This is a genomic window from Burkholderia sp. 9779_493 (genome assembly GCF_015712215.1).
GTDB classification, from domain to species: domain Bacteria; phylum Pseudomonadota; class Gammaproteobacteria; order Burkholderiales; family Burkholderiaceae; genus Burkholderia; species Burkholderia cenocepacia.
The window spans coordinates 1-56803 of sequence record NZ_JACCQA010000012.1 but is presented as its reverse complement, the minus strand read 5'-3'; the positions used below and the strand labels follow the sequence as shown (position 1 = coordinate 56803).

General features: G+C 68.6%; 51 protein-coding genes and 2 pseudogenes (1 of these 53 cut by a window edge). 21 read left to right on the top strand and 32 right to left on the bottom strand.

Going from position 1 to position 56803, the window contains the following annotated elements; all coding sequences use genetic code 11:
• Both H0X95_RS14360 and H0X95_RS14355 read right to left on the bottom strand, forming a co-directional pair.
• Positions 1-197, bottom strand: the beginning of a protein-coding gene (locus H0X95_RS14360; RefSeq protein WP_059721770.1) for an MFS transporter. The gene continues 1009 nt to the left of window position 1, outside the view; 197 of the gene's 1206 nt are visible here — the first part of the coding sequence; the start codon lies at positions 195-197; its stop codon lies off the left edge, out of view.
• Positions 194-559, bottom strand: coding sequence for a RidA family protein (locus tag H0X95_RS14355; RefSeq protein WP_006498454.1), 366 nt, complete (start codon positions 557-559; stop codon positions 194-196). The genes H0X95_RS14360 and H0X95_RS14355 overlap by 4 nt, the downstream gene beginning before the upstream one ends.
• 133 nt (positions 560-692) lie before the next feature.
• Between H0X95_RS14355 and H0X95_RS14350 the strand changes: the two genes are divergently transcribed.
• Positions 693-1511 carry a TrmB family transcriptional regulator gene (locus H0X95_RS14350; protein ID WP_006498455.1) on the top strand — a complete coding sequence of 273 codons (819 nt, stop codon included), beginning with the start codon at positions 693-695 and terminating at the stop codon, positions 1509-1511.
• A gap of 16 nt (positions 1512-1527) precedes the next feature.
• A complete protein-coding gene (locus tag H0X95_RS14345) occupies positions 1528-2388 on the top strand; it encodes a PhzF family phenazine biosynthesis protein (RefSeq protein ID WP_059721769.1) in 861 nt (286 codons plus the stop codon).
• A gap of 27 nt (positions 2389-2415) precedes the next feature.
• On the opposite strand, the gene H0X95_RS14340 is transcribed toward H0X95_RS14345, so the two are convergent.
• Together H0X95_RS14340 and H0X95_RS14335 are read right to left on the bottom strand one after the other, a co-directional pair.
• A complete protein-coding gene (locus H0X95_RS14340; protein WP_059721768.1) occupies positions 2416-3579 on the bottom strand; it encodes an aldose epimerase family protein in 1164 nt (387 codons plus the stop codon).
• A 101-nt stretch (positions 3580-3680) separates the two neighbouring features.
• Positions 3681-4586, bottom strand: coding sequence for a helix-turn-helix transcriptional regulator (locus tag H0X95_RS14335; RefSeq protein ID WP_006498459.1), 906 nt, complete (start codon positions 4584-4586; stop codon positions 3681-3683).
• Positions 4587-4707: 121 nt separating this feature from the next.
• Here H0X95_RS14335 and H0X95_RS14330 point away from each other — a divergent pair, with 121 nt between their 5' ends.
• Positions 4708-5616: a LysR family transcriptional regulator gene (locus H0X95_RS14330; RefSeq protein WP_006498460.1), complete on the top strand. Its 909-nt coding sequence runs from the start codon at positions 4708-4710 to the stop codon at positions 5614-5616.
• Between the two features lie 47 nt (positions 5617-5663).
• On the opposite strand, the gene H0X95_RS14325 is transcribed toward H0X95_RS14330, so the two are convergent.
• The 5 genes and pseudogenes from H0X95_RS14325 to H0X95_RS14305 all read right to left on the bottom strand — a co-directional run bounded on the left by H0X95_RS14325 (position 5664) and on the right by H0X95_RS14305 (position 10916).
• Complete coding sequence (locus H0X95_RS14325) at positions 5664-7145, bottom strand: mechanosensitive ion channel family protein (protein ID WP_034204048.1); 1482 nt, start codon at positions 7143-7145, stop codon at positions 5664-5666.
• 111 nt (positions 7146-7256) lie between these two features.
• On the bottom strand, positions 7257-7682 hold the full coding sequence (locus H0X95_RS14320) for a DoxX family protein (RefSeq protein WP_006498462.1): 426 nt from the start codon (positions 7680-7682) through the stop codon (positions 7257-7259).
• A gap of 230 nt (positions 7683-7912) precedes the next feature.
• Complete coding sequence (locus H0X95_RS14315) at positions 7913-9718, bottom strand: winged helix-turn-helix domain-containing protein (protein WP_059721766.1); 1806 nt, start codon at positions 9716-9718, stop codon at positions 7913-7915.
• Between the two features lie 531 nt (positions 9719-10249).
• Positions 10250-10420 (bottom strand): annotated as a pseudogene (locus H0X95_RS14310) (alpha/beta fold hydrolase); the annotation flags it as partial.
• 64 nt (positions 10421-10484) lie between these two features.
• The gene (locus H0X95_RS14305) at positions 10485-10916 is read right to left on the bottom strand and encodes a DUF3331 domain-containing protein (protein WP_006498468.1); all 432 of its coding nucleotides are present in this window, start codon (positions 10914-10916) and stop codon (positions 10485-10487) included.
• A 366-nt stretch (positions 10917-11282) separates the two neighbouring features.
• Between H0X95_RS14305 and H0X95_RS14300 the strand changes: the two genes are divergently transcribed.
• On the top strand, positions 11283-12263 hold the full coding sequence (locus H0X95_RS14300; protein ID WP_077057074.1) for an alpha/beta fold hydrolase: 981 nt from the start codon (positions 11283-11285) through the stop codon (positions 12261-12263).
• 91 nt (positions 12264-12354) lie between these two features.
• Here H0X95_RS14300 and H0X95_RS14295 read toward each other — a convergent pair whose 3' ends face one another.
• Positions 12355-13935 (bottom strand): MFS transporter, encoded by a 1581-nt coding sequence (locus H0X95_RS14295; protein WP_059721800.1) that lies wholly within the window; start codon positions 13933-13935, stop codon positions 12355-12357.
• A gap of 83 nt (positions 13936-14018) precedes the next feature.
• Here H0X95_RS14295 and H0X95_RS14290 point away from each other — a divergent pair, with 83 nt between their 5' ends.
• Positions 14019-15059 (top strand): HlyD family secretion protein, encoded by a 1041-nt coding sequence (locus H0X95_RS14290; RefSeq protein ID WP_196446092.1) that lies wholly within the window; start codon positions 14019-14021, stop codon positions 15057-15059.
• The gene (locus H0X95_RS14285; RefSeq protein WP_059721764.1) at positions 15056-16492 is read left to right on the top strand and encodes an efflux transporter outer membrane subunit; all 1437 of its coding nucleotides are present in this window, start codon (positions 15056-15058) and stop codon (positions 16490-16492) included. Before H0X95_RS14290 ends, H0X95_RS14285 begins: the two co-directional genes overlap by 4 nt.
• 25 nt (positions 16493-16517) lie before the next feature.
• On the opposite strand, the gene H0X95_RS14280 is transcribed toward H0X95_RS14285, so the two are convergent.
• Positions 16518-17789 (bottom strand): NAD(P)/FAD-dependent oxidoreductase, encoded by a 1272-nt coding sequence (locus H0X95_RS14280; RefSeq protein WP_059721763.1) that lies wholly within the window; start codon positions 17787-17789, stop codon positions 16518-16520.
• 219 nt (positions 17790-18008) lie between these two features.
• On the opposite strand from H0X95_RS14280, the gene H0X95_RS14275 reads away from it, so the two are divergent.
• The 7 genes from H0X95_RS14275 to H0X95_RS14245 all read left to right on the top strand — a co-directional run bounded on the left by H0X95_RS14275 (position 18009) and on the right by H0X95_RS14245 (position 26286).
• Entirely contained in the window at positions 18009-18281 is a 273-nt protein-coding gene (locus H0X95_RS14275; protein ID WP_034204050.1) for a UBP-type zinc finger domain-containing protein, read from the top strand.
• A gap of 349 nt (positions 18282-18630) precedes the next feature.
• Positions 18631-19917, top strand: a complete 1287-nt coding sequence (locus tag H0X95_RS14270; protein ID WP_059721797.1) for a c-type cytochrome — start codon at positions 18631-18633, stop codon at positions 19915-19917.
• Positions 19914-20414, top strand: a complete 501-nt coding sequence (locus H0X95_RS14265; protein ID WP_006498476.1) for a (2Fe-2S)-binding protein — start codon at positions 19914-19916, stop codon at positions 20412-20414. Before H0X95_RS14270 ends, H0X95_RS14265 begins: the two co-directional genes overlap by 4 nt.
• On the top strand, positions 20414-22675 hold the full coding sequence (locus tag H0X95_RS14260; protein ID WP_196446091.1) for a xanthine dehydrogenase family protein molybdopterin-binding subunit: 2262 nt from the start codon (positions 20414-20416) through the stop codon (positions 22673-22675). The genes H0X95_RS14265 and H0X95_RS14260 overlap by 1 nt, the downstream gene beginning before the upstream one ends.
• Positions 22676-22778: 103 nt before the next feature.
• Positions 22779-23696, top strand: a complete 918-nt coding sequence (locus H0X95_RS14255) for a LysR family transcriptional regulator (RefSeq protein WP_006481367.1) — start codon at positions 22779-22781, stop codon at positions 23694-23696.
• A gap of 181 nt (positions 23697-23877) precedes the next feature.
• Positions 23878-25095, top strand: a complete 1218-nt coding sequence (locus H0X95_RS14250) for an MFS transporter (RefSeq protein ID WP_048986078.1) — start codon at positions 23878-23880, stop codon at positions 25093-25095.
• A gap of 78 nt (positions 25096-25173) precedes the next feature.
• On the top strand, positions 25174-26286 hold the full coding sequence (locus tag H0X95_RS14245) for an alkene reductase (protein ID WP_059721759.1): 1113 nt from the start codon (positions 25174-25176) through the stop codon (positions 26284-26286).
• A gap of 73 nt (positions 26287-26359) precedes the next feature.
• On the opposite strand, the gene H0X95_RS14240 is transcribed toward H0X95_RS14245, so the two are convergent.
• From H0X95_RS14240 to H0X95_RS14230, 3 genes are all read right to left on the bottom strand, one after another.
• Entirely contained in the window at positions 26360-27034 is a 675-nt protein-coding gene (locus H0X95_RS14240; RefSeq protein ID WP_058903721.1) for a hypothetical protein, read from the bottom strand.
• Between the two features lie 86 nt (positions 27035-27120).
• Positions 27121-29115 carry an amidohydrolase gene (locus H0X95_RS14235; protein ID WP_080403543.1) on the bottom strand — a complete coding sequence of 665 codons (1995 nt, stop codon included), beginning with the start codon at positions 29113-29115 and terminating at the stop codon, positions 27121-27123.
• 48 nt (positions 29116-29163) lie between these two features.
• Positions 29164-32085, bottom strand: coding sequence for an ATP-binding protein (locus H0X95_RS14230; RefSeq protein WP_059721755.1), 2922 nt, complete (start codon positions 32083-32085; stop codon positions 29164-29166).
• A gap of 398 nt (positions 32086-32483) precedes the next feature.
• On the opposite strand from H0X95_RS14230, the gene H0X95_RS14225 reads away from it, so the two are divergent.
• The gene (locus H0X95_RS14225; protein ID WP_006485986.1) at positions 32484-33404 is read left to right on the top strand and encodes a helix-turn-helix domain-containing protein; all 921 of its coding nucleotides are present in this window, start codon (positions 32484-32486) and stop codon (positions 33402-33404) included.
• A 24-nt stretch (positions 33405-33428) separates the two neighbouring features.
• Here H0X95_RS14225 and H0X95_RS14220 read toward each other — a convergent pair whose 3' ends face one another.
• Positions 33429-34463, bottom strand: coding sequence for an MBL fold metallo-hydrolase (locus H0X95_RS14220; RefSeq protein WP_006498484.1), 1035 nt, complete (start codon positions 34461-34463; stop codon positions 33429-33431).
• Between the two features lie 217 nt (positions 34464-34680).
• Between H0X95_RS14220 and H0X95_RS14215 the strand changes: the two genes are divergently transcribed.
• Positions 34681-35586 carry a LysR family transcriptional regulator gene (locus H0X95_RS14215; RefSeq protein ID WP_058903723.1) on the top strand — a complete coding sequence of 302 codons (906 nt, stop codon included), beginning with the start codon at positions 34681-34683 and terminating at the stop codon, positions 35584-35586.
• 28 nt (positions 35587-35614) lie between these two features.
• Here H0X95_RS14215 and H0X95_RS14210 read toward each other — a convergent pair whose 3' ends face one another.
• The 6 genes from H0X95_RS14210 to H0X95_RS14185 form a co-directional block, all read right to left on the bottom strand.
• Positions 35615-37072, bottom strand: a complete 1458-nt coding sequence (locus H0X95_RS14210) for an alginate export family protein (RefSeq protein WP_059721795.1) — start codon at positions 37070-37072, stop codon at positions 35615-35617.
• Between the two features lie 14 nt (positions 37073-37086).
• Positions 37087-38040, bottom strand: a complete 954-nt coding sequence (locus H0X95_RS14205; protein WP_059721754.1) for a VOC family protein — start codon at positions 38038-38040, stop codon at positions 37087-37089.
• A 166-nt stretch (positions 38041-38206) separates the two neighbouring features.
• Complete coding sequence (locus H0X95_RS14200) at positions 38207-38452, bottom strand: DoxX family protein (protein ID WP_058903725.1); 246 nt, start codon at positions 38450-38452, stop codon at positions 38207-38209.
• Between the two features lie 42 nt (positions 38453-38494).
• Positions 38495-40384, bottom strand: coding sequence for an amidohydrolase (locus H0X95_RS14195; RefSeq protein ID WP_048986098.1), 1890 nt, complete (start codon positions 40382-40384; stop codon positions 38495-38497).
• A 19-nt stretch (positions 40385-40403) separates the two neighbouring features.
• Entirely contained in the window at positions 40404-40571 is a 168-nt protein-coding gene (locus H0X95_RS14190) for a DUF1427 family protein (RefSeq protein ID WP_006484386.1), read from the bottom strand.
• Between the two features lie 168 nt (positions 40572-40739).
• Positions 40740-41426 (bottom strand): hydrolase, encoded by a 687-nt coding sequence (locus H0X95_RS14185; protein ID WP_059721752.1) that lies wholly within the window; start codon positions 41424-41426, stop codon positions 40740-40742.
• 307 nt (positions 41427-41733) lie between these two features.
• Between H0X95_RS14185 and H0X95_RS14180 the strand changes: the two genes are divergently transcribed.
• Both H0X95_RS14180 and H0X95_RS14175 read left to right on the top strand, forming a co-directional pair.
• Positions 41734-42012 (top strand): XapX domain-containing protein, encoded by a 279-nt coding sequence (locus tag H0X95_RS14180; protein ID WP_006484374.1) that lies wholly within the window; start codon positions 41734-41736, stop codon positions 42010-42012.
• 158 nt (positions 42013-42170) lie between these two features.
• Positions 42171-43077: pseudogene (locus H0X95_RS14175) on the top strand (LysR family transcriptional regulator).
• Positions 43078-43232: 155 nt separating this feature from the next.
• Here the strand turns inward: H0X95_RS14175 and H0X95_RS14170 are convergent.
• Together H0X95_RS14170 and H0X95_RS14165 are read right to left on the bottom strand one after the other, a co-directional pair.
• Positions 43233-43970: a YoaK family protein gene (locus tag H0X95_RS14170; protein ID WP_059721750.1), complete on the bottom strand. Its 738-nt coding sequence runs from the start codon at positions 43968-43970 to the stop codon at positions 43233-43235.
• On the bottom strand, positions 43952-44188 hold the full coding sequence (locus H0X95_RS14165; protein ID WP_059721748.1) for a DUF1427 family protein: 237 nt from the start codon (positions 44186-44188) through the stop codon (positions 43952-43954). The genes H0X95_RS14170 and H0X95_RS14165 overlap by 19 nt, the downstream gene beginning before the upstream one ends.
• A 303-nt stretch (positions 44189-44491) precedes the next feature.
• Between H0X95_RS14165 and H0X95_RS14160 the strand changes: the two genes are divergently transcribed.
• Positions 44492-45367, top strand: a complete 876-nt coding sequence (locus H0X95_RS14160) for an alpha/beta fold hydrolase (protein ID WP_059721747.1) — start codon at positions 44492-44494, stop codon at positions 45365-45367.
• 41 nt (positions 45368-45408) lie between these two features.
• Complete coding sequence (locus H0X95_RS14155; RefSeq protein WP_059721745.1) at positions 45409-46551, top strand: FAD binding domain-containing protein; 1143 nt, start codon at positions 45409-45411, stop codon at positions 46549-46551.
• Here the strand turns inward: H0X95_RS14155 and H0X95_RS14150 are convergent.
• The 6 genes from H0X95_RS14150 to H0X95_RS14125 all read right to left on the bottom strand — a co-directional run bounded on the left by H0X95_RS14150 (position 46479) and on the right by H0X95_RS14125 (position 50162).
• Complete coding sequence (locus H0X95_RS14150) at positions 46479-46748, bottom strand: hypothetical protein (RefSeq protein WP_059721744.1); 270 nt, start codon at positions 46746-46748, stop codon at positions 46479-46481. The two genes, H0X95_RS14155 and H0X95_RS14150, sit on opposite strands and share 73 nt — an antisense overlap.
• Positions 46745-47023 (bottom strand): DUF4148 domain-containing protein, encoded by a 279-nt coding sequence (locus H0X95_RS14145; protein WP_059721794.1) that lies wholly within the window; start codon positions 47021-47023, stop codon positions 46745-46747. Before H0X95_RS14145 ends, H0X95_RS14150 begins: the two co-directional genes overlap by 4 nt.
• 173 nt (positions 47024-47196) lie before the next feature.
• Positions 47197-47946, bottom strand: a complete 750-nt coding sequence (locus H0X95_RS14140; RefSeq protein WP_006493844.1) for an amino acid ABC transporter ATP-binding protein — start codon at positions 47944-47946, stop codon at positions 47197-47199.
• Positions 47933-48583 (bottom strand): amino acid ABC transporter permease, encoded by a 651-nt coding sequence (locus H0X95_RS14135; protein ID WP_006484388.1) that lies wholly within the window; start codon positions 48581-48583, stop codon positions 47933-47935. The genes H0X95_RS14140 and H0X95_RS14135 overlap by 14 nt, the downstream gene beginning before the upstream one ends.
• Positions 48580-49266, bottom strand: a complete 687-nt coding sequence (locus tag H0X95_RS14130; RefSeq protein WP_006484385.1) for an amino acid ABC transporter permease — start codon at positions 49264-49266, stop codon at positions 48580-48582. The genes H0X95_RS14135 and H0X95_RS14130 overlap by 4 nt, the downstream gene beginning before the upstream one ends.
• 89 nt (positions 49267-49355) lie before the next feature.
• The gene (locus H0X95_RS14125; protein ID WP_006484387.1) at positions 49356-50162 is read right to left on the bottom strand and encodes a transporter substrate-binding domain-containing protein; all 807 of its coding nucleotides are present in this window, start codon (positions 50160-50162) and stop codon (positions 49356-49358) included.
• Positions 50163-50633: 471 nt separating this feature from the next.
• Here H0X95_RS14125 and ansP point away from each other — a divergent pair, with 471 nt between their 5' ends.
• On the top strand, positions 50634-52124 hold the full coding sequence (gene ansP, locus H0X95_RS14120) for an L-asparagine permease (RefSeq protein ID WP_059721742.1): 1491 nt from the start codon (positions 50634-50636) through the stop codon (positions 52122-52124).
• Positions 52125-52195: 71 nt separating this feature from the next.
• Here the strand turns inward: ansP and H0X95_RS14115 are convergent, their stop codons facing one another.
• The 3 genes from H0X95_RS14115 to H0X95_RS14105 form a co-directional block, all read right to left on the bottom strand.
• The gene (locus tag H0X95_RS14115) at positions 52196-52501 is read right to left on the bottom strand and encodes a DUF4148 domain-containing protein (RefSeq protein ID WP_034204054.1); all 306 of its coding nucleotides are present in this window, start codon (positions 52499-52501) and stop codon (positions 52196-52198) included.
• Positions 52502-52681: 180 nt separating this feature from the next.
• The gene (locus tag H0X95_RS14110) at positions 52682-53080 is read right to left on the bottom strand and encodes a PIN domain-containing protein (protein ID WP_043205949.1); all 399 of its coding nucleotides are present in this window, start codon (positions 53078-53080) and stop codon (positions 52682-52684) included.
• Positions 53077-53322, bottom strand: a complete 246-nt coding sequence (locus H0X95_RS14105) for an AbrB/MazE/SpoVT family DNA-binding domain-containing protein (protein ID WP_012493780.1) — start codon at positions 53320-53322, stop codon at positions 53077-53079. The genes H0X95_RS14110 and H0X95_RS14105 overlap by 4 nt, the downstream gene beginning before the upstream one ends.
• A 208-nt stretch (positions 53323-53530) precedes the next feature.
• Here H0X95_RS14105 and H0X95_RS14100 point away from each other — a divergent pair, with 208 nt between their 5' ends.
• Positions 53531-56770 carry an efflux RND transporter permease subunit gene (locus H0X95_RS14100; RefSeq protein ID WP_059721740.1) on the top strand — a complete coding sequence of 1080 codons (3240 nt, stop codon included), beginning with the start codon at positions 53531-53533 and terminating at the stop codon, positions 56768-56770.
• Positions 56771-56803 lie beyond the last annotated feature (33 nt).

The window sequence follows — 56803 nt, the reverse complement described above, 5'->3', positions numbered from 1 at the left end:
GCCAGGCCGGCCAGATAGCCGAGCATCGTCACGGACGCGAGGGTCGCCATCCGCGCAGCCGACACGCCGAAATCGCCGGCAATGGCCGACAGCGACGGCTGCAGCGCATAGCCGTTGGCGATCGCGACGCCCGCCGCGAGCGCCAGCATCGCGATCGCGGTGCGGGACAGGTAGGCGGGCGGGCCGGCGACCGTCATGCGGCGGTCCGCACCGCGATCGCCTCGACCTCGACGCGAATCTCAGGATCGACGAACGGCAACGCATGGACCAGCGAGAATGCCGGCCGGATCTCGCCGTATATCTCGCCGTGCGCACGTGCGGCGTCTTCCCAATGGTCGAAATCCGCGACCACCAGCCGGCTCTGGACGACATCCGACAGTGCGAATCCGCTGTCCGCGAGGACCTTGCCGAGCGTCGCCAACGCATCGCGCGTCTGCGCATACACGTCGTCGCCTTTGCCGGCCGTCCCCGATACGTAGATCGTGTTGTCGACGACCACGGCACGCGAATAGCCCACCTTCGGCTCCCACGGGGAGCCGGTACTGATCCGTTGACGCATCTCGATGATCTTCCTCGGTAAGGTTGGGAAATCTCGCTTACTACTTCAGTAGTAAGCGAGATCGATTCTATACTACTTCGGTAGTTAATCAAGCATCCCCTGAAGCGCGTCACGGCAATCCGAATCCATCCACATGAACGACAACGCGGAACTGATCACGTCACTGATCCGGCTTGGCTTCACGCAATACGAGGCGCAGGCGTACGCGGCGCTCGTCGGCCAAGCCGCGCTGACGGGTGCGGAAGTCGGCCGGCGCGCCGGCATGCCGCCATCGAAGGTCTACGAGACCCTGGGCCGCCTGGAGGCGCGCGGCGCGGTGCTCGTGAACCGCTCCGAACCGGTCCGCTATGCGGCCGTGCCGCACCGGTCGCTGCTGGAAGAACTGCGCACGCGCTTCAACGCGGATCTCGAGCTCGCAGCGGACGCGCTCGACCGGTTGCCGGTGCGGCAAGAGCCGGGGCTGGTCTGGTCGTTGAGCGGGCGGGAGGCGATCGTCAGCGCCTTCGCGCGCGTGATCGACCATGCGAAGACGGCGATCTTCGCGGGTGTCTGGGACGAAGAAATCGACGATCTCGGGCCGCTGCTCGAAGCAGCCGCGGCGCGCGGCGTGGATACGCACGTGGCGATCTACGGCAATCGCACGCTCAACGGCCCGCGCTGCTACGACATGGCCAAATGCGGCGCCAGCGCGCGACTTCGGCTGTCGGGGCGGAGGCTGGCCGTCGCGATCGCGGACGACACCGAGGCCGTGGTCGCGGAATTCGGCGATCAGTCGCCCGACCATGCGACGTTGACGACCAATCCGGTCATCGCGCTGCTCGCGGTCGAGTACATCAAGGCCGACGTGAGCGGCCGCGTATTGATCGACGCCATGAGTCCGGCGGAATACCGGAAAGTACTGAAGCATCCCGACATGCAGGCGATGCTTGCGCCGCTCGACAAGCCGAGCTGACCCGTACGAGATATCGATGCCCTCCTACACCTTCCGTCTGTTGAACGTCTTCGCCGAATCGACGTTCGGCGGCAACCCGCTTTGCGTATTCGACGATGCGCGCGGCATGGACGATGCGACCATGCAGGCGCTGGCCGTGCAGTTCAACCTGTCGGAGACGACCTTCGTGCTGCCGTCCGAACGCGCGCATGCACGCGTTCGCATCTTCACGCCCGGCTACGAGATGGCGTTTGCCGGCCATCCGACGCTCGGCACCGCGCACGTCGTGCGCGAGCGGCTGAATGCCGGCGACGCGCTCACGCTCGAATTCAAGGCCGGCGTCGTCGACGTCACGGCGCGCGACGACGTGTGGACCTTCACCGCGCCGCACTCAGGCATGCCGAACACGGCGCCGTGCGCGTTGTCCGCTGCGCAGGTCGCGGCGCTGCTCGGGCTCGCCGAGGACGATCTGCTCGCGCCGCCGCTGTGGGTCAATACCGGTGCCGACCAGTTGCTGGTCGCGCTCAAGGACCCGGCCGCCGTGCGGCGCGCACAACCCGACAGCGCGCACCTCGACATCTGGCCCCGGAGCAGCCTCGGCCGCAAGACCGCGTATGTGTTCGCGTTCGACGACGCACGCCCGGGAACGGTCGTGTCCCGCTATTTCTTCGTGAAGCAAGGCGGCGGCGTGTCGGAAGATCCGGGCACCGGTTCGGCCTGCGCGAACCTGGGCGGCTGGCTGCTGGCCGGAGGGCACGACCTGCCGGCCGCATTTCGGATCGAACAGGGCGAAGCCGTCGGCCGCCCTTGCCTGCTGCGCCTGTCGGTCAATGCCGCGGGCGAAATCGGCGTCGGCGGGCGCGTGATCGAAATCGGGCGCGGCGTGATCAACGTTTGACGAACGCGATGCGGCCGACGCCGACGCTCACCGCGCGCCCACCCGCCACACCGTCACTTCGTGCAGCGTCTCGCCGGGCTTCAGGACCGTCGACGGAAAGGCCGGACGATTCGGCGAATCGGGAAAATGCTCGGCTTCCAGCGCGAACGCATCGGTTTGCCGGTAGATCGCGCCGCCCTTGCCCGCGACGCTGCCGTTCAACCCGTTGGCCGTATAGAACTGCAGCCCCGGCTGCGTCGTGTACAGCTCGAGGAAACGCCCCGACGCCGGGTCGTAGGCGCGCGCGGCAAACGCGGGAGCCGACTGGCCGCCCTGGTCGAGCACCCAGTTCTGGTCGTAGCCATGCGCGATCGCGAGCTGCGGATGTGCATCGCGCACATGCGCGCCGATCGGCGTCAACTGGCGCAAGTCCATCGGCGTGCCCGCGACGCTCGCCAGTTGCCCGGTCGGAATCGACGTATCGTCGGTCGGCGTGAAACGCGATGCGGCGATCTCGATCAGTTGCCGCTCGACGCTGCCGCCCGCCTGCCCGGCCAGATTGAAGTAGCTGTGGTTGGTCAGGTTGACGACCGTGTCCTTGTCCGTCGTGGCGCGGTAGTCGATGCGGATCTGGTTGTCGCGGGTCAGCGTGTAGGTCACGTCGGTCGTCAACGTGCCGGGGAAGCCGTTCTCGCCGTCGGGGCTCACGTAGCGCAGCGTGACGCTCGAACCGGTCGCGTCGCTGTGCGTGCCGGTAACCGTCCAGACCTTCGCATCGAAACTGTCGGGGCCGCCGTGCAGCGTGTTCGGCCCGTCGTTGACCGGCAGCTTCCACGTCTTGCCGCCGAGCGTGAAACGCCCGCCCGCGATGCGGTTCGCATACCGGCCGATCAGCGCGCCGAAATGGATGTTGCCGTTGTGTGCCTCGTAGTCGCGCAGCGAATCGAAGCCGAGCACGATGTCGGCCGCGTGGCCGGTTCGGTCGGGCACGTCGAGGGCGGTCACGATGCCGCCGTACGTGATGACTTTCAGCGTCACGCCGTGCCGGTTCGCGAGCGTGTACTGGCTCACCGCCTGCCCGGTCGCGGTCGTGCCGTAATCCGCGCGGCTGATCGAGACGTCGGGCGCCGCCGATGCAGCGGCTGCGTGCAGCGCGAATGTTGCGAACACACCTATCGCGAGCATCGGTTGTCGCGGCCAGCGTCGTTTCATGGAAATCTCTCCAAAGTAGTGCGGCCCGTGCGGCCGCGCAAGTTGCATGCCTGCACGTCGCCGCGCTTGCCATGCCGCGCCCCGCATCCGCGTCGCGACGATCACGTATGGTCCGCGCGCCACCGGCGAGGCGTGACACCGGTCAGGCGCGTGAAGGTGCGCGAGAAATGGCTCTGATCGGCGAAGCCGCATGCAACGGCGATCATGCTCAACGGCATGTTCGGGTCACGCATCCATTCCTTCGCCCGTTCGACGCGCTGCACGATGAGCCAGCGATGCGGCGGCAGCCCGGTCGTTCGATGAAACGCCTTGACGAAATGACCGCGAGACAGCCCGCACGCGCTCGCCACGTCGGCCAGGCCGATGTTGCCGTCGAGGTGCGCGAGCAGCAACTCCTTCGCGCGGCGCGCCTGCGACGGCGTGAGCTTGCCGTCCGACCTTTCCCGCCGTTCGCCGACGCCGCCGTAACGATGCGCGACGTGCGCCTGAAACGCCAGCCCCACGTGATCGATGAAGATCTGCGACGCTTCGCCCGGCCGGGCCAGCGCAGGCAGCAGCGCGTGTCCGAGCGCATGGATGACCGAATCGTGGGTGCTCAGATGCGGCGGCAGATAAAGCTGCGGCCGCTGCCGGCCGCCGAGGTCGTCGACGGTTTCCTCGAGCGTGTGGCGCGGCAGATGAAAATGCAGGCAATCGAACGCACCTTGGAGATCGGCCACCCAGCGACGGTCGAGATCGTAGATCGACACGGTTCCCGCGTCATACGGAACGAACGGTGCGGGGCGGCCGTCGAGCCACAGATCCTGCTCGCCGAACGGTTGCAACTGCAGCACGATCAGATCCGTATTCTCGAGTTCATAGGGCGCGGTCAACCCCATGTTCCTGCGCAATGTCTTGAGCCGGACGATACCGATTTGCCCGTTCGGCAACGCTTGCGTGACGACGGTCTGCCTGACGTCGGCCGGGATGAAATCGGACGATGCGGTGTCCGGCTGAGGGGCGCTCATGGGGCGATGCGGGAAGGTGAATGACGAGGCTTGTCACTCTAGCAAATCGCGGCGACGCACGCTGCTCGCGCCGCACCCCGCACTGGTATGATGCGCCAGCCACCCCCTACCGGAATTCGCGATGAAGCTGTCATTCGAAGCGCTCGAAGCCCTGGACGCGATCGACCGCACCGGCACCTTTGCCGAAGCAGCGGAACTGCTGCATCGTGTCCCGTCCGCGCTCACCTACCTGGTGCAGAAACTCGAAAGCGATCTCGGCGTGGCGCTGTTCGACCGCAGCGGACGGCGCGCGAAGCTCACGCATGCGGGCCGCATCGTCGTCGAGGAAGGCCGGCGCCTGCTGCGGGCGGCCGAGCAGCTCGAAATGAAGGCGCTGCGCGCGCAACAGGGCTGGGAAACGGAAGTCCGCGTCTGTATCGACGAAATCTTGCCGTTCGACGCGCTGTGGCCGTACGTCCACCGGTTCTACGCGCTCGGGATGGACACGCGGTTGCGGCTGTCGACCGAAGTGCTCGGCGGCGCGTGGGATGCGCTGATTTCGCGGCGGGCGGATCTCGTCGTCGGCGCGGCGGGCGAACCGCCGGAATTGCCGGGCATCGTCGCACGGCCGATCGGCTCGCTGAAACACGTGTTCGCGGTCGCGCCGTCCCATCCGCTCGCGTCGCTGCCCGAACCGCTGGCGATGGCGTCGGTCGTCCAGTATCGCGGCGCGGTGATCAGCGATACGTCGCGCGAACTGCAGCCGCAGTCGGTAGCGATCGATGCGGGCCAGCCGTATCTCGCGGTACCGACGCTGGCCGCGAAGCTGGAAGCGCAATGCGAAGGGCTCGCGGTCGGCACGCTGCCGGAATGCATCGCGGCGCGCGCGATCGCCGACGGCAAGCTCGTCGCACGCCAGGTGACCGGCATGCGCGATACCACGCACTGCTATCTCGCGTGGCGCGGCGACGAGGCGGGCCGCGCGCTGCACTGGTGGGTCGAGCAACTCGACCAGCCGGATCTCGTCGATCGTTTCACGACGCCGGACTGACACGCCCGTTCGCGGGCCGCCAGCGCCCCTCGCGATCCGGCCCGGCGTCAGCCGAGCGAATCGTGCAGCCGCTTCATTTCCTTCTCGAGCCACCCGATCAGGCTGAACCCCGCGTGCGCTTTCTCGACCGGCGGAATCATCACCCGTTCCTCGGTCGCGATATGGTCGGTGAGCGACTCGCACATCAGCCTGCCGAGCGCCGGCTTCCTCGCGATCAGTGCCGACAGATCCTCGCTGCGAAGCTGATGCACGGTCATCGCGGTCACCGCGTGCACGGTCGCATGAAGCCGCGTGCCGGCGAGCACGACCGACTGCCCGATCGCATCGCCCGGCGCCATGCGCCGGACTTCGACATCGCCGGAAGCGCCCGGCACGAACACCGCCGCGACGCCCGATTCGACGATCGTCAGCACGCGCGACTCCGCATTCGACGCATAGATCACGTCGCCCTTGCCGAACGAACGCGCAACCAGCGCATCGGCCAGCACGGCCAGATCGTCGTCGTCCACGCGCGCGAACAATTCGACCGCGCGCAACAGCAGTAGCCGACGCGATACCGGCTGCCCTAGCGATGTCGATACGGACGCCGGCGCAGAGCCTGCTAGCGGCCGCCATGCGACGCCCGCCGCGGCCAGATGCCGATGCGCGAGATCGTAGAGCGCGTTGCGCACGGTAATTTTCTTCTGCAGTGCGTCGACGTAGCAGACGAGTTCGTACTGGATCGCGTTCGCGCGGAACGCCTTCACGACGGCGATCGGCGCGGGGCGCGCGAGCACGTCGAGCGAACTCGCCGCGGCCCGCTCCAGCGCGCCGACGGCCACCGCCGGCCGCACCGCGGGATCGAGGTCGAGCGCGAGCGTCACGCCGTGCAGGCCCGCGGGTTCGCTGAGATTCACGATCGTCGCGCGCGCCGCGGTGCTGTTCGGCACGACGACCAGGTTGCCGAGGCTGTCGATCAGCTTCGTCGCACGCCAGTTGCTCTCGACGATGCGCCCTTCGAGCTCGCCGATCGAGACCGTATCGTCGAGCCGGAACGGTTGCGTGGTATTCAGCACGAGCCCGGAGAACACGTCGTTCAGCGTGTTCTGGAGCGCGAGGCCGAGTATCACCGCCACGGCGCCGGAGGTCGCGACCAGGCCGCTCAACGGCAGGCCGAGCACGTAGCCGAGCGCGGCCACCGCGGCCGCGCCGAACACGATGGCTTCGGCGAGGTCGTGAAACAGCCGCTGGTTGCGCCACGCACGCGGCAGCAGCAGATGATTGAGCAGCAGACTGAACACGATCGCGCACTGGAGCCACCAGGCGATGCAGATGGCCTGGACCGCGATCCGGTCGAGCCAGGCGAGCGACGCAGGCACGGCGAGCGGGCTCACGCCGGTCGCGAACAGCACCGCGGTCAACGCGGCGAACGCCGCGCAGCGCCGGATGGCGCGCGCCGCGGAGCGACCGCGCCCGAACAGCCGCCACGCGGCGAGATCGGCCAGCACGATCGGCGCACCGTAGATCGCCGTATCGGAGAAATTCAACATGTCGGAACGCACGCGCGGCGCGCGAAAGGATGGGCGCGGCAGCACGTACGTCGCCGCGCGGACGGAATCGTCACGCACATGGCGTGCGGGCCGCCGACGCACTGGCCGCCGCTAGGCGCGCCGGCGCATGACGCCCGGCAACGGCAGTGGCAACACGTAGCGGCCGGCACCCGCGATCGCGATCGTGCCGAACAGGATCAGCAGCATCCACGCGAACTGCGCATCGCGCAGCGGCCAGTCGGGGTGGACGAACACCAGCGCGACGAGCGTGACGATCATCACCGGCAGCGCCGCCAGCCTCGGATACAGACCGACGATCACGAAGACCGGGCACACGACCTCCGCGAAGATCGCGAACAGGATCGACAGCGTGCGGCCGAGATGGAACGGATCTTCGATCGCCGCGGCTTCGGCCGTGTAATGCACGATCTTCGGCAAGCCGTGCACGACGAGCAACAGCACGCTGGCGGCGACGCGCAGGAACAGCAGGCCGAGATCGGTCGCGTGACGGGAAAGGTCGGGTTGATCAGGTTTCATGCGGCGGTTCGTCGGTTGAACGGGATGCGCGGCGACGCGTGCGCCGGGTGTTTCGCCGCGCCGACCTTCAGTGGGATCGCGCGATGTCGGCGAGCGCAGGCGGTCGATGCGCACGCGTGCCGACGGGGTGTCGGCACGCGCCGTTCAGGCAATCTACGCGCGCCGCCCGCCGCCGTCCTGTATCCGGGCTGAATCGTTCTGAAACACGGGAAACGCGCACGAACCCGGCGTCACGACTCGCGCGACGGCAGTTCGGCCTCGGCCGCATCGAATCCGAGTGCGTGCACCTCCGACCACGCGTCGTGCACGACCTGCGTCGACCCTGCGGTATGCGCGAGCGCCGCCGCGTACGCGGCCAGCACCCGCACGCGCGCATCGTCGGACACCCCGGTTGCATCCGCGTCACGCATCGCATCGAGCGCGACGCGCGCGCGCTCGCGACATTCGTCGACGAGCGACAGATCGAACAGGCACGGCACCGCGACGGCCGTGAGCGCGATGCCGAGCGCCGCGTCGCCCTGCGCCGAAAATGCCCAGTCGAGCGCGACACGCAGATTGCCGAGCTCGCGGCGGACCGCATCGAGCCGGGTCGCGCCCTCCGGCCCGCTGCCCGGCGCGTCGCCATCGTGGGCCGCGCGCCGGAACAACGCGAGGAAGTAGGTCGCGTGCGCGCGCGCCGCAGCCGCGCCCTCGCCGTGACTGTCGAGTTGCTGTTGCGCGTAGGCCCGCGTGGTCGTCAACAGCCGGTAGCGCGGCACGCCGTGCGCGGTCTCGAGGATCACCAGCGATTTCGACACGAGGCCGGCGATCGTCTCGAGCAGCTCGGCGCCGGCCGGCCCGTTGGCACCGACGACCTCGCGCACGGCCTCGATCGAGAAGCCGTCGCGAAACACGCCGAGCCATCGCAGCAGCAGGCGCTCGGCGTCCCCGAGCAACCGGTAGCTCCAGTCGTACATCGCCTGCAGCGTCTGGTGACGGGGCAACGCGGTGCGAAAACCGCCGGTCAGCAGCCGAAAGTGATCGTCGAGATGGGCGGCCAGCACGTCGATGCCCAGCACGGCGGCGCGCGCCGCCGCCAGTTCGATCGCGAGCGGCAGGCCGTCGAGGCGACGGCAGACCGACGCCATCAACGCCAGGCTGCGCGCGTCGAGCGGAAAACGCGGATCGGCCGCACGTGCCCGCGCCGCGAACAACTGCACCGCGCTGGCGTTCATCGCCTCGCCGTCGCCGCCCCCTTCGTCGGGGACGTCGAGCGGCGGCACCGGGCACACGCGCTCGCCGTGGATGCGCAGCGATTCGCGGCTCGTCGCGAGCACGCACAGCCCGTCGTCCGCATCGGTGAGCGCGCTCGCGATCTGCGCGGCGGCGTCGAGCAGGTGCTCGCAATTGTCGAGCACGAGCAGCATCCGGCGACGCGCGACGCTGGCGAGCACTGCTTCGAGGGTCAGCGACCCGGTCGGCTGCGTGATGCCGAACGCGCCCGCCAGCGCGTCCGGGACGAAGCGCGGACACGCGACGGTCGCGAGCGAAACGAATACGGTGCCTTCCGGAAAGCGTGCGTCGGCGCGCGCCGCCGCTTCGATCGCGACGCGCGTCTTGCCGATGCCGCCCGCGCCGACCAGCGTCACGACGCGCGCGCCCTGCAGGGCGGCCAGCACGTCGGCGACCGTCTGTTCGCGGCCGAACAGCGTGCTCGGCGCCGCGGACGGCCGCCACATCGCGGGACGCACGGGCGCGTCGCCGTCGTCCTGCCCGACGACCAACCGATAGCCGCGGCCCGGCACCGTGACGATCAGGTTGCGGTCGTCGGCCAGCGCCTTGCGCAGCGACGCGATGTGCACCTGCAGGTTGTTTTCCTCCACCACGGTGTGCGGCCATACCCGCTGCATGATGTCGTCTTTCGATACCAGCGCACCATTCGCCCGAATCAACAGCTCGAGAATTTCGAATGCGCGGCTGCCGATGCGCAGCAGCTTGCCGTTCGAACGAATTTCACGTCTGTCGAGAAAAACGTGAAGTGTTCCAATCCGGATCATGAGAATTTCTTGAGGGTGACATTCAACGGCGCCCCACTGAAATCGGGTGCCGGTTCGGCATCAATGCTACGGTATTTGCATGGTCGAATGATTCAAATTATCAGAATGAACGGCTCGAATTTTTTGAAATGACGAAAAATTCCGCCGCACGGTGCTGTTTTGCACTCCAGCACTGAAATGCGGCGCGATCACGCACGTTTCATGTGCAAATGGTGCATGCGTCCATGAATGCGATTCCGATATATCAGACGAAATGTTTGCCGGACGGAGATATGCGGCGCATTTTCTTTTCGATTCGAACGGCCGGTTTATTTTCGGGTTGCTCTATTGCGCCGGCCGAATATCCGTCGACGTATTGGCATGCGCTTCTGGCTCGCTTCCGGCGCGATTCGCCGCGCGGAACCGGCATCGCGAAGCTCAGCCCTGCGCGAACGCCAGCAATTCGTCGTTCAGCCTGGTCGCGTACGTCACAGCGCATGCGGGCCGCCTTCATAGACGCTCAGCGTCGAATTCGGAACGAGTTTCGCGGTCGCCGCGTCGGTCGTACGCGATGCCGCGCAGGCCGTGCGACGCCAGATGATGCATCTGCACGTCCCACATGTCGGCATTCAGCGGCCAGCCATGAATGAACACGACCGGGCGGCCGCTGCCCCAGTCCTTGTAGTGGATCGACACGCCGTCGCGGGTGGCGAACGTGCTCATGAAGGTTCCTTTCGAGTAGGGAAGCCGCGCCCATGGACGCGGCCGAAGCGTGCGGCGCGGCGCGTCATGCCCGGGACTGCCGGGTAACGAACTGCTCGAGCGCCGTCGCGAGCACCATCTCGCGGCAGTTCGCGGGGCGTTTCTCGCCGCGCCACTGGGGTTTGTAGATCGCGTCGCCGACCCGGATCGGTTGCCCGGTGAGCGCGCAGCGCGCCAGCCTGCGCGCCTTCGCGCTGATCCAGCGTTGTTCGTCGTAGCGGCAACGCGTCGGATCGCTCCACGACACCAGCATCGACGAATCGGTCTGCCGCTCGACGGCGACGATCGCGCTGCGGCGGCGCACGTCGCCGCTCGACGGCACCGGCGCATCGTTGCGATGCGGGCGACGCGAGCCGTCCGTCTCTCGCGTACGCGGCAGCGGCGGCATCCGGCTCCCCGTGGCAGGTAGCGGTCCGAGCGACGTAATCATGTGCTCCCAGCGATTGAAGGCGTCCATGGCGGCTTATTCAGGCAGGTGACGGGCGGCGCGGGTCGTCGGCCGCGTTCGCCTGGCGCGCGACGTGTGCCGACGACCCGATGCTGACGATAGCCGCCGTGCGCTGAAGAGTCCCGGTCGCGGGCTTAATTTTTCTGCAGTGCGGCAAATCCGTTGGGGGCGCCGCGGCGTTCAAGAGAATTCAGCCGGATTTCAGTACGGCGCGCACCACGCCGGATTACGCTCCCGACGGCATTCGTTCGTCCGCGCGCCACCATCGACGCGCGACGGCGCACGCCGGCCGGCTGCCGGGCGGGATGGCCACGGCCAGCCGCCACCGATCCACCATCCCGTGCGGCCTCGCCGCCGCATACCTCAGGAGTCCACATGCATCCCGAACAGACCGACGCCGTTTCGTCGGCCCGCCGCCGCGACATGCTGCTTGCCGGTGCCACGGCCGTTGCCGCAGTCGCGCTGCCCGCGATGGCGGCCGCGGCCGGCGCGCCTTCGCGCAGCCCTTCTTCAGCCCACTCAGGAGCGCACACGATGAACACGATCACCACTCAGGACGGCACGCAGATCTACTTCAAGGATTGGGGCAGCGGCCGCCCGGTCGTGTTCTCGCACGGCTGGCCGCTGTGCGCGGACGCGTGGGACGCGCAGATGCTGTTCCTCGTGCAGCACGGCTATCGCGTGATCGCGCACGACCGCCGCGGCCACGGCCGTTCGAGCCAGCCGTCGCGCGGCAACGACATGAACACGTACGCGGACGATCTCGCCGCGCTGCTCGACGCGCTCGACGTGCGCGAAGCCGCGCTCGTCGGCCACTCCACCGGCGGCGGCGAAGTCGCGCGCTACATCGGCCGCCATGGCACGAAACGCGTGTCGAAGGCGGTGCTGATCGGCGCGGTGCCGCCGCAGATGGTCAAGTCGCCGACCAATCCGGGCGGCTTGCCGATGGAAGTGTTCGACGGCATCCGCAAGAACGTCGCGGAGAACCGCTCGCAGTTCTACAAGGATCTGGCCGTGCCGTTCTTCGGCTTCAACCGGCCGAACGCGAAGGTGTCGCAGGGCACGATCGACGCATTCTGGTCGCAGGGCATGATGGGCGGCATCCATGGCCAGTACCTGTGCGTGAAGGAGTTCTCGGAAATCGACTACACCGACGACCTCAAGAAGATCGACGTGCCGACGCTCGTGCTGCACGGCGACGACGACCAGATCGTGCCGATCGACGATTCGGCCCGGCTGTCGTCGAAGCTCGTGAAGCACGCGGTGCTGAAGGTGATCGAAGGCGGCTCGCACGGCATGTGCGTCGTGAACGCCGATCGCATCAACGCCGAGTTGCTTGCGTTCCTGCAGGCGTAAGCGCGCGGTCCGTCGCGGCGGCGCGCATGCCGCCGCGACGGACGCGCCGTTCAGGACTTTTCAGGAAATTTCAGACCGTCCGGTGCCACACTTACGGCGCCCGCACCGGGCGCAACAGGATGCCGAGCAGCGCGCCGGCGAGCGCGAACGCCATCGCCACCCGGAAGTTGTCGGCCAGCGCGAGCGTCGTGGCCTGCACGCGCACCGCGCGATCGACGAGCGCATAGGCCGCCTGGTTGCCGGTCGCGAACGTGGCGCCATGCGCGACCAGCGACCCCGCGCCGGCTCGCAGCCGTTCGAGCGTTTCGGGATCCGACAGCGACACATGCAGACCGACGAGATTCGAATGGGTAGCCTCCCTGATCCGCTGAATCACCGCGATCGACGTCGTGCCGAGCTGCCCGCTGAGCAGGCGCGTCGCCTGCACGACCGCGCCGAACGTCAACGCATGCTCGGCCGTCACGTGCTTGCCGAAGAAGAAGATGACCGACGTGAGCGCCATCGTCTGACCGAGTGCCTGCAGCAACTGCGACGGGATGAAGTCGGGCTCGGCCCACACCGGCGTGAGCCGCGACCCGAGCGCGAACGCGATCGCCACCATCGCGAAGCCGGCGACGATCAGCCGGCGCGGATCGACCCGCTGCAGCAACAGCGCGACGCACGGCGCGAACAGCAGTTGCGGGATCGCGATCCAGCGCAGCGTGTCGCCGATCTGCAACGGCCGCAGGCCGTACGTGCTGGCGAGGAACAGCGACGGGATGAAGCTCGTGTTGAGCACGGTGAAGCGCACGAGCCCGACGAGCACGATCAGCAGCGCGATGTTGGGCCGCGCGAGGTACCCGAGGTCAATGCCCGCGCGCGGCGACGCGAGTTCGTGGATCAGGAACGCGGCGATCATCAGGATGCCGGCGGCCAGCAGCGCGACGATCAGCGGCGACTGCAACCAGAACAGCCGCTCGCCCTGGTCGAGCGCGATGCACAGGCACGCGAAGCCGCCCGCGCCGAGCAGCATCCCGCGCGCATCGATGCCGGACGCGAAGCGCTTGATCGGCTCGTCGGCGAGCGACAGCATCAGGCACGCGATGAACGGCACGGTCAACGCCGCGTTCTGCCAGAACAGCCAGCGCCAGCTCAGGTATTCGCTGTACCAGCCTTCGAGCGTGGCCGACAGGTTCAGCGACATCTCGAGATTCATCGCATACGCGGCGATGCCGAACGGAATCAGCCGCGGCGGCAGCGTGCGCACGACGAAGCCGACCGTCAGCGGCACGAACACGCCGGACGCGAGCCCCGCGATCGCCTGGCACACGATGAACGCGCCGAATTGCGTGCACAGCGGCAGCACGCTTTCCGCGCCGAGAAACACCACGGCGCCCGCGACCAGCACGCGGCGCGTGCCGAACATGAAGGCCGCCGCGATCGCGAGCGGCCCGACGAACATCTGCGACGCGGTAAACGCGGTGTTGATCCACGCACCTTCGTCGAAGCCGATGCCCAGCGCGCCGCGCACGTCGGCCAGCCCGAGCGACGTGATGCGCGACGTCAGCGTCGCGATGATCGCGCCGAGCAGCACGGCCGCGATCGCGGCGATCGACCGAAACGTCGGAATGTCGGAGGCCGGGCCTGCGGCCGGCGCCGGCACGGCACTGCCGGTGGCGAACGTCGTGTTCATCGTCGAGCGGCTCCCGCCTGTCAAGCTGGCGCAAGCATAACGCGGTGCGTCGAATCCTGCCCGTACGACGGAGTTTGCCGATCATGACCCCACCCTCTCCCGCACCCTCTCCCGCACCGTCGCCCGCTGCGCCCGCGCGTTCCCGGCGACTGGCCGTCGTCGCGATCGCCGTGATCGCGCTGCTGCTCGTCGCATTGCTCGTGTACGAGTTCGACGCACGCGATCGCGGCACCGACGACGCGTACGTGACCGGCCATCTGCACGTGATCTCGCCGCGCGTCACCGGCACGGTCGAGCGTGTGCTCGTCGACGACAACCAGTTCGTGCATGCGGGCGACGCGCTCGTGCAGATCGACCGGCGCGACTTCGACGTGCGCGTCGCGGCGCAACGCGCCCGCGTCGCCCAGGCGCATGCCGATGCGAGCCGCGCACGCGCGCTGATCGAGCAGGCGGACGCGGCGCTCGTGTCGGCGCACGCCGATGCCGAAAAGGCCGAGCTCGATTACGCCCGTGCACGCGAACTTGCCCGCGAGACACCGCGCGGCCTGTCGAAGCAGGAATTCGATGCGGCCGATGCCGCACGCAAGTCCGCCCGCGCGCGCGTCTCGGCGGCCGATGCGCAACGGCGCAGCGCGCTCGCCGCCGCTCAGGCCGCCGCTGCCGCGTCGAGCCAGAACGACGCCGAGTTGCGCGACGCGCTGCTGCAACTCGGCTACACGGCGGTCGTCGCGCCGTCGGACGGCTACGTCGGCAAGAAGACCGTCGAGACCGGCGAGCATGTCGCGCCCGGCCAGGCGCTGCTCACGCTGGTCGAGCCGCATCCGTGGATCATCGCCAATTTCCGCGAGACGCAGCTACGGCACGTGCGTGCCGGCGACGCCGTGCAACTGCGCTTCGATGCGCTGCCGCAGCGCGCGTTCACCGGCCGCATCGACAGCCTGTCGCCCGCGACCGGCGCGCAGTTCGCGCTGCTGCCGCCCGACAACGCGACCGGCAATTTCACGAAGGTCACGCAGCGCGTCCCCGTGAAGATCCTGCTCGACGGCCCGGCCGCGACGGAGCCGCGCATCCGGCCCGGGCTGTCGGTCGTCGTCACGCTGCAACCCGGCAGCGAATCGCGATGACGCGCGTCTTCGCCCTGCTCGCCGCGAGCCTGCTGGCCGCGTGCTCGATCGCACCGCAGCCGCTCGCGCCCGTCCCGGTCGGACACGACGGGTTCCGCCATGCCGATCCGGCGACCGATGCGCGCGCGCCGTCGCTCGCCGCGTGGCCCGTGTGGTTCGGCGACCCGCAGCTCGGCCGCCTCGTCGACGCCGCGCTCGCGCACAACCTCGACATCCGCGCGGCGGCCGCGCGCGTCGACCAGGCGCAGGCGCTGCTCGGTGTGCGCGAGGCCGCGCTGGCGCCGACCGTGCGCGTCGACCCGTCGTTCAGCCGCACGCGAGTGTCCGGCACGGTCGACAACGCGCTGCCGAAGCGCACGATGCACAACTGGTCGGTTCCCGTCGCCGCGAGTTATGAAGTCGATCTATGGGGCCGCTTGCGGGGCGATGCCGACGTCAGCGAACAGAACCTGCTGCAGACGGCGGCCGACCGCGATGCGGTGCGTCTGCGGGTGGCGACCGAAGTGGCCGTCGACTATCTGACGCTGCGCTACGTCGACGACGATCTCGTGACGCTCACGCGCGCGATCGGGCTGCGGCGCACCGCGCTCGACGTGATCGCCGCCCGCGTGCGGGCCGGCGCGGCGAGCGATCTCGACGGGCTGCGCGCAGCGGCCGATCTCGATACCGCGCATGCCGATCTCGCGGAGAGCCGCCGGCTGCGCGAGAACCTCGTCGACGCCATTGCAGTGCTGACCGGCGTGTCGCCGACCGCGTTCGACGTCGACGCGGGCGCCGTGCCCGTGCAGGTGCCGGAGGTGCCGGCCGGGCTGCCGTCCGCGCTGCTCGCCCACCGCCCGGACGTATTCGCGGCGGCGCGGCGCGCCGATGCCGCATCGCTCGAACTGGGGATCGCGCGCACCGCGTGGCTGCCGACGCTGACGCTGACCGCCGACGGCGGTTTCGCCACCCGCGACCTGCGCTCGTTTCTCGACCGCAACAGCTCGCTGTGGAGTCTCGGCGCGAACGTCGCGCTGACGCTGTTCGACGGCGGCAAGCGCGATGCCGCGGTGGCCGCCGCGCGAGCCGGCACGAACGTCGCCGACGCCAACTATCGCGCGACTGCGATCGGTGCGTTGCGCGACGCGCAGGATGCGCTCAACGACATCGCCGCGCAAAAGGAGCGGATCGTGCGCTACGACAGCGCGGCGCGCGCGACGGACGCGGCGGCGCGGCTATCGCTGAGCCGCTACGCGCACGGTTACGTCAGCTACCTGGAAGTGATCGACGCCGATCGCGACGCACTGAATGCGCGGCGCCAGCTGATTCACAGCCGGCAGGCGCTCGCCGTCGCGACGGTGAGCCTCGTGCGTGCGCTGGGCGGCGGGTGGACGCCGCCGGCGCGCGCCGGCCGGGGCGGGCTGCATGACGCGACGCAAGCCGACGCGCGATGACGGCATCGAACGGCCCGCGAGCGCGTCAGGCACGCGCGAGGCGATGCGCATCCTCGCCGAGAAACCGGTGCACGAAGGTCACGGCCATCGCGCCTTCGCCAACCGCCGACGCGACGCGCTTGACCGATCCCGATCGCACGTCGCCTGCCGCGAACGATCCCGGCACGCTGGTTTCCAGATGGTACGGCCGGCGCTCGAGCGGCCACACGCGCTCGAACGCCGGACAATCGTACAGATCGCCGCCGGTCACCAGATAGCCGTCCGGATTGCGAATGATGTCGGTGTCCTTCGCCCAGTCGGTATTCGGCGCGCCGCCGATGCACACGAACAGGCGCGTGGCCGGCAACCGTTCGCGCGTGCCGTCCGCCGAGCGAAGCTCGATCGCGTCGAGCCAGCCGTCGCCGTGCAGCGCGGCGACGCTCGACCGGTAGCGGACCTCGATGTTCGGCGTGCGTTCGATCCGGTCGATCAGGTAGCGCGACAGCGTGTCGGCGAGCGACGCGCCGCGCACGAGCATCGTCACCTGGCGCGCATGCCGCGAAAAATTCATCGCGGCCTGGCCGGCCGAATTGCCGCCGCCGACGATGAAGACCTGCTCGCCCGCGCACATCGGCGCTTCGCTCGACCCGGCGCCGTAGAACAGCCCCGCATTGAGAAACGCCGGTTCCTCCGGCAGCCCGAGGCTGCGATATTCGATGCCGGTCGCGCAGATGTTCGCGCGTGCGACCAGGATCGACCCGTCGGCGAGCTCGACGCGAATCTTGCCGTCGACGAATGTCGCATGCACGCCCTCGCGCATCGTCAGCAGCTCGACGCCGAACTTCACCGCCTGCTCGCGGGCGCGCTCCGCGAGCTCCGCGCCGGGAATGCCGTCGGGGAAGCCCATGTAGTTCTCGATCAGCGAACTCGTGCCGGCCTGCCCGCCGATCGCGCCGCGCTCGATCACGACCGCACGCAGCCCCTCGGACGCCGCGTAGACCGCCGCGGACAGCCCGGCCGGCCCCGCGCCGTAGATCGATACGTCGTATTCGACGAAACGCGGGCGCGCGACCCAGCCGAGCCGCGCGGCGATCTCGGCCAGGGTCGGCTGGTACAGGCGCGAGCCGTCCGGAAAGATCACGACCGGCAGCCGGATGTCGCGCAGCGGCGCGATGCCGAGCACTTGCGCGCAGTCGGCGTCGGATGTCAGCTCGCACCAGTCGTACGCGATCATGCGCCGCTGCAGGAAATCGCGGATCGCATACGCGTCCCTGCTGCGCGGCAAGCCGACGATCCGCACGTGTTGCGGTTGATCCATGAGCGCCTCCCGATGATGTCGATGTCGGATGCGGCCCGGCCGGGCCGCGGCCGGACGCATTCGCGACTGTACGCCGCCGGCACGCACCGCGCGGGCCGCTTCATGACAATTAAGGTCCGGGTGCGCCGCGGCGCCGCACAATGTCGCGTATCCGTCCCGCTTGCGGCCTCGCGCCGGCCCGCCGCAAGCGTCGCTCCCGCGCCGGCATCGGAGCGCAAGATGGCCAACGCCTGTACGCATCTCGACGAAGCACGCGTGTTCGACACCAACAAGGACTACTGCGACGAATGCATCAGATCGGGCAGCCGCTGGGTGCATTTGCGGATGTGCCTGATCTGCGGGCACGTCGGCTGCTGCGACTCGTCGCCGAATCGCCACGCGAGCCGGCATTTCCGTGACACCGGCCACCGGCTCGTCCGCTCGATCGAGCCCGGCGAACGCTGGATCTGGTGCTACGCGGACGAAGTCGTCGCGGGCGAGGTTCCGTCGTAACGCGACGTGGGGGGCCGCCGTGACATGGCCTGCCCGTCATCCGGCGCCGGCGCCGAACCCCGGCCGATCCGGGGCCGGACACCGTTCAGAACGTTTCAGCGCCGCTTCAGGCAATGGAAGCGGCCTCTGCGTAGACTGCCTTCATGCGCTGCCTTCATGCGCTGCCGCGTACGACAGCGCATGCGCCCGTTATCGACTGCTGGAGTGACAACTTGATCCCCGCCGCCAATCACCGCCGCTCGGCAACACGCTCGCGGCTGCATCGGACGACCACGCACGGCCGACCCGCATCGCCCGGTGTCGCCGCGCCTCGCATGACTTGCGGCGCACCGCGCCGCATGGAGCGCGCATGAAGCACAAACGACTCTGGTTCGGCGCGGCCGGCATCGCGATCGTCGGTGTCGCGGTCGCGATCGGCATCATGGTGCGGCCGTCGATCGCGCCGATCGATCCGCCCGCCCCCGCCTCGTTCGATCCGCAGCTGGTGCGCGCCGGCGCGCGCGTCGTCGCGCTCGGCGACTGCATCGTGTGCCACACCGCGAAGGACGGCAAGCCGTTCGCGGGCGGGCTGCCGCTCGCGACGCCATTCGGCACGATCTATGCGACCAACATCACGCCGGACGCCGAAACGGGGATCGGCCGCTGGTCGCGCGACGCGTTCGCCCGGGCGCTGCGCACCGGCATCGGACGCAACGGGCAGCCGCTTTACCCGGCGTTTCCGTACATTCATTTCACGCGGATGTCGGACGACGACATCGCGGCCGCGTACGCGTACCTGATGACGCGTGAGCCGGTACACGCGACGGCGCCCGCCAACGACCTGGTCTTTCCGCTGAACTTCCGGCCGCTGGTCGCATTCTGGAACGTGCTGTTCCTGCGCGAAGGCGCGTATCAGCCGGACCCGGCGCAGTCCGCGCAATGGAACCGCGGCAGGATGCTCGTCGACGGGCTCGGCCACTGCGCGTCGTGCCATTCGCCGCTGAACGCGATCGGCGGCGAGCAGCGCGGCCGCGCGTTCGACGGCGGCATCGTCGACGGCTGGGAAGCACCACCGCTCAATGCGCTCGGCCAGGCCGCGCGGCCGTGGACGCAGGCGCAGCTCGTCACCTACCTGCGCACCGGCCGCGCGAGCGAGCACGGCGCGGCGGCCGGGCCGATGCTGCCGGTCACGCGCGACCTCGCGACGGTGCCGGTGGAGGACGTCGAGGCGATCGCCACTTACATCCTGTCGATCCAGAAGCCGGCGCATGCGCGTGCGGCCGCCGCCGCGAACGCGGTCGAACGCGCCGCGACGACGCCGGCCGCGCAACGGGGCGCGACGCTGTTCCAGGCGTCGTGCGCGCAGTGCCACGGGCCGGCCGCGCCGATGCAGTCGATCGGCGAGCGGCCGACGCTTTCGTTCAGCACGGCGGTCAACGCCGATACGCCGCGCAACGCGATCCAGATGATGTTCAACGGCATCGGCTGGCACGGCGAGGACACGCTCAACTACATGCCGTCGTTCATCGACCAGTACGACGACGCGCAGATCGCCGATCTCGCCGCGTACGTGCGCGAGACCTATACCGATCGTCCCGCGTGGTCCGGCGTCGACGCGATGGCCGCGAAGCTCAGAAAAGAGGACACCGTACGATGATTACCCTCACCGTCAACGGCGTGCGGCACACGCTGGACATCGATCCGTCCACGCCGCTGCTGTACGCGCTGCGCAACGACCTGCACCTGCACGGCGCGAAGTTCGGCTGCGGCCTCGGCCAATGCGGCGCCTGCACCGTGATCGTCGACGGCAAGCCGACCTTCTCGTGCCTGATGCCGGTGGCCGCGGTCGGCGCGCGCAGCGTGCGCACCATCGAAAGCCTCGGCACCGCCGAGCATCCGGGCCCGCTGCAGCGCGCGTTCATCGAGCATCAGGCCGCGCAGTGCGGCTACTGCATCGCCGGGATGATCATGCGCGCGCAGGCGCTGCTCGAACGCAACCCGAAGCCGACCGAACAGGAACTGCGCACGCACATGGAACCGAACCTGTGCCGCTGCGGCACGCACATGCGGATTCTCGCGGCGGTGCGCTCGGTCGCGGGGCTGCCGGCCCCCGAACCGGCTTCCGCTCCCGTCACGATCAGCAAGGGGCTCTGATGAATTCCCACGACGACATCGACGAAGGCCGCCGGCATTTCATCGTCTCCGGCGCGCTGTTCGTCGCGTTCAGTCTCGCGCCCGCGTCGCGCGCGGCCGCGCAGCTGGTGATCGCCGACGAAGGCGCGGCCGTGCACGTGGCGAAAGCCACGCAGGCGCTCGCCGGCAGCCTGAAGACCAATCCGCTGCTCGACGCGTGGGTCAAGATCACACCCGACGGCAAGGTCACCGTGTTTACCGGCAAGGTCGAGCTCGGCACCGGCGTGCGCACCGCGCTGCTGCAGGTGACCGCCGAGGAACTCGACATGAAGCCGTCGCTGATCACGTTCCTGACCGCCGACACCGGCGCGTCGCCGGACGAAGGATTGACCGCCGGCAGCCACACGATGGCCGACAGCGGCTCCGCGCTGCTGAACGCGACCGCGCAGGTGCGCGCGCTGCTGGTGGAAGGCGCGGCGAAACGCTTCGGCGTCGATCCGCGCGTGCTGACGACCGCCGACGCGGTGATCAAGGCGCCCGACGGCCGCACGATGACCTACGGCGACGCGATCCGCACGGTCGACCTGCACCGCAATGCGGCGCCCACGTCGCCGCTGAAGAACCCGGCGACGTTTGCCGTGATCGGCACGTCGCTGCCGCGCGTCGACATCCCGAACAAGGTCACGGGCGGCGTCAGCTATGTACAGGACATGCAGCTGCCCGGCATGCTGCACGCACGCGTCGTGATGCCGCCGGTATACGACGCGACGCTGCTGTCGTTCGACGAAGCCGCGATCCTGAAGCTGCCCGGCGTCGTGCGGATCGTGCGCAACGGCAGCATGCTCGCGGTGGTCGCGCAGGGCGAGTGGCAGGCGGTAGTCGCGCAGCGCGCGCTCGCCGCCGGCTGCCGCTGGTCGCCGGGCCGCAAGCTGCCCGAGCGCGGCACCGTGCACGCGGATCTGAAACGGATCTCGACGCAGCGCATCGAGATCGCGAACACGCACGCGGCCACCGCGCCGGCCGTGAAGACGCTGAACGCGACGTTCCTGAAGAACTACCTGCTGCACGGGTCGATCGGGCCGTCGTGTTCGGTCGCGCATCTCGAGAACGGGATGATGACGGTGTGGACCCACTCGCAGGGCGTCTACCCGCTGCGCGACGCGCTCGCGGAGATGCTGTCGATGCCGAAGGCGAGCGTGCGCTGCATTCACACCGAGGGCTCCGGCTGCTATGGCCACAACGCGGCGGACGACGCGGCCGCGCACGCCGCGCTGATCGCCGCCGCGATGCCGGGCAAGCCGATTCGCGTGCAATGGATGCGCGAACAGGAACACACGTGGGATCACTTCACGCCCGCGATGGTGACCGAGGTCAGCGCGTCGCTCGACGCGAGCGGCCGCATCGTCGACTGGAACTATGCGTTGTGGAGCAGTTCGCACAACGAGCGGATCGTCAACGCCGGCCGGCTGCTGCCCGCGCGCATGCTGGAGCCGCCGTTCGTGCCCGCGCCGTCGACGCCGATGCTGCAGCCGGAGGGCGGCGGCGACCGTAACGCGATTCCGCTGTATACGCTGCCGAACCAGCACATCGTCAACAACTTCTCGCCGACGATGCCGCTGCAGACGTCCGCGATGCGCTCGCTCGGCGCGCACACCAACGTCTGGGCGATCGAGAGCTTCATGGACGAGCTCGCGCGCGCGGCCGGCGTCGATCCGGTCGAATTCCGGCTGCGTCACATGGAAGACCATCGCGCGCGGCAGGTGATCCAGCTCGCCGCGAAGCACTTCGGCTGGCCGCGGCCGCCGCGCGCGCGCAACCGCGGCGTCGGCTTCGCGTTCGGCAAGTACAAGAACCTGATGGCCTACGTCGCGATCGCGGTCGAGGTATCGGTCGTGCCGGAAACCGGCCAGGTGACGCTCGAACACGCGGAAGCCGCCGTCGACGCGGGCCAGATCGTGTCGCCGGACGGCATCCGCAACCAGATCGAGGGCGGCATCGTGCAGGCCGCGAGCTGGACGCTGTACGAGGCGCTGAAGTACGACACGGAACGGATTCGCAGCTTCGACTGGAGCAGCTACCCGATCCTGCGCTTCTCGGCCGTACCGCGGAACGTGAAGGTCCATCTGGTCAATCGTCCCGGCGCGCCGTTTCTGGGCGCGGCCGAGGCGTCGATGGGGCCGACCGCCGGCGCGCTGGCCAACGCGATCTTCGACGCGACCGGGCAGCGCATGCGCGAAATGCCGTTCGCCGGCGACGCATTGAGAAAGCGCATCGACGCCTAGCGAGTCGGTCACGCCGCTACGCGACACCCTATATCCGACACGAGACAAGACGGCGCCGGCACGCACCGGCGCCGCATGCCGACCGGCTGGAGAACCTCCGACGATGGATACCTTGCTTTCGATGCGCGTGTTCACGCGCATCGTCGAAACCGGCAGCTTCACGCGCGCCTCCGACACGACCGGCCTCACCACGCCGCGCGTGTCGGCGCTGCTGAGCGCACTCGAACAGCATCTCGGCTGCCGGCTGCTGAACCGCACCACGCGGCGCATCTCGCTGACCGAGGACGGTCAGGCCTACTACGAACGTTCCGTCGCGGTACTGCGCGAGATCGACGACATGGAGGCGTCGGTCTCGCAGGCCCGCAACGTGCCGCGCGGCCGGCTGAAGGTGAACCTGCCGCCCGCGATGGCCAAGCAGGTCGTGGTGCCCGCGCTGCCGGCGTTTCTCGACGCCCATCCGGACATCATGCTCGAACTTGGCGTGACCGACCGGCAGATCGACCTCGTCGGCGAAGGGGTCGACTGCGTGGTGCGCATCGGCGCGCTCGACGATTCGGGCATGATCGCGAAGCGGATCGGCAGCCTGACCACCTGTACGTGTGGCTCGCCCGCCTATTTCGCGCGGTGCGGCGAGCCGCAGACCGTCGACGATCTCGCGCAGCACGTCGCGGTCAGTCACATCTCGGCCGACACCGGGCGGCCTCGCCCGTGGGATTACGTCGTCGACGGCGAGCCGCGCATCGTGCAGATGTGCGGCACGGTGGCCGTCAACGACGCGGACAACTACATCGAGTGCGGCGTCGCCGGCATCGGCCTGATCAAGACGTCGCTGTATCTCGTCGAGCCGTACCTGAAATCGGGCCGGCTGCGCGAGGTGCTGACCGATTTCAACGCGCCGGCCCGGCCGATCTCGGTGCTGTATCCGCCCAATCGCCACATCCCGGTCAAGCTGAAGGTGTTCGTCGACTGGCTCGCGGGCCTGTTCGAGCAGATTCCGACGCTGCAGGGCAAACGCGGCTGAACCCGCGCGGCGCGGCACCTTTGCGTGCCACGCAACGCTCGATTGCACGGCGTCCCGATTCCGGCTGGAGCGATTGATCACTAGTATCGACGGCAATGCGGTGCATCGTATCGCGGCCAGGCGACTTCCATGCCGGCGCGACGCTTCGGTGCCCGGCCTTTCCCTTTTCCAGGAGTCGACCATGTCAACGGATTCAACACCGCTCGCGCCGCCCGCGCACGGCGTCAAGCTCACGCAGGGGCTGATCCTGCTGTTCGCCTTCAGCTGCGGCGCCATCGTCGCGAACCTGTACTACGCGCAGCCGATCACCGAGCTCATCGCGCCGGGCCTGCACATGTCCGGCAACACGGCGAGCCTGATCGTGTCGCTGACGCAGATCGGCTACGCGCTCGGCCTGTTCTTCATCGTGCCGCTCGGCGACCTGCTCGAAAACCGCAAGCTGATGATCGTGACGGCCGTCGTGTCGATCGCGAGCCTCGCGGCGGCGGCGCTCGTGCGCACGCCTGGGCTCTTTCTCGCGATTTCGCTGCTGATCGGGTTCAGCTCGGTGGCCGTGCAGATCCTCGTGCCGCTCGCCGCGCACCTCGCGCCGGACCATTCGCGCGGCCGCGTCGTCGGTACGATCATGAGCGGGCTGCTGCTCGGCATCCTGCTGGCGCGGCCGCTGTCGAGCGTCGTGGCCGACGCGTTCGGCTGGCGCTTCGTGTTCGCGGCGGCGGCCGTGCTGATGACGCTGGTCACGGCCGTGCTCGCGCTGACGATTCCGTCGCGGCAGCCCGATCATCGCGCGACCTATTTCGAACTGATCGGCTCGCTGCTGCACCTCGTTCGTACGATGCCGGTATTGCGCCACCGCGCGTTCTACCAGGGCCTGATGTTCGCGTCGTTCAGCCTGTTCTGGACCGCCGTGCCCGTCGAGCTGACCCGTCACTACGGGTTGTCGCAATCGGCGATCGGCCTGTTCGCGCTGGTCGGCGCGATCGGCGCGACCTCGGCGCCGGTGGCAGGGCGTCTGGCGGATGCCGGCCATACCGTGCGCGCGACGCTGATCGCGCTCGTCGCCGGCGCGCTCGCGTATGCGGTCGGGTTCGTGCACGGCACCGGCCTGTACGGGCTCGTCGTCACCGGCATCGTGCTCGACTTCGCGGTGCAGATGAACATGGTGCTCGGCCAGCGCGAAATCTACGCACTGCACGCGGCGAGCCGCAACCGGCTGAATGCGCTGTACATGACGAGCATCTTCGTCGGCGGCGCCGTCGGCTCCGCGCTCGCGAGCCCGCTGTACGCGCATGGCGGCTGGCCGCTCGTCGCCGCGGTGGCCGGCGCGTTCCCGCTCGTCGCGCTCGCGCACTACCTGCTCGTCGGGCGGCCGCACGCGCAACGCCACGCAGCGGGCTGAACCGCCGTCGTACGCCGAATCGATCCGTTCGCGGGGCGCGCCGCCGCCCCGCTCCCCGTCGAACCATAGGAGTCCATCATGTCTTCCCTGCTCAGTGCTTATGATCTGCGCGGCCTTGCGCTGCCGAACCGCGTCGTGATGGGGCCGATGACGCGCTCGCGCGCGCCGTCGCGCGGGCTGCCCACCGAACTGATGGCCGAGTACTACGCGCAGCGTGCGTCGGCCGGCCTGATCGTGACCGAAGCCACCAACGTCAGCCCGGCCTCCGCGGCATTCGAGCTGACGCCGGGGCTGGTCGACGATGCGCAGGCCGCCGCCTGGAAAACCGTCACCGATGCCGTCCATGCGAATGGCGGGCGCATCTTCGCGCAGCTGTGGCACGGCGGGCGCGTCAGCTCGCTGACGCTGCTCGGCGGCGCCGCGCCGCTGTCGCCGTCCGGCGTGAACGACGACCTCGAACAGTTGCAGGTCTGGGCGCAGCTGCAGAACGGTTACTACACGAAGATTCATGCGACGCCGTCGCGCGCGATGACGACCGATGAAGTCGTCGCGACCGTCGACGAATTCCGGCAGGCCGCGGCACGCGCGATGGCCGCGGGCTTCGACGGCGTCGAAATCCACGCCGCCAACGGCTACCTGCCGCACCAGTTCCTGTCGTCGACGCTGAATCGCCGCGACGATCGCTACGGCGGATCGGTCGCGAACCGCGCGCGCTTTCTCGAGGACATCGTCGACGCGGTCGGCGGCGTGATGCCGCTGAGTCGCGTCGGCGTGCGCATCTCGCCGTATGCGAAATACAACAACGTGCGCGACGCCGATCCGGACGCGACGCTCGCGTACGTCGGCCGGATGCTCGACGCGGCGGGCGTCGCCTATCTGCACGCGGCCGACACCAACGGCTGGAGCGGCGAACCCGATCTGCCGCGCATCGTCGACCACGCGCGCCGGTCGTTCCACGGCACGCTGATCGTCAACGGCGGCATTTCGCCGGAGGCGGCGAGCACGCTGATCGACGCGGGCGACGCCGATCTCGTCGCGTTTGCCCGCGCATATATCGCGAATCCGGACCTCGTCGAGCGCATCGCGGCCCGCGCACCGCTCGCGGAGCCGAAGACCATCGGCTGGTACGGCGGCGAGCGCGCCGGCTACGTCGACTACGCGCGGCACGACGCGGCGCAATCGCCCGCCTGACCCGCGCATGCCGGGCGCGGCGCCGCAGCGCGGCCGCCCGTGCGTCCGGCTGCCGCACGCCGGACCGGCGCCGTCACGTATCGTTCCACCGCGCGCCCAGCACGCGCCCGCAGAAATTCGGCCGCTGAAAGTCGGGGTCCGCGCGTTCGAGCACGTCCGCGCTCCAGGTGCCGAAGGTCGACTGCGGCCGATGCTCGACGCCGCGTGCGACCATGTCGAGATACGCTTCGCGAAAACCGCTGCCGCGCGGGTAAGCCGCGAGCAGCGCCGTGCGCTCATCGGCGGTATAGGCGTCGAAGTCGGTCGCCATCAGGTCCGTCGACACGGCGCACGCGAGGGCGCGCGCAAGCGGCGAAGCACGGGCGGCCACGCCCGGCGTCGTATGCAGCGCGACCGCGTGCCACACGTCGTCGCGCATGCGCCGCGAGCGGCGATGCCGCAGCAGCAACGCGTGTGCGGCATCCGCGCCGTCGAGCTCGTAGCGTTCGGTCGAACGGCAGTACGCCGGGCTCAATCCCATGTTTGCGTACATCGCGGCGACGTACAGTGCGTCGGCGTCGCACGCGTCGCCTGCACGCCGCGCGGCGAGCGAAGCGAACACGAACACGCGCGCCGCATGATCGGCGAGCGCGGCGGGCAACGACGCGCGGGCCGCGTCGGCGGCCTCGACCGTCACGGGCGTGCGCGGAATGCGCACGCCGGCCACTTCGTCGCCGGTGGCCGATGCGCGCGGATGCGCAGCATTCATCCTGTCTCCTTCATGCCCCGTGCACGGGGCGGAAAATCGTTCGATGCACGGCGGCGCCCGGCGCGCAGCGCACCGGTACGCACCGCTCAAAACGCGACGCAGCAGCGGCCGAAGGCTTCGCAGCGCTCGGCGGCCGCACTTGCCGTCGGATAGCGCGGTCGCGCGAAGCGACGCCCATCACCACGCGCACGGCACGCATCGACGCCGGGCGCCACGCACGCGTCGCCCGCCGCCGAGGCACGCGAACGGTCGCGCCCGTCGGCGCCCGCCGCGTCGGCGGCGCCGCCTGCGGCGACCGGCGACCATGCGGGGCTGACGGGCGGCGGCGGCGGCGCAAGCGGCGAGAATTCCTGTTCCGCGTGCACGACCTTGCCATCGACGACCGTCAGCACCGACGACAGCGTCGGGATGCGCCGCGCATCGATCGAGAAGTAATCGTCGCTCAGCACCGCGAAATCGGCGTACCGGCCGGGCACCAGCGCGCCCTTGCGGTGCTCGTCCGCGGAAAACCACGCGCTGCCGACCGTGTAGCGGCGCAGCGCCTCCATCCGACCGAGCCGGTTGCGCGCCGGATACAGCGCGGTGCCGCCCACGCTGCGTCCCGACACCATCCAGTACAGCGCGACGAACGGGTTGTAGCTCGCCGCGCCCATCGCGCCGGACCCCGCACCGACCGGCAGCCCGGCCGCGAGCATCGCGCGGAGCGGCGGCGCGCGCGTGGCCGCCGCCGCACCATGGCGCGCGATGAAGGCTTCGCCTTGGAACGCCATGCGCGGCTGCACGGTGATGCCGCCGCCCAGCGCCGCGACCCGCGCGATATTGGCATCCGAAATCGTCTCGCAGCGGTCGAAGCACCAGCGCAGCCCGTCGAACGGCGTGTCGCGGTCCACCGCTTCGAACACGTCGAGAAAGCGGCCGATCGATTCGTCGTAGGTCGCCTGTAGCCGGAACGGCCAGCGATGCTGCACGAGCAGCCGGACGATGGCCGCCAGTTCGACCTCGACGGACGCGGGCAGCTCGACGCGCGGTTCGAGGAAATTCCCGAGATCGACCGCCGAGAACAGCAATCGCTCGCCCGCGCCGCTCGCGCGCAGGAATGCGTCACCGTCGCCGGGCGCGGTCAGCGCGATCCATTTCGCGAAATCGTCGAGCTCCCGGCCGGCATGCCGAGCGCCCAGCGCATAGGCAATGCGGGTCGTCAATTCGCCGCGCCGCGCGAGCGTCTGGACCGCCGCATAGTCGTCCGGATACGCGAGGCCGTCGCCGCCGGCGTCGATCGCGCTCGTCACGCCGACGCGGTTCAACGCGTGCATGAACTGCCGCGTCGAGTTGACCCGGTCGGCCGCATCGAGCCTCGGCGCGCGGGCGAGCACCGCGCCCAGCACCGCCGGGTCCGGACGCGCGAGCAGCAGCCCGGTCGGCCGCCCATGGCGATCGCGCCGCAGTTCGCCGCCGGGCGGATCGGGTGTGTCGCGCCCGTAGCCGAGCGCGCGCAGCGCGGCCGCATTCAGCCACGCACTGTCGGCCAGATGCTGGACGAATACCGGCGTGTCGGGCGCGATCGCGTTGAGCTCGGCCGTCGTCGGGCCGCGCTTTTCCGCGAACTGCAGCGCGCTCCAGCCGCCCGCCACGCGCGCCCATTGCGGCGCGGGCGTGCGTCGTACCTGCCGGCCCAGCAGCTCGAGCGCATCGGCCAGCGACGGCACGCCGTCCCAGTGCACCTCGAGGTTGAAGTTCATGCCGCCGCGGATCGCCTGCAGGTGCGCGTCGATCAGGCCCGGAATCACGGTACGACCGTTCAGATCGATACAGGCGGTGTCGTCGTGCGCATGGCGCAGCACATCGCGATCGTCGCCGGTCGCGACGATGGTCCCGTCCTTCACGGCGAGCGCGCGGACGAACGAGCGCCGTTCGTCCTGGGTCGCGATCTTTCCGTTGAACACGACGAGGTCCGCCGAACGCGCGGGTTCCGTCGCTCTAAGCACCGTCGGGCCTCCCGTGCGCACCCGCGTGCGACGCGGCGCGGGCCGCCCTGCCGCTCGTCGAACGCGGGAAAGCGGCCGCACCGCACGCATCGGCATGCATGCTGCTATCGCGCGGCCGCGCGGCCGTACCGGGTTCGCGCATCGTCATGCCGCCTGCTGCGCCGCGTCGGCGGTATCGCGTCGCGCGCGCGTCAGGCACGGCGCGAGCGGCGCACCCTGACGGACGAAGCTCTGCACGCGCAGCAAACGGCGCACGTCGTGGGCGCGCGAATGCGGATCGAAGTGCCGCGCGACGCCGGCGACCAGCGCCGACGCCTGCGCGGTATGCCCGCGCTCGATCAGGTGATCGGCGAGATCGAGCGAACTGCGCAGCGCCCACATCGCGGCGCCCTGCGCGTTCGCGGTCTGGATCGCCATCTGCAGATGGCGATGCCCGTCGGCCTCGTACGCCACCGCGAGATCCGCGCCGACGATGCGCGCCTGTTCGAGCATCGCGACGCCTCTCACGCGCAGCAGTTCGGGGACGAACAGGTGCTCGCCGTGCGCGCGGCAGCGTGCGAGCGTCGCATCGAGCCGGGTGCACGCTTCATCGGCGCGACCGGTCCGCACGAGGCCCTCCGCGTATGCGACGGTCAACGGTGCGAGCACGCGCCGGAAGCTGCTCGCCTCGACGCGCAGCAGCGCGGGCTCGAGCCGGGCGAGGCCCGCGCCGGGATGGCCGGCCTGGATGTCGAACTGGCCCGTCAAGCATTCCGCGTGACTGCGCCAGATGTCGAAACCGTGTGCGTCGGCGGTCGCGCGCAGCGTCGTGAGATAGTCGGAGGTGATGTCGTGATCGCCGTAGCGCAGCGCGATCGGCACGGCGGCCGCGCCGAGCACGATGCACAGCGGGAGGGGCGACGGGTCGCGGCGCGCATGCTCGACCGCTTGCGCGGCGACGCGCATCGCGTGTTCCGGCTCGCCCTGCATCCAGAGCAGACGGATCAGCATCGTGCGCCCCAGCGTCGCCATGTCGATGCCCAACGCGGCCTGCGCGCACGGCGGTTCGCCCGCGTCGGCCAGCTCGGCCGTCGCCGCTTCCAGCCGCTCGCGCGCCTGCGCATGCTCGCCGAAGTAATGCAGCGACGTCGCGACCATCGTGTTGGCCAGCAACCGCTGCGACCGGTCGCCGCGCCGCTCGGCCGCCCGCTCGAAGCGCGTCGCGTAGCGCAGCGATTCGTGAATGTCCGACAGCGTCAGCATCGTGTTCCACAGCCCGACCAGCGCGCGCGCGTCGAACGCATCGTCGCCGATGTGCGCGGCGAGACCGAGCGTACGGTCCCACATCGCGGCGGCGGCCAGTGCGTCGCCGTCGGTATGCAGCAGCGCCGACGCGCAGGCCGCCCGCAGCCGCATCTCGCGCGCGACGTCGACCGGGCCCGTGGCGTCCGTGTCCAGCCCGTCGAGTACCTGGCGCGCCCGCGCCGTGCACGCGCGCATCCGCGACGGCTCCAGCAACGCCCGCGCCAGCCGGTCGGGCTCGGGCACGCCCGCGGCTTCGGCGACGTCCACCGGTTCGTCCACGGCCGGCGCGGGTGCACCGGCAGGTGGCACGTCGGCGAGCATCACGGGCGCCGCGGGACGCGCATGGGCCCGCTCCCGCTCGTACTCCGCATGGCGCGCGACGATGCGCTCGAACTCGCCCTCGTTGTGCAGTTTTTCCAGCGCGTACGCGCGCGTCGATTCGGTCAGCCGGTAGCGCGCATATGCCCCATCGAATTCGACGGTCACCAGCGATTTCGCCACCAGCTCGCCGAGCACCGCGATCATGTCCGCGGCCGAGGTGCCGGGCTCGGTCGCGACCGCGCGCGCGGCATCGAACGAAAACGGCCCGATGAAGCATCCCATCCGGCGAAACAGCGCGCGCGCGGCCCGGTCGAGCAGCACATAGCTCCAGTCGAACGTCGCGCGCAGCGTCTGATGACGCGGCAGCGCCGAGCGCAGCCCGCCCGTCAGCAGATTCAGCCGGTCGTCGAGGCGCGACGCGACGACCGCGAGCCCGAGCGTCGCCACGCGCGCCGCCGCCAGTTCGATCGCGAGCGGCAGCCCGTCGAGGCGCCGGCAGATGTCGCCGATCAGCCGCACGCCGGCTTCGTCGACCGCGCAATCCGGCGCGGCCGCGCGCACGCGTTCCAGGAACAACTCGACGGCCGAACAACGGACGATTTCCGCCGCGGAGGCATTGCCGTCCGGCACCGCGAGCGGGCTCATGCGCAGCACCGCTTCGGCCGAGATGTGCAGCGGCTCGCGGCTCGTCACGAGCACGCGCAGCGAGCCGGCGCTCGACGTCAGCGTTTCGACGAGGCTCGCCACCAGATCGACGATGTGCTCCGCGTTGTCGAGTACCAGCAGGCAGCGCGACGTCGCGAACGCGTCGCCGATGCGGTCGATGGCGGGCACGCCGGACGTATCGAGGCCGAGTTCGGCAGCGAGCGCGATCAGCATGTCGTCGCGCGTCGACGCGCGCGCCAGTTCCACGAACAGCACGCGCTCGTGCGCGCGGCTGCGCACGCCGTGCGCGACGCGCACCGCAAGACTCGTCTTGCCGATGCCACCCGCGCCGACGAGCGTGATGACCGGCGTGCGTTCGAGCATGTCGACGATCTGCGCGATTTCGGCGTCGCGCCCGACCAGCGGCGCGAGCAGCGACGACGCGCAGGCATCCGGCAGCGGCGCGACGGCCGGCGGTACGGCGACGGCCGGCGCTTCGGCCGCGGGCACGAGATCCGGGCCGGGCGACGCGCTCGCAACCAGCAGGTAGCCGCGTCCGGGCACCGTCTTGATCAGATCGCGGCTCGCGCCGAGCGCCTTGCGCAGCGTGGCCACATGCACCTGAAGCCGGTTTTCCTCGACGATCAGGCCCGGCCAGACCGCATCCATGATGTCGTCTTTCGACACGACCGAACCGCTCGCGCGGTGCAGGACTTCGAGAATGTCGAGCGCGCGCGCGCCGATGCGCAGCGACGCGCCGTGACGGCGAATGTCGCGTTGCTCGAAGTCCACCGACAAAGTTCCGATCTGGATCATGGCCGCCTCCGGGTTCCTCGGGATGGCTGGCGAATGAACGCGGCAGTTCACCCGTCAGGAAGTCCGCGTCCGGCGCACCCTTGCACCGGACGAAAATGTCGAATTCCGGACCGAGTGTAGACGGGCATGCCGTGAAAATCTTGAAGGAAAATGCGCTGCCAGCGCATTTCGCGCGGACGCGATCGGCACGATCACTTGCGTGTAAAAGTAGGGCGCTATACTCTGCCGGGCCGCGCGCGCAGGCCCTGCGCGGGGGTATGCACTCACCGCGCACACGCATTGAAAGCAATCTGTCAGGATGACGAGCGGACGTTTATGCAAATTCATTTTGAACGTTCGCGTGCGCATCTAAACTGGACTCGTCATTTCACGCTCCGAGTCCCTCGCTGGGGAATTCCATGTCAGACACCGTCATCGCCGCGCCGGTGGCAACGCCTTCGCGGCGGCCGAAAGACACGCTCGGCTGCGTGTCGAGCCTGCTGGCGAAGGATGTCGAGACGACATCCGGCGGCCTGAAGCTCCACCGCAAATGCATGCGCGAAGCGCACGTCGAACGCATCGAGATGCCCGCGTGCGACCGCGGCTTCCTGGTCGGCGTGTCGCTGAACGGCGGCCACCGCCGCACGCTCTACGGGCGTGCCGGCGCGAGCGAGCGCCGGTTCCAGCACCACTCGATCTACATTCGCGATTTTTCCCGTCATTTCCACGCCGACCTGTACGGCAACTTCGACTTCGTGCTGGTCGAGCTGCCGCATGCGTATCTGGCGCGCATCGGCCCCGAGCACGGCGGCAGCCCGGTCGACGGCCTCACGTGCCGCGTCGATGCGCGCGACCCGGTGCTCGGGCATCTCGCGCACGCGGTGGCCGACAGCCTCGACACACCCGGCCCGCTGAACGCGCTGTTCATCGAACAGGTCGGGCTCGCGATGGGCGCGCATCTCGTGCGCCGCTACGGCAACGCGCGCACGCGCGAACTCGAGCACAAGGGCGTGCTGTCTCCCGCGAAGGTCGCGCTCGCCAAGGAGCTGTTGATGGAAAAGGCGGACCTCGGCGTGTCGATCGAGGAAGTGGCGAACGAATGCGACCTGTCGCGCGGGTATTTCATCCGCGCGTTCTCGCGCACCACCGGCCGCACGCCGCACCAGTGGCTGCTCGAACAGCGCGTGATGCGCGCTCGCGAGCTGATCGAGACCTCCGACATGACGCTGGCCGACATCGCGGTCGCGTGCGGCTTCGCCGATCAGAGCCATCTGAACCGCCTGTTCGCGCGGATCGTCGGTCATCCGCCCGGCGCGTGGCGGCGCGCACGGTCGCGCTGACCGGCATGGACGCACGCCGGGCCGTTACCGCACCGGCGTCGCGTCGTAGTTGACCGGCACCCAGTCGTATTGCGCACCGTCGCGGCGCAAATGCCCGAGCCCGGGAAACGCGATATGCGCGGCACCGACGAGATAGCGTCGAGCGGCGACGCGCTTCAGCGTGTCGCGCCGCGTGCGGCGGGCCGTGCCGGCATCGCTGTCGTACTGGACCGTCGCGTCGACGTCGCGCAACTGGATCGCCGCCACGTGCACGATGTCGCCCCACGCGAGCAGGCCCGCGTTGCCGCTCTCGATCAGATAGGCCGTATGGCCCGGCGTATGGCCGGGCATCGGCACCGCGCGAATGCCGGGCGCGAGCGTCGCGTCGCCGCGAAACGTCTTGAAGCGGCCGGCCGCGACGTAAGGCGCGACCGCCGCGGCGGCCGCATCGAAGAACGACGCGAGGAACGCCGGCGCGTGCGCCTTGTTGGCCGGATCGAGCCAGTACGCGGCCTCGACCGCGTTCACCCGCACGACGGCATTCGGAAACGTCATCGCGCCATTCGACGCAATGCCGCCGACATGGTCCTTGTGCAGGTGCGTGAGCAGCACTTCGTCGATCTGCGCGGGCGCGTAGCCGGCCGCGCGCAGGTCGTCGAGCAGCTTGCCGCAGCAGTCGCCGTACAGCGTGCCGGCGCCCGCATCGACGAGAATCCGCTTCGATCCGGTATCGACCAGGAACGCGTTGATCGACCCTTGCACGGGCGGCTCCAGGAAGGCGCGATCGAGATCGCGCCGGATCTCGTCCTTCGAGATGTCGCGGAACACCGTGTCGACCGGAAACGGATGAGTGCCGTCGGACAGCGCGATCACCGTGAAGTCGCCGATCTTCTGCCGATAGAAGCCGGGGGGCTGCCGGCCCGCGGCGGGCACGGGAGCGTCGGGCTGCACACCGGACGCCGCGTCGGACGGCACGCCGGCTTGCGCAAATGCCGCAGGCGCCAACAGGCCCGCGCACCCGGCCACGATCAGCAAACGCGCCGCCTGCGCGACGCACGCGTGCCGGAACAGGGTCTTCATGTGTTCTCCGTGACGAACCGTACGCGCGCCCGGCCACGAATGGAACGGCCCGCGCGACACGCGATGTCGCGCAGCTTATCGGGCGCCATGGCGAAAATCCTGAGCGCTGCCTGAATTGTCCTGAAGACGCAGCGCACGGACGGGGCTGCCGCGCGACCCGGCGCTAGAATGCGATCCGCATGCAACGCGACGTTGCACCCCGCCCAAGGACGACCCCATGGACAAATTCTCCGCGCTGCGCGCCTTCGTCGAAGTCGCGGAAGCCGGCGGCTTCTCGAGCGCGGGGCGCCGGCTCGATCTCGCCGCTTCGTCGGTCGTGCGCGCGGTGGACGCGCTCGAAGCGTCGCTCGGCACCGTGCTGCTGAATCGCACGACGCGGCAGGTCACGCTGTCCGATGCGGGCGCCGTCTACTATGCGCGAGCGAAACGCGTACTCGGCGAACTCGCCGATGCCGACGCGCTGGTGGCCGACCGCGGCGACGCGCCGTCCGGCCCGCTGCGCGTGTCGGTCCCGGTCGCCTACGGGCTGCGCCGCCTCGCGCCGCACGTCGCCGCGTTCGTCGCCCGCCATCCGAAGCTCGACCTCGACCTGCAACTCACCGACGAACGCGTCGATCTCGTATCCGCGCGAATCGACGTCGCGATCCGGCTCGGTGACGCCGCGCCGACCGCGGAAGTCGTCGCGCGCCCGCTCGGCACGTTCCGGCGCTACGTGGTCGCGAGCCGCGCCTACCTCGACGCGCACGGCACGCCCGCGACGCCGGCCGAACTGGTCGATCACGCGTGCCTGCGCTTTCATTTCGGCGTCGACCAGCAGACGTGGACGTTCGTGGGTGCGCCACGCACGACGCAGGTCGTCGTCACCGGGCGGCTGAAATCGAACCACAGCGAAGTGCTGCGCGAGGCCGCGCTCGACGGCGCCGGCATCGCGCTGCTGCCCGACTGGCTGGTCGATACGGACCTCGAAGCCGGCCGCCTGCAACGGCTGTTCGATCAATACGACGTGACGCCGGGCTCGGCGCGCGCGGTGATCACCGCGCTGTACCTGCCGAACCAGCGCGGCTCGAAGCGCGTGACCGCGTTCATCGATTTCGTCGAATCGCTCGCTCGCGCGCGGCCCTGAGACGGGCGACACGGAGCGATGCCATGCGTCACCAGCCGAACTTCGCTTCCATCCCGACGTAGTCGGCGTTGCGCGCGCCGAGTGCGCGAATCGACGAGCCGAGCTGGAAGTGCACGGCCTCCAGCGCGAGCGCGACGTTCGCGTTCACGAGCCAGTCGACGCGCGCCTGCGCGTACATCCCCGTCCATGCGCCGCCCTTGCCCGCCGTGCCCGGCACCGCCGACATCCCCTGCCCGTAGATCGCGTCGGCCGTCGTCTGCCGCCACTGGAAGCCGACGGCGGTGAGCACCGTCACCGAGCTGGCCGGCTTGAAGGTCAGCGACGGCTTCACGTGGATCAGGTTGCTGTACCCGGTATAGCCGGCGAGCGTGAAGTAATAGCCGTTCGGAAACATCGGGTTGAATGTGCCGACGCGCCGGTCGCCCGGATGCGCGTCGCCCGATGCACCGTCGACCTGGATGCCGATGCGCGGCGTGCCGGCCGTCTTCGCGAACGTGTAGCCGCCCAGCGCGCCGAACGCCCACGCGCCGACCGTGTCCTGTCCGACGTGGCCCGTCTGCAGCATCGCCTCGACGTCCCAGTCGAACCCGTCGGTCTTGCCCGCGTAACGCATGTCGAACACGTCGCGACGCTCGGTGCCGGACGCATCCGGATAGCGCGCGTTGTCGCGCGTGTAGCGCGACCAGTACGCGGACAGATCGCCGGGCCCCGTGCCGGTGCGCTCGACGCGCACGCCGTCGAATCGCAGATGGCGGTTCGACACGTCGTCGAACGCGGCCGCATTGCGATACTGCACCGGGCGCGTCACGTAGCCGATCAGGCGCCATTTGCCGATTTCGTAATCGGTCCACAGTCCGTCGTACGCCTGCCGCACGTTCGGGCCGTCGCGCACCGACACGAAGCGCTGCAAGTCGAACGCCATCTCCTGCCGGCCGATCCGCGTCTTGAACGTGCCCGGCCCCAGTTGATCGACGTACGCGACGAACGCCTGCTCGAGGTCGAGCTGATCCTTGTCGACCGGGCCGACCGTGTCCTTGCCGAACGGCCGCGCATCGACGAACTGCACGAACGCCTGGAAGTGCCCGCGATAGCGCAGGTCCGCGTGCACGTTCGCGCGCTGGATCACGTAATTGTCGTCGTGCGCGGCGCCGAGGCCGAACAGCGGCGCGTTGTTCAGTTCGAAGCGCTCGCGCAGGTTCGCGCCGAGCGACAGGTAGGTCGACGGATCGTCGCCGAGCCGTATGTATTTCAGCGCGTCGAACGGCTTGCGCGGCACGCACGGATTCGCGAACACCGACCAGTCCTCCTGCCAGCGGTTGAACAGCACCGTCGGGCGTTTCGCGGTGCACGACGCCGCGGCGGCAGCCGGCGACGCGGCCGCGCCGCCCGCCGCCTCGGCATCGGCGCCGACGGCCGAACCCGCATGCAACGCGGCGCCGCCCGCCAGCACGACGCACGGCAGCGCGCCGCGCCACGATCGCTTCATCGGCCGGCGCACCGTCATTTCGACCGCGCGTGGATTTCGGCGACATAGCCGCCCGGGAACTGCACGAGCGCCGCGTCGCGGCCGTCCGATTTGAACGGCGGCACCAGCACCGTCACGCCCGCGGCTTCGGCCTGCTTCAGCGTCGCGGCGAGATCGGCCACTTCGTAGCCCGTCATTTCACGCCCGAACGGGTACGGCAGGTGACCGTCGGTCGCGAGCACGGTCATCTTGCCGAAGCCCGATTCGATGCGAATGCGGCGGTACGTATCGTTCGGCCGGCCGATCTCGATGCCCGGCGCATGGCGCACGTCCGACACGATCTTGCCGTGCGAGAACGCGGCGAAGTTGCGTGCGAGCTTGCTCGCGCTTTCCGGCGACACGTACACGCGATTCTCCGGCACCGTCTGCAGCGCGTCGTAGTTCGGCGCCTGCGTATGCCAGTACAGCTGCATGTTCACGCCGCCCGGCCAGCGAACGATCGCGTCGCGTCCGATCGGGTCGGGAAACGTCGATACGACGATGTCCGCGCCATGCGCTCGCGCCGACTTCACCGCGACGTCCATGTCGGTGACGAGATAGCCGGTGCGTTCCTCGCAGAACGGGTACGGGATCGGCGTCTTGAAGCCGAACACCGAGATCGTGCCGACCGGCGTCAGCACCAGCTGCGACATCGTCTGGCTCGGCGTCGGCGTGACCTGGAACACGCCCTGCTTCGACTTCTTGCCGCCGAAGGTCGCGACGAAGCTGTCGGTGAAGCGGTCGAAGTCTTCGGGGGCGACGCACACGTGCGTCGTGTCGTACTGCGGGCCGACCGCAACGGCTGGCGGCCGCGCCGCGGCGGCCGGCGATGCGATGTCGTCGAGGTGGGTTTCGTCGGCGAGCGCCGGCGCGCCGGCCAGCAGCGCGACGAGCACGGCCGACGATGCGGCGGTCATGCGCAGCATGTCGCGCAGGTTCAATGAATTCATCGGTTTTCTCCTTGATGGTGACGCGCGCGGCACGGCGCCGCGCGCGGATTCGGATTCAGCGGAATACAGGCCACTCGTCCGGGCGGCCCGGACGACAGGCGAGAAACACGCGCACCGCGCGCGGGAGACGGCGCAGACTCGTCGTTTCGACACGGTCGTCGCAACGTCACCGAATGGCGGGAACGCTGCCAGCCCGGTCTCGCCTATCGTTGCGCACGGTGACGAGGACGAGCCCGCCGATCTCGACCACGATCGCCATCGCCGCCCATACGGACCCGGGGTGCAGGCCGAAGTGCGCCTGCTCCGCGGCGGCCGCATCGAAACCCAGCAGCGTGTACACGCCCGCGATCAAATACGCGGACACCAGCATGAGACGCGAGACCGGCAGCACCCATGGCTGCGACAGCAGCACGCGGACCCACGCCGAGTTCCGTAGACGAGGCGCGTCGTCATCTCATACCGCCCAGCACGAACAGCCGAACGCACCCCAGAAGCCCTTCGCGTCGGACGTCGGCAACGCGTTTGCCCATGCGTTCGCGTGCGCATGCTGGTGAACGTTGCATTCGTTCGCGCAGCCGCACATCGCGGCGGCGGCCGCGCGTTGCAACGGTGCGCCGTTGCGCTGCGTCGCGCCCCAGCCGCCATAGCCCCCGAACTCGCGAACGGGCGACCAGTCCGGCATCGCCGGCGGGATCGGCGCGTCGTGCGACGCGAACGGCCCCGCGCCCCATACGATCTTCCCGTCGACCACCGTCAGCAACGCGGTCGTGCCGGCGATATCGTCCTCCGCGCACGCGAAGAAATCGCGGTCCGGGACGATCAAGTCGGCGAGCTGCCCCACCGCGATGCGTCCTTTCTTGCCCTCCTCGTTCGAGAACCACGTCACGTACTCGGTCCACATCCGCAGCGCGGTTTCGCGATCGAGCAGGTTGCGCTGCGGATACATCCTGAGGCCACCGACCGTCTTGCCCGTCACGAGCCACGCGAGCGACACCCACGGGTTGTACGATGCGACGCGTGTCGCGTCCGTGCCGGCCGACACCTTGAGCCCCTTGGCGAGCATCTTCGCGACAGGCGGCGTCGCTTCCGCGGCTTGCGCGCCGTAGCGCTCGACGAAGTATTCGCCCTGGTACGCCATCCGGTGCTGCACCGCGATACCGCCGCCGAGCGCGGCGATCCGGTCCATCGATTGCTCGGTGATCGTTTCTGCGTGATCGAAGAACCAGTTCAGCCCTTCGAGCGGGATGTCTTCGTTGACCTTCTCGAACACGTCGAGCGCGCGGCTGATCGTTTCGTCATAGGTCGCGTGCATGCGCCAAGGCCAACGGTTTTCCGCCAGCACGCGCACGACACCTTCGAGGTCATCCTCCATCTGCGCGGGCAGATCCGGCCGCGCCACGCGGAAGTCTTCGAAGTCGGCCGCGGAAAACGCCAGCATCTCGCCCGCGCCGTTATTGCGGAAGTAGTCGGTGCCGTCGTGGTACTTGACGCTCTTCGTCCAGTTCACGAAGTCTTCCTTCTCCGCGTTCGGCTTCTGCGTGAACAGGTTGTACGCGATCCGGATCGTCATCTCGCCCGTGTCGTGCAGCTTGCGGATCACTTCGTAATCGTCGGGATAATTCTGCGACCCGCCGCCCGCGTCGATCACGCCCGTCACGCCCAGCCGGTTCAGCTCGCGCATGAAGTGACGCGTCGAGTTGTACTGATACTCGAACGGCAGCTTCGGGCCTTTCGCGAGCGTCGCGTAGAGGATCGTCGCGTTCGGGTTCGCGAGCAGCAGGCCGGTGGGGTTGCCTGCGGCATCGCGCAGGATCGTGCCGCCCGGCGGCTCCGGCGTGTCCTTCGTGTAGCCGACCACCCGCAGCGCCGCCGCATTCAGCAACGCGCGATCGTACAAATGCAGGATGAACACGGGCGTATCGGGCGCGACTGCATTGAGTTCGGCGATCGTCGGCAGCCGTTTCTCGACGAACTGATGTTCGGTGAAGCCGCCGACCACGCGCACCCACTGCGGCGCCGGCGTGATCGCGACCTGCTGCTTGAGCATCTCCATCGCGATCGCGAGCGACGGCACGCCGTCCCAGCGCAGTTCCATGTTGTAGTTCAGTCCGCCACGAATCACGTGGCAGTGGTTGTCGATCAGACCCGGCAGCACGCCGCGGCCGCCGAGATCGACGACCTTTGTCGCGCGGCCCGCGAGCGGCATCACGTCCGCTTCGCTGCCGACGGCAACGAATCGTCCGGCGGCAATCGCGACCGCCGTCGCGACGGGGTTCGTGCGATCGAGCGTCGTGAATCGTCCGTTATGCAGGATCAGATCCGGTTGGGTCACGGTTGCGGTCATATGCATCATCTCTTGTTGATCAGAAGCCAAAGAGTTGTTTCACGGGGGGTAAGGCTTGTACGCCGATCAGCATGCCGAGCAGCCCGACCAGCGCAATCAGCGGCGGTGCGGGAGAGCGAACCTTGATGGCGCTGTAAATCACACCGATCAGCACACCCGCGCCAAGGGAAACCAGATAAGGTTCCATGCAATAAATCTCCCGGACAATTTCAAATGCAGGGGCTGTATTTCGACCCGCATGCCGCGGGCGGCATTCGTGTTTCGGTCACGTCCGCCGCCCGCGGCAATGGAGCCCATGCGACGCGTTCACATCGAACCCGCCGCACCGGCATCAGCGGTCGCCGGTCGTCCGCGCTTACTTCGCCGGAACGGCCGGAATCGACTCGTGCGGCGTCGCGGTGCGTTGCGGCGCCTTGTGGAGCATCGTGTACGCGTAGTCGACGCCCATCCCGTATGCGCCCGAATGCTCCTTCGCGATCGCCATCACCGCGTCATACGTCTCGCGGCGCGCCCAGTCGCGCTGCCACTCGAGCAGGACCTGCTGCCACGTGACCGGCACCACGCCGGCCTGCACCATGCGCTGCATCGCGAAATCGTGCGCGGCCTGCGTCGTGCCGCCCGATGCGTCGGCGACCATGTAGATTTCGTAGTCGCCTTCGAGCATCGCGCAGAGCGCGAACGTCGTATTGCAGACTTCGGTCCACAGACCCGACACGACCACCTTCTTGCGGCCCTTCGCGGCCAGCGCGTCGCGCACCTTCTGGTCGTCCCACGAGTTCATCGACGTGCGTTCGAGCGTCTTCTGGTTCGGGAACACGTCGAGCAGCTCGGGATAGGTGTGGCCCGAGAAGCTCTCGCTTTCGACCGTCGTGATCGTGGTGGGGATGTTGAAGACCTTCGCGGCCTTCGCGAGCCCGACGACGTTGTTCTTCAGCGTCTGACGATCGATCGACTGCACGCCGAACGCCATCTGCGGCTGCTGGTCGATGAAGATCAGCTGGCTGTTGTGCGGAGTAAGTACTTCAAGCTTCGGATTGCTCATGGTGGTGATGTCCTTTGACGCGGAGAAAAATGAGGCTTGCCCGGCCGACGCATCCGCGAGGCATCCAATGCGCCATGTCGGAAGCGTCGGCAGTCGGCCTGCGTCATTCAATACGCGAAATTTCGACCGCACCAGTTAATTGTTCTGATTCTCACCGCGCTCTGAATTCAGACTGAAAAGATCTGAATTTCATTGAATCGGCTAACGACGGACGCGCAGGACCTGATAGGCTGGCCCAAGACTTTCGGATCGACGCCAGACCGGTATTTATCCATATTTTTAACGGCCGTCATTCCGTCCCATATCTATGAAACCGTACATTGCTTCGCTTCTCGCCGGCATCCTCGCCGGCGTCGTCTACGCGCTGATCGGCGTGCAATCGCCGGCGCCGCCCGCCGTTGCCCTGGCTGGCCTGCTCGGCATTCTGGTCGGCGAACAGATTCTTCCCGTGGTGCGACGGATGTTCGATGGCATCCGCCTGAGAACCGCATGGCGCGACGCGAAGTGCAGCCAGCACATGTTCGGCGCGCTGCCCGGCGCGCACGCCGATGCTTCCGCGAAGCACCGCGAATCGACACCGACGTGACAGGCAGACGTCGAGCGAATGCGGCGGCGGCCCGGCCGTCGGCACACATGCGTGCGTGCCTCGGTACATCGGACGACGAACCATTGTGAACAACATTGGGTTCGGCGTTGCTCGACGGCGCGACACCGCCTGATACCCTTGTCGTAGCGAAACTCGTCATGAAGCTGCCTTTCGAAGCACTCGATGCACTGGACGCGATCGACCGCACCGGTACGTTTGCTGACGCCGCAGTTGGTGCACCGCGTGCCGTCCGCACCGACATATCTCGTACAAAAGCGCGAGCGCGATCTCGACGTCGCGTTGCTCGATCGCAGCGGGCGTCGGGCGAAGCTCACGCGCGCGGGCCGCGTCGTCGTCGAGGAAGGCCGTCGTCTGCTTCATGCCGCCGAGCAGCTTGAACGGAAGGCGCAGCGCGCGCAGCAAGGTTGGGAAACCGAAGTTCGCGTCTGCATCGCCGAGATACTGCCCTTCGACATGATGTGGCCATACGTCCACGCGTTCTACGCACTTGAAATGGACACGCGGCTACGATTCTCCACCGAAGTGCTCGGCGGCACCTGGGATGCGCTGATCTCGCGGCGGGCCGATCTGATCGTCGGCGCGGCGGGCGAGCCGCCGGAACTGCCGGACATCGTGGAGCAGCCAATCGGCACGCTCCGGCACGTATTCACGGTCGCCCCGACCCATCCGCTCGCTGCGCTGCCCGAACCGCTGTCGATGGCGTCGATCGTCGAGTATCGCGGCGCGGTGATCTCCGACACGTCCCGCGAGCTTCAGCCGCAGTCGGTCGCGGTTGATGCTGGCCAACCGTATCTCGCGGTGCCGACGCTCGCAGCGAAACTGGCCGCGCAATGCGAAGGGCTCGCGGTAGGTACGCTCCCGGACTGCATCGCGGCGCCCGCGATCGCACAAGGCAGGCTTGTCGCGCGGGAAGTCACCGGCATGCGCGACACGACCCATTGCTATATCGCGTGGCGCACCGACGAAGCCGGGCGCGCGCTCCGCTGGTGGGTCGAACAGCTCGGACACCCGGACCTCGTCGACCGGTTCACCACGCCCGCGTGACGCTGCGCTTTCTGCGAACGGTCGAGCGGTCTCGCGCTGACCGACCTGCATCGAGCTGTTCTCGAAATCGGCGTTAAAGGAAATGAAGAAGCGCAGCGCGGCTTCGCCGCCGCTCCGGTCGCGCACGCAGCCGACGCCGCGCGCGGAATCGGCGTTCAGCGCGACGCGGACGGCTCGCCGGTCCGGCCAGAGCGCCAGGTGAGGAAACCAAGCGCCGCGAGCGGCAGCGCCAGTGCCCAGAATCCGGCGTACACGTAGGCGCTCGCCCCGGCGCCCGCGCCGAGCGCGAACCCGACCACCGGCGGCAACGTGCGTCGCAGCCGCGCGCGTGCGGCTTCCCGTTCGGCCGGCGCGGCGATCGGCACGAGCCAGTCGAATGCATCGATGACCGCCTGCGTGACGTTTCCGGTCATCACGGTGTTCGCGACGACGGTGCGCGCGGTCAACCGGCCGTGCGCGTTCTGCACGCCCATTGCCGCCGCGCCCAGCAGCCCGCAGACGATCGTCGCGGGCGCATCGGCGCTGCCGATCGGCGACGCCGCGACGCCCGCGAGCATGAATCCGGCCAGCAGGATCGTCTGCAGTGCGTACAGCGAGCGCGCCCGCACGCCATGCCCGCGCACGCGCATCCGGTGATCGAGCACGCGGGCGGCGACGATGCCCGCGATGAATGCCGGAAACGCGAGCCACTTGATCATGAGACCCTGGCCGACCCCGGCGAGGCCCGAGCCGATCAGGATGAAGTTGCCGGTGACGTGCGCGGTAAAGAGCCCGAACAGCGCGACGAAGCCGAGCGTGTCGACGTAGCCGGCGATCGATGCGAGGAACACATCCTCGCCCCGCAGGCGATCGGGGGCCGCCGCGCCCGCTGCCGTTACTTGCGCGGGCTGCATGTCGTGGCTTCCGCGGTTGTGTCGATGGTGTGCGCATCGCGAACCTGCGCGGCGAGCGCACGCAACGGCGCCGGCACGAGCGGGATCGCATGCTTGCGGACAACGATGCCGAACAGGCGCGCCAGCGCGGTCAGCGGCGGCGCAGGCGACTGCACGCGCACGAGGGGGTGCAGGAGGCCGACCGCGATGCGGGCTCCCGGCGAGATCAGGTAAGGCATGGTCCGTTCCGGTTGTGCCGCCGGCCGGGCCGGCCGAAAGGCTTCGGCCTCGTGCGGCGGCTCGGGAACAAGACTACGGAAGGCGGGCCTGAAAGTCATGGCGGCGAACTGAATCGTTCTGAACGTGCGGTGCGGCGCGGTGACGCATGCGCGCGACGACCGCCGACGAGCCGGCAGCCGTGCCGCCGCCTCGCATCGGAATTCAGAACGATTCAGCCACGACGTTCGTCGCGTGGCCTATGCTCGGACAGCATCGGACGCGAGCCGTATCGCGCACCGTCCGCATCGAACCAGGATTCCCACATGACGACCGACACGCTCGCACTCACCCATCACACCATTACGGCGAACGGCATCCGCCAGCACGTCATCGATGCCGGCGCGGGGCCCGTCGTCGTGCTGCTGCACGGCTTCCCCGAAACCAGTTTTGCATGGCGCTTCCAGATTCCGGTGCTCGCGCGGCACTATCGCGTGATCGTGCCCGACCTGCGCGGCTACGGCGAAACCGACAAACCCGCGGCCGGCTACGACAAGCGCAACATGGCGCGCGATCTCGCCGCGCTGCTCGACGCGCTCGGCATCGAGCGCATCGCGCTCGTCGGGCACGATCGCGGCGCACGCGTCGCGACGCGTTTCGCGAAGGACTTCCCCGAACGCGTCGAGCGGCTCGTCGTGATGGACAACGTGCCGACGCGCATCGTCGCGCAGAACATGACCGCGCAAACGGCGCGCGCGTACTGGTTCTTCCTGTTCCACCAGGTGCCCGACCTGCCGGAGGCGCTGATCGCCGGCAAGGAAGCCGAATGGCTCAGCTACTTTTTCGCCGACTGGTGCTACAACCCGCACGCGATCTCGGGCGATGCGTTCGACACGTACGTGCGTGCGTACCGACGCCCGGGGGCCGTGCGCGGCGCGCTGGCCGACTATCGTGCGAACGCGGAAGACGTGCAGCAGGACCTCGTCGATGCGGACGTCAGGATCGCGTGCCCGACCATGGCGATCTGGGGCGAGGATTTCTACGCGGTCGGCAAGATGTTCGACATGAAGGCCGTATGGGAAGGCATGGCGACCCACCTGCGTGCCGAGCCGATCGCGCAGTGCGGGCATCTGCCGCACGAGGAGCAGCCCGAGCGCGTGAACGCGCTGCTGCTCGATTTCCTGCGCGGCTGGGCCGGCTGACGCCACGCGCGCCGCACACGGCATCATCGGGGGACCATCGGATGGAACACGGAGCGGGCCGCAAGGCCGTCATCGCCGGCGGATCGGTCGGCGGGCTGTTCGCGGCGACCGCGCTGCGCGCGGCCGGCTGGGACGTCCGCGTCTTCGAGCAATCGCCGCACGCACTCGACAGCCGCGGCGGCGGCATCGTGCTGCAACCGCCGATCGAGCGCGCGTTCGCGTTCGGCGGTGTGCCGCTGCCGCGCGAGGCAAGCGTCGATTCGATCGACCGGATCTACGTCGATGCGCACGACCGGATCGTGCAGCGCTTCGCGATGCCGCAGACGCAGACGGGCTGGAACGTGATCTACACGGCGCTCAAGCGTGCGCTGCCCGCCGGCGTCATCCACGCGGGCGACGCGTTCGAGCGGTTCGAACCGGACGGCGAGCGGATCGTCGCGCATTTCGCGAGCGGCCGCGCCGAGACTGCCGACCTGCTGATCGGCGCGGACGGCGGCCGCTCGACCGTACGCGCGCAATTGCTGCCGGACGTGCGGCCGACGTATGCGGGCTATGTCGCGTGGCGCGGGCTCGTCGACGAACGCACGCTGCCCGAGCAGGTGCTGGTTCTGCTGCGCGAACGCTTCACGTTCCAGCAAGGCGACCGGCACCTGTTCCTGACCTATCTGGTGCCCGGCGCCGACGGCACGATCGAACCGGGCAAACGGCGCGTGAACTGGGTGTGGTACCGGCGTCTCGCATCCGACCGGATGCCGTCGCTGTTCGTTGCGCGCGACGGCACGCAACGCGACGGGTCGCTGCCGCCCGGCGCGATGCGCGACGACCACCGCGCGGAACTCGTCGACGCCGCCGACCGGATGCTCGCGCCGACGCTCGCCGCGCTCGTCGATGCAACCACCGCGCCGTTCGCGCAGGCGATCCTCGATCTCGCGGTCGAGCGGATGGCTTTCGGGCGCGCGGTGCTGCTCGGCGATGCCGCCTGCATCGTGCGCCCGCACACGGCGGCGGGCGTCGCGAAAGCGGCGGAGGACGCGGTCGGCCTCGCCGAAGCAGTGCGCGAAGTCACACGCGGCGCCGCGTTCGATGCCGCGCTGGCGGGCTGGGACGCCCGTCAGCGCGCCGCCAGCGCATCGATCGCCGCGCGCGGGATCGCACTCGGCGCGCGGCTGATGGGCGCGGCGTGAACATGCGCCGGCCGGGGGTCGACTGCATGGCGCTGCGGATCGAATTCGGGATTCAGCGCGCGCAGCACGCTGGCGCGCCCGCCGCCGTCATCGGGCAGCTGCGGCTGCCCGCGCGCGAAAACCGGGGTCGCGACCGCCGCGAGCCACGCGGCGATCGCCAGCCCCGTCACGCGTCTCGATACGGCGCCCCGCTTCATTGCGCGCTCGCGGTCGATACGGCGGCCGACGTCGCGGTCATTGCCGAGTGCCGGTCGCCATGCGCGATCGCATACAGCTCGCGATTGCGCGCGATCGTCTGCGCGCTCGGCGGATAGTCCGTGTTCAACGTCGGCAGCGACCCGTCGCGCTCCGCCTGAATCAGGTCGGCGCGCACGTCGACCCGCGTGACCGGATGGCCGGTGGTCTGCGCAAATGCGACGATCGGTGCGCTCAGCGCACAGGAAAGCAATGCCGCACGAATCAGCTTGTTCATGATGTTCACCTCTCGAAGATAGCGTGTTAGCGTCCGCAGATCAGGCCGGACATCCGCTCCGCATCGATGCGATGAGGAGTGGTGTCCATTCTGCGATTCGCGCGCTGTCCGGAAGGTGAGGCTTCGATTACGGTCCTGTCATCTATCGCGGCCGGGCTGCACCGCAGCGTCGGTCAGCGCGTCACGGTTTCGGTGTTTCGCACGCTGCCCAGAAACCGCGTCAACTCCACCGTCTGCGGCCGCTCGAAGATCTCGTCGGCCGTCCCGCTCTCCCACACGCGCCCCTGATGCATGAACACGATCCGGTCGCTCACCGCACGCGCGAAGTTCATCTCGTGCGTCACCATGATCAGCGTCATGTCCTCGCGCGCGAGTTGCTCGACCACGCCCAGCACCTCGCCGACGAGCTCGGGATCGAGCGCGGACGTGATTTCGTCGCACAGCAGCACGCTCGGCTTCATCGCGAGCGCCCGCGCGATCGCGACGCGCTGCTGCTGGCCGCCCGACAGCTGTTCCGGAAACGCGTCGAACTTGTCGCCGAGGCCGACGCGCTCGAGCATCAGTTCCGCGATCGCGCGTGCCTGCTGGCGGTGCGCCTTCTTCACCACCGACTGCGCGAGCATCACGTTCTGCCCCGCGCTCAGGTGCGGAAACAGGTTGTACTGCTGGAACACCATGCCGACCTTCAGCCGCAGCGCACGCAGGTCCGCGTGCCGCGCATCGACGCGTTCGCCGTCGACCGAAATCGTGCCCGCGTCGATGCTCTCGAGCCCGTTGAGCGTGCGCAGCAGCGTGCTCTTGCCCGAGCCGCTGCGCCCGATGATCGAGACGACCTGCCCGCGCTCGACGGAGAAATCGATGCCCTTGAGCACATGATGGGTGCCGAAGTTCTTTTCGAGACCCCGGGTTTCAACGAGCGGCATGCCATCTCCTTTGCAACGTGCGCGCATAACGGGTAAGCGGATAACAGAGCGCGAAATAGATCAGCGCGACGAGGCCATACACGACGAACGGCCGGAACGTTGCGTTCGAAATCGCGATGCCGACCTTCGTCAACTCGGTGAAGCCGATGATCGACACCAGCGCCGTGTCCTTCACGGCCTGCACGCCGAAACCGACCGTCGGCGCGATCGCGATGCGCGCGGCCTGCGGCAGGATCACGTGACGCAATTGCTCGACGTAGCTCATCGCCAGGCTGGCCGACGCCTCCCACTGCCCTTTCGGCACGGCCTCGACACAGCCGCGCCAGATCTCGGCCAGATACGCGCTGGTGAAGAACGTGAGCCCGGCCGTGGCCGCGACCCACGGCGGCACGTCGAGCCCGACGAGCGGCAGGCCGAAAAACACGATGAACAGCTGCATCAGCAACGGGGTGCCCTGGAACACCTCGATATAGAGCTTCGCGACGCCGCGCAGCACCGTCGAGCCCGACACGCGCATCACGAGCAAGCCGAGGCCGACCAGGCCGCCCGTCACGAACGACACGATCGACAGCACGATCGTCCAGCGTGCGGCCAGCAGCAGGTTCGCGAGAATCTGCCCCAACGTGAAATCGGTCATCGCGCACCTCGCACGCGGCGGGTGAACAGGCGGCGGCCCATCGCGCCGAGCGTGGCGCGCAGCAGCAGCGCCATCGCCAGATACGCGAGCGTGATCACGAAGTACGTCTCGAAGGCGCGGAAGTTGCGCGACTGGATGTAGCTGGCCGCATAGGTCAGATCGGCCACCGAGATCTGCGACACGACGGCCGAGCCGAGCATCGTGATCACGATCTGGCTCGACAGCGCGGGAAACACCTTGGCGAGCGCCTGCGGCAACACGACGTGACGCAGCATCTGCGCGCGCGACATCGCCAGCGCGGACGCGGCCTCCAGATGCCCTTTCGGCACGGCGGCCACGCCGGCGCGCACGATCTCGACCGAGTACGCGCCGAGATTGAGCGTCATCGCGAGGATCGCGGCCGTGTACTCGTCGATGTGCACGCCGAGCGCCGGCAAGCCGAAGAAGATGAAGAACAGCTGGACGACGAACGGCGTATTGCGAATCGCCTCGACGTACGCGCCGATCAGCGGGCGCAGCCGCACGGCCGCGCGCGCGTCGGCGCTGTACGCGGCCGCGCCGAGCACGCCGACGGCGACACCCAGCACGGTCGCGACCGCGGTCAGCGCGAGCGTGATCGCCGCGCCGCTCGCGAACACGCCGACGTACTCGGCGAGCTCGCCGAATTGAAGCTGGTAGCTCATGGGAAGGGGATAAATTCAGGTTCGGACAACGACACGCGCCACGCCGGGCACCCCGGCCGCGGCGACGTATCAGGCGACACGGCGATGCGTCACAGTCCGGCCGGCAACGGCTGGCCGAGCCACTTGCGCGACATCTCGCCCAGCGAGCCGTCCTGCTTCGCATGCGCAATCGCATCGTCGATCTTCGCGAGCAGGCGTGGTTCGTTCTTGTTGACGCCGACGAAGCACGGCGAATTCTTGATCACGAACTTCACCTCGGGGCGGCGCGGCGGATTCTTCGCGAGAATCGCCGCCGCGACGATGTTGCCGGCCGCGATCAACTGGACCTGCCCCGACAGGAACGCCTGGATCGTCGCGTTGTTGTCCTCGAAGCGCTTGATCGTCGCGTTCGGCGCGAGCTGCGACAGCGCGATCTCCTCGAGCGCGCCGCGCGTGGCGCCGACCGTCTTGCCGGTGAGGTCGGCCGGCGCGCTCACCTTCACGTCGGACGGCCCGAACACGCCCTGGAAATACGGTGCGTACGCGCTCGAGAAGTCGATGACCTTCTCGCGCTCCGGGGTCTTGCCGAGCGACGAGATCACCATGTCGACCTTGTTGGTCGTCAGGTACGGAATCCGGTTCGCGCTGTTCACGGGCACCAGCTTCAGCTTGACGCCGAGCGCCTTGGCAAGGAGTCCTGCCATGTCGATGTCGTAGCCCTGCGGCTGCATGTCCGTGCCGACCGAACCGAAGGGCGGATAGTCCTCGGGCACCGCGACGCGCAGCGTGCCGTTTTTCGCGATGGTGTCGAGCGCATCGGCATGGGCCGGCGCGGCGGCGAACAGCGCGATCACGGGGGCGGCGAGCAGCGCAGCCAGCCAGGTGCGTCGGGGGAACGGTCGGGTCGTCGGGCTCACGGTGAATCTTCCTTGTCTGGTATGTCGTCGGGCAGCGCGCAACGATTGCGCGGTCCACACCACTCCAGCAAAAACCGGGCCATTGCCGTCAAACGCTTGCCCCGCCGGCACGAGACGGAAATTTCGGCGAACCGCTCGGCGTGCCGAATTCCTCATCTCGGTGCACGAACCGGCGCCGTCGGTAACGGTTGCCCTCGCAGCGCGCGCCGGCGCACCAAATTACCTATCTGGTTCACCCGTCGCCGCGGCCCTATGCACGGATTCGAACAGGCCCAGTCCAAATTTGCATTCCGTTTGTGACGGGAATTACGGCTGAATACGTTCGCGACGTACCGTGCCTTTCGTCACGTCCGACGAATCGCGATCAGGACGGGCGCGCTCGATTCGGTGCGCTGCTCCTCCGGTACCGGTGGCCCCGATCGTCCCGCGATCGAGGCGAATCCAATCCCATCCGCGCGCGAGGATACCGTCATGGCATCGATTCCCGACCCGTCGATAACCGGCGAAACCGACAAACGCAGCTGGCTCGAATCGCACGAAGCCGGCTATCACCAGACCCTCGGCAATCGACAGGTGCAGATGATCGCGATCGGCGGGGCCATCGGCACCGGGCTGTTTCTCGGCGCGGGCGCGCGGCTGCAGGCCGCCGGCCCGGCGCTCGCGATCGTCTATCTGGTGTGCGGCGCGTTTTCGTTCCTGATCCTGCGCGCACTCGGCGAACTCGTGATGCATCGCCCCAGCAGCGGCAGCTTCGTGTCGTACGCGCGCGAGTTCCTCGGCGAAAAGGCCTCGTTCGTCGCCGGCTGGATGTACTTCCTGAACTGGGCGATGACCGGCATCGTCGACATCACCGCCGTCGCGCTCTACATGCACTACTGGGCGCCATTCGCGGCCGTGCCGCAGTGGATCTTCGCGCTCGTCGCGCTGTGCATCGTCGCGACGATGAACCTGATCGGCGTGAAGTGGTTCGCCGAGATGGAGTTCTGGTTCGCGCTGGTCAAGGTCGCTGCGATCGTGCTGTTTCTCGTGATCGGCGCGGCGATCCTCGGCACGGGCATGCCGGTCGCCGGTCATGGCACCGGCATGCATCTGATCACCGACAACGGCGGGTTCTTTCCGCACGGGCTGATGCCGGCACTGGTGCTGGTGCAGGGCGTGGTGTTCGCGTTCGCGGGCGTCGAACTGGTCGGTACGGCCGCCGGCGAATGCAAGGATGCGCGCAAGGTGCTGCCGCGCGCGATCAACAACGTGATCTGGCGCATCGCGATCTTCTACGTCGCATCGGTCGTGCTGCTGGTCTGCCTGCTGCCGTGGAGCGCGTACAAGGCGGGCCAGAGCCCGTTCGTCACGTTCTTCGGCGCGCTCGGCGTGCCGGGCATCGGCTCGGTGATGAACCTGGTGGTGCTCACGGCCGCGCTGTCGAGCCTCAACTCCGGCCTGTATTCGACGGGGCGCGTGTTGCGTTCGCTGTCGATGGGCGGCTCCGCCCCCGCGTTCCTCGCGCGAATGAGCGGGCAATCCGTCCCGTACGCGGGCATTCTGGTGACGGTCGCGATCTACGTGGTCGGCGTGCTGCTCAACTATCTCGTGCCGTCGAGCGTGTTCGAGATCGTGCTGAACATCGCGTCGCTGGGCATCATCAGCACCTGGGGCTTCATCGTCGTGTGCCAGATGAAGTTCCGCGCCGCGGTCAGGCGCGGCGACGTGGAAGACGTGTCGTTCAGGATGCCGGGCGCGCCCGTCACGTCGTGGCTCACGCTGCTGTTCCTGCTCGGCGTGCTGGTGTTGATGGCCTTCGACTACCCGAACGGGACGTGGACGATCGCCTCGATCCCGCTGGTCGCGCTGCTGCTCGTGGCCGGCTGGAAGTGGCTGAGCCGTCGCGCGCGCCGCGCGTTGCTCAAGCCGACGATTCCATCGATCACGCTCACGCAGAACGTGCTCGAGAAGGGCGAGAGCTGACGCGCGGCGGCATGCGCGCCGTCCGTTGAACGATCCGCCGCCAGGCTGCCGACGGCGGTCGCCAACCACGTTCAGTGATGCTCGTACAACGGCTGCGTGTCGAGCGACGCGAGCGATGATGTCGCCGTCCTGGCCGCGTCGGTCGGCTGGGCAGCGGCCGATTGCGCTTGCTGCGCGACGACCTTCGCTTCGGCGGCCTGGATGTCCTCCGGGTAGTACGGGTCGGTGCCGATCGGCCGATAACCAGCCTTCTCGACACGGACGAGATCGGCACGCACCTCGGCGCGGGTAACCGCATGGTCGGTGGTTTGCGCAAATGCGACGATCGGTGCGCTCAGTGCGCAGGACAGCAGGACTGCACGAATCAGGTTGTTCATGATGTTCACCTCTCAAAGATGGCGTGTTCGCGTCCGCAGATCAGGCCGGACATCCGCTCCCCATCGATGCGATGAAGAGTTGGATTCATTCTGCGATTCGCGCGCTTTCCTGAAGGTGAGGCTTCGATTACGGTTTTGTTATCTGATCGCCCGTTCTTCTATCGTCGGCTTGCGCCGTGATTACTTTATCAACCGCATGCCAGCGACCTTTGAGGCGGCCACGTCGAAGGTTGCTGTGTACTCGCACCCGACGACGTGTGCCGACCGCTCGATCAGGCAATCCGCAAAATCCGCCTTCGGTGATGCCGCGAAAACGCGAAGTGCCTTTCGCACCGTGTCAGCGCCTTCAACGGCCAGTTCCTTCGTAGCGGTCATTGAGTCGATGATGTCTGTTATCTGTTCGCGCTCTACGCCGTAGCAACGTCCCAGCACCCAGACGACCTCGACCAGCGCCACCTGCGAAACGTACCCCGGACGCTCCGCCGACAACGACTCCATCAGCGCGGTCGCCCTCTTTGATTGCACGGCATCGTCTTGAGCGAAATAGCGGACCAGCACGTTCGGATCCAGTCCTATCATCGCGCGGACGCTCCCTGTTCGGCGATGGCCCGATTCATGTCCTCGATTGACACCGATTTCTCGGGCTTTTTCACGATGCCCTTGAGCGAGGCGAGCGAGCGCGTGGCCGGGTAGATCTCATACCGGCCCGTTGCCTCGTTGAAGCTGAATTCGATCCGGTCTCCGGACTCCAGGCCTAGTTGATTGCGTACATCCACCGGAATGGTCACCTGACCCTTTGAAGTAATAGTAGCTGCTGTCATTTGCGGCACCTCCAATATTCCTTACTTTATGGTAAGGAATATGAAAAAGCAAGGGCGAGCTACCGGCGACCACCGCCGACGCTGCAGTGCGCCCGCACAGATAACGGTTTCGTAATCCTCGAGTCAGGGTCGGGTCAACGCCGCGCCGGCAGACTGCGTGCTCGTCGCATCGAATGCGCATCCGAGCCCTGCTTCGAGGAGCACCATCATGTGGATCGTCCGGCTGGCGTTACGCAGGCCCTACACGTTCGTCGTACTCGCGCTGCTGATCTTCATCGCGGGGCCGCTGGCACTGCTGCGCACGCCGACCGACATCTTTCCGAACATCGACATTCCGGTCGTCAGCATCGTCTGGTCGTACAACGGCTTCTCCGCCGAGGACATGGCCAAGCGGATCACGTCGAACTACGAACGCGCGCTCACGTCCGACGTCGACGACATCGAGCACATCGAGTCGCAATCGCTGAACGGCGTGTCGGTCGTGAAGGTGTTCTTCCACCCGGGCGCCGACATCAATCGCGCGATCGCGCAAGCCGCGAGCAACGCCGCGTCGATCCTGCGCATCCTGCCGCCCGGCACGCTGCCGCCGAACATCATCACGTACAACGCGTCGACGGTGCCGATCCTGCAGCTCGGGCTGTCGAGCGACACGCTCGCCGAGCAGCAGCTGTACGACCTCGGCAACAGCTTCATCCGCACGCAGCTCGCGACCGTCCAGGGCGCGGCGGTGCCGCTGCCGTTCGGCGGCAAGATCCGCCAGATCGTCGTCGATCTCGATACGCGCGCGCTGCAGGCGAAGGGGCTCGCGCCGATCGACGTCGTGAACGCGATCAACGCGCAGAACCTGATCCTGCCGGGCGGCACCGCGAAAATCGGCACGCACGAATACAACGTGCAGATGAACGGCAGCACGCAGACGGTCGCCGCGCTGAACGACCTGCCGGTGAAGACGATCGGCGGCAACGTCGTCTACGTGCGCGACGTCGCGCACGTTCGCGACGGCTACGCGCCGCAGACCAACATCGTGCGGGTGGACGGCAAGCGCGCGGCGCTGCTGACGGTCGAGAAGACCGGCAGCGCATCGACGCTGACGATCATCGACCAGGTGAAGGCGATGCTGCCGAAGATCGCGGCCGGGTTGCCGAACACGCTGCGCATCGCGCCGCTCGACGATCAGTCCGTGTTCGTGAAGGCGGCGGTCCAGGGCGTCGTGCGCGAAGCGCTGATCGCCGCATGCCTGACCGCGCTGATGATCCTGCTGTTCCTCGGCAGCTGGCGCGCGACGCTGATCATCGCGATCACGATTCCGCTCGCGGTGCTCACGTCGCTGCTCGCGCTGTCCGTGCTCGGGCAGACCATCAACATCATGACGCTGGGCGGGCTCGCGCTCGCGGTCGGGATCCTCGTCGACGACGCGACCGTCGCGATCGAGAACATCACGCATCATCTCGAGCTCGGCGCGCCGCTCGACGAAGCGATCCTCACCGGCGCGGGCGAAATCGCGGTGCCGACCTTCGTGTCGACGCTGTCGATCTGCATCGTGTTCGTGCCGATGTTCCTGCTCACGGGTGTCGCGCGCTATCTGTTCGTGCCGCTCGCCGAAGCCGTGATCTTCGCGATGATCGCGTCGTACTTCTTCTCGCGCACGCTGGTGCCGACGCTTGCGATGGCGCTGATGCGCGCCAAAGGCAGCGGCCGGCCGCCGCGCGGCGCATTCGCACGCATCGCGCGGTTCCAGGCCGCGTTCGAGCATCGCTTCGAGGCCGTGCGGCTGCGCTATCGCGCGCTGCTGTCGGCGGCAATCGCGCGCCGCCGCCGCTTCGCGGCCGCGTTCCTGCTCGCCTGCGTCGCATCGACGGGCCTCTACGCGTTCGCCGGGCAGGACTTCTTTCCGTCGGTCGACACCGGCGAGATTCGCCTGCATTTGCGCGCGCCGACCGGCACGCGGATCGAGGAAACCGCGCGGCTCACCGACGAAGTGGAAGCGAAGATCCGCAGCGCGATTCCGGCGAACCAGCTCGCGGGTGTACTCGACAACATCGGCGTGCCGGTGAGCGGGATCAACCTCACGTACGACTCGTCGGACCCGATCGGCACCGAGGACGCCGACGTGCTCGTCACGCTGAAGCCGGATCACGCGTCGACCGCCGCGTACGTCGCGAAGCTGCGCAACGTGCTCGCGCAGGCGTTCCCCGGCGTGACGTTCGCGTTCCTGCCGGCCGACATCGTCAGCCAGATCCTCAACTTCGGACTGCCCGCGCCGATCGACATCCAGATCGTCGGCAACAAGCTCGACCAGAACCGCGCGGTCGCGAACGCGCTGCTCGCGAAGCTGCGCGGCGTGCGCGGGCTCGTCGACGCGCGCATCCAGCAGCCCGGCGACGAACCCGCCATCAACGTGAACGTCGATCGTACGAAGGCGATCCAGGCCGGTCTCGACCAGCGCGACGTCGCGCAGAACCTGCTGATCGCGCTGTCCGGCAGCTCGCAGACGACGCCGAACTTCTGGCTCGATCCGCGCAACGGCGTCAGCTACCCGGTGCTCGTGCAGACGCCGCAGTACACGGTGAATTCGCTGCAGTCGCTCGCGAACGTGCCGCTGCCCGCCGGCACCGCCCGCTCGCCGCAGACGCCGGCCGGCGGCCCGGCCGCGGGCGCGCCCGCGCAGAACCTGCTCGGCGCGCTCGGCTCGTTCTCGCGCGCGACGCAGCAGGCCGTGGTGTCGCACTACAACGTGCAGCCGGTGCTCGACATCTTCGCGTCCGTGCAGGGGCGCGACCTCGGCGGCGTCACGGGCGACGTGACGAAGCTCGTCGACGCCGCGCGCGCGCAACTGCCGCCCGGCGCGTCGATCGTGCTGCGCGGCCAGGTGCAGGCGATGCACGAGTCGTTCGCGGGGCTGCTCGGCGGCCTCGCGCTCGCGATCTCGCTGGTCTACCTGCTGATGGTCGTGAACTTCCAGTCGTGGCTCGATCCGCTCGTGATCGTCGGCGGGCTGCCGGCATCGCTCGCCGGCATCGCATGGATGCTGTTCGTCACGCGCACCACGCTGTCGGTGCCCGCGTTGACCGGCACGATCCTGTGCATCGGCATCGCGACCGCGAACAGCATTCTCGTCGTGAACGCGGCGCGCGAGTTGCTCGCGGCCGGCGCGCCGCCATGGCAAGCGGCGCTCGACGCGGGCTTCAACCGCTTCCGGCCCGTCGTGATGACCGCGCTCGCGATGCTGATCGGCATGTTGCCGATGGCGCTCGGCCTCGGCGACGGCGGCGAGCAGAACGCCCCGCTCGGCCGCGCGGTGATCGGCGGCCTCGCGTTCGGCACGGTGTCGACGCTGCTGTTCGTGCCGGTGCTGTTCGGCTTCGTCCATGCGTGGCTCGCCCGGCGTCGCGACGCCGCGGCAGCGCGGCACGCGCAGCACGCACCCGATACGCCGGCGCTGCGTTGAGCGCGGACGCCCGCCCCTTCTCATCCTTCGATT

Bases quoted from the DNA above. Each gene is read 5' to 3' on its own strand.
- H0X95_RS14355 (WP_006498454.1), bottom strand. From the start codon at position 559: ATGCGTCAACGGATCAGTACCGGCTCCCCGTGGGAGCCGAAGGTGGGC.
- H0X95_RS14350 (WP_006498455.1), top strand. From the start codon at position 693: ATGAACGACAACGCGGAACTGATCACGTCACTGATCCGGCTTGGCTTC.
- H0X95_RS14345 (WP_059721769.1), top strand. From the start codon at position 1,528: ATGCCCTCCTACACCTTCCGTCTGTTGAACGTCTTCGCCGAATCGACG.
- H0X95_RS14340 (WP_059721768.1), bottom strand. From the start codon at position 3,579: ATGAAACGACGCTGGCCGCGACAACCGATGCTCGCGATAGGTGTGTTC.
- H0X95_RS14335 (WP_006498459.1), bottom strand. From the start codon at position 4,586: ATGAGCGCCCCTCAGCCGGACACCGCATCGTCCGATTTCATCCCGGCC.
- H0X95_RS14330 (WP_006498460.1), top strand. From the start codon at position 4,708: ATGAAGCTGTCATTCGAAGCGCTCGAAGCCCTGGACGCGATCGACCGC.
- H0X95_RS14325 (WP_034204048.1), bottom strand. From the start codon at position 7,145: ATGTTGAATTTCTCCGATACGGCGATCTACGGTGCGCCGATCGTGCTG.
- H0X95_RS14320 (WP_006498462.1), bottom strand. From the start codon at position 7,682: ATGAAACCTGATCAACCCGACCTTTCCCGTCACGCGACCGATCTCGGC.
- H0X95_RS14315 (WP_059721766.1), bottom strand. From the start codon at position 9,718: ATGATCCGGATTGGAACACTTCACGTTTTTCTCGACAGACGTGAAATT.
- H0X95_RS14305 (WP_006498468.1), bottom strand. From the start codon at position 10,916: ATGGACGCCTTCAATCGCTGGGAGCACATGATTACGTCGCTCGGACCG.
- H0X95_RS14300 (WP_077057074.1), top strand. From the start codon at position 11,283: ATGCATCCCGAACAGACCGACGCCGTTTCGTCGGCCCGCCGCCGCGAC.
- H0X95_RS14295 (WP_059721800.1), bottom strand. From the start codon at position 13,935: ATGAACACGACGTTCGCCACCGGCAGTGCCGTGCCGGCGCCGGCCGCA.
- H0X95_RS14290 (WP_196446092.1), top strand. From the start codon at position 14,019: ATGACCCCACCCTCTCCCGCACCCTCTCCCGCACCGTCGCCCGCTGCG.
- H0X95_RS14285 (WP_059721764.1), top strand. From the start codon at position 15,056: ATGACGCGCGTCTTCGCCCTGCTCGCCGCGAGCCTGCTGGCCGCGTGC.
- H0X95_RS14280 (WP_059721763.1), bottom strand. From the start codon at position 17,789: ATGGATCAACCGCAACACGTGCGGATCGTCGGCTTGCCGCGCAGCAGG.
- H0X95_RS14275 (WP_034204050.1), top strand. From the start codon at position 18,009: ATGGCCAACGCCTGTACGCATCTCGACGAAGCACGCGTGTTCGACACC.
- H0X95_RS14270 (WP_059721797.1), top strand. From the start codon at position 18,631: ATGAAGCACAAACGACTCTGGTTCGGCGCGGCCGGCATCGCGATCGTC.
- H0X95_RS14265 (WP_006498476.1), top strand. From the start codon at position 19,914: ATGATTACCCTCACCGTCAACGGCGTGCGGCACACGCTGGACATCGAT.
- H0X95_RS14260 (WP_196446091.1), top strand. From the start codon at position 20,414: ATGAATTCCCACGACGACATCGACGAAGGCCGCCGGCATTTCATCGTC.
- H0X95_RS14255 (WP_006481367.1), top strand. From the start codon at position 22,779: ATGGATACCTTGCTTTCGATGCGCGTGTTCACGCGCATCGTCGAAACC.
- H0X95_RS14250 (WP_048986078.1), top strand. From the start codon at position 23,878: ATGTCAACGGATTCAACACCGCTCGCGCCGCCCGCGCACGGCGTCAAG.
- H0X95_RS14245 (WP_059721759.1), top strand. From the start codon at position 25,174: ATGTCTTCCCTGCTCAGTGCTTATGATCTGCGCGGCCTTGCGCTGCCG.
- H0X95_RS14240 (WP_058903721.1), bottom strand. From the start codon at position 27,034: ATGAATGCTGCGCATCCGCGCGCATCGGCCACCGGCGACGAAGTGGCC.
- H0X95_RS14235 (WP_080403543.1), bottom strand. From the start codon at position 29,115: ATGCCGATGCGTGCGGTGCGGCCGCTTTCCCGCGTTCGACGAGCGGCA.
- H0X95_RS14230 (WP_059721755.1), bottom strand. From the start codon at position 32,085: ATGATCCAGATCGGAACTTTGTCGGTGGACTTCGAGCAACGCGACATT.
- H0X95_RS14225 (WP_006485986.1), top strand. From the start codon at position 32,484: ATGTCAGACACCGTCATCGCCGCGCCGGTGGCAACGCCTTCGCGGCGG.
- H0X95_RS14220 (WP_006498484.1), bottom strand. From the start codon at position 34,463: ATGAAGACCCTGTTCCGGCACGCGTGCGTCGCGCAGGCGGCGCGTTTG.
- H0X95_RS14215 (WP_058903723.1), top strand. From the start codon at position 34,681: ATGGACAAATTCTCCGCGCTGCGCGCCTTCGTCGAAGTCGCGGAAGCC.
- H0X95_RS14210 (WP_059721795.1), bottom strand. From the start codon at position 37,072: ATGAAGCGATCGTGGCGCGGCGCGCTGCCGTGCGTCGTGCTGGCGGGC.
- H0X95_RS14205 (WP_059721754.1), bottom strand. From the start codon at position 38,040: ATGAATTCATTGAACCTGCGCGACATGCTGCGCATGACCGCCGCATCG.
- H0X95_RS14195 (WP_048986098.1), bottom strand. From the start codon at position 40,384: ATGACCGCAACCGTGACCCAACCGGATCTGATCCTGCATAACGGACGA.
- H0X95_RS14190 (WP_006484386.1), bottom strand. From the start codon at position 40,571: ATGGAACCTTATCTGGTTTCCCTTGGCGCGGGTGTGCTGATCGGTGTG.
- H0X95_RS14185 (WP_059721752.1), bottom strand. From the start codon at position 41,426: ATGAGCAATCCGAAGCTTGAAGTACTTACTCCGCACAACAGCCAGCTG.
- H0X95_RS14180 (WP_006484374.1), top strand. From the start codon at position 41,734: ATGAAACCGTACATTGCTTCGCTTCTCGCCGGCATCCTCGCCGGCGTC.
- H0X95_RS14170 (WP_059721750.1), bottom strand. From the start codon at position 43,970: ATGCAGCCCGCGCAAGTAACGGCAGCGGGCGCGGCGGCCCCCGATCGC.
- H0X95_RS14165 (WP_059721748.1), bottom strand. From the start codon at position 44,188: ATGCCTTACCTGATCTCGCCGGGAGCCCGCATCGCGGTCGGCCTCCTG.
- H0X95_RS14160 (WP_059721747.1), top strand. From the start codon at position 44,492: ATGACGACCGACACGCTCGCACTCACCCATCACACCATTACGGCGAAC.
- H0X95_RS14155 (WP_059721745.1), top strand. From the start codon at position 45,409: ATGGAACACGGAGCGGGCCGCAAGGCCGTCATCGCCGGCGGATCGGTC.
- H0X95_RS14150 (WP_059721744.1), bottom strand. From the start codon at position 46,748: ATGAAGCGGGGCGCCGTATCGAGACGCGTGACGGGGCTGGCGATCGCC.
- H0X95_RS14145 (WP_059721794.1), bottom strand. From the start codon at position 47,023: ATGAACAAGCTGATTCGTGCGGCATTGCTTTCCTGTGCGCTGAGCGCA.
- H0X95_RS14140 (WP_006493844.1), bottom strand. From the start codon at position 47,946: ATGCCGCTCGTTGAAACCCGGGGTCTCGAAAAGAACTTCGGCACCCAT.
- H0X95_RS14135 (WP_006484388.1), bottom strand. From the start codon at position 48,583: ATGACCGATTTCACGTTGGGGCAGATTCTCGCGAACCTGCTGCTGGCC.
- H0X95_RS14130 (WP_006484385.1), bottom strand. From the start codon at position 49,266: ATGAGCTACCAGCTTCAATTCGGCGAGCTCGCCGAGTACGTCGGCGTG.
- ansP (WP_059721742.1), top strand. From the start codon at position 50,634: ATGGCATCGATTCCCGACCCGTCGATAACCGGCGAAACCGACAAACGC.
- H0X95_RS14115 (WP_034204054.1), bottom strand. From the start codon at position 52,501: ATGAACAACCTGATTCGTGCAGTCCTGCTGTCCTGCGCACTGAGCGCA.
- H0X95_RS14110 (WP_043205949.1), bottom strand. From the start codon at position 53,080: ATGATAGGACTGGATCCGAACGTGCTGGTCCGCTATTTCGCTCAAGAC.
- H0X95_RS14105 (WP_012493780.1), bottom strand. From the start codon at position 53,322: ATGACAGCAGCTACTATTACTTCAAAGGGTCAGGTGACCATTCCGGTG.
- H0X95_RS14100 (WP_059721740.1), top strand. From the start codon at position 53,531: ATGTGGATCGTCCGGCTGGCGTTACGCAGGCCCTACACGTTCGTCGTA.